Below are 56,779 nucleotides of genomic sequence, written 5' to 3'. Positions count from 1 at the left end.
CCATCCCGAAGAAGGAATTGCGACGCGGTCCGGAAACAATCCGGCTGACGGACCGCGAACAGGAGATCATGCTGCTATTTGCGCTGCGCGCCGGCGACACGATTCCCCGACACGAACTGGTCGAAGCGGAATCGGACGTGGGCGAGAGAACCATCGACGTGCAGATCAACCGTCTTCGTCGCAAGATCGAGGACGACCCTGCCAATCCTGTTTATCTGCAAACGGTGCGCGGCATCGGTTACCGCCTGAGCGTGGACTGACGAGCACCCAAGGAAGGGCGAACGCACGACCATGGCGAGCCTCGATTTTCTCGACACGTTCAAAAAGAGTCCCGTGGCAAAGGCCTGGCGCTCCTTCGGCAGATGGCTGCGCCACTGGCTGCCGACAGGTCTTTACACCCGCTCGCTGCTCATCATCATCCTGCCGATGATCCTGCTTCAGGCCGTTGTCGCGGCCGTTTTCATGGAGCGCCACTGGCAGCTGGTGACGGAACGCCTTTCGGCAGCGGTCACGCGCGATATCTCGGCAATCATCGCCTTGCTACAGACGGACCCGGAGGAGGACGATTATCAGCGCGTCATCCGCATCGCCCGCGAGAAGCTCGATCTCAGTGTCTATATCGAGCCCAAGACAGAGCTGCCCGCACCAAAGCCAGAGCCATTGTTTTCGATCCTCGACAGGATCCTTGCAGATCAGTTGCAACAGCAGATCGGCCGTCCGTTCTGGATCGACACCTATGGCAACGGCTCGCTTGTCGAAATCCGCGTGCAGTTGGAAAACAAGACACTCCGTGTCTTTACCAGCCGCAGCTCGGCCTATGCCTCCAACACGCATATCTTTCTGGTCTGGATGGTCGGCGCTTCGCTGGTGTTGATCGCTATTTCCATCCTTTTCCTGCGCGGCCAGATCAAGCCCATCGAGGCGCTGGCAAAGGCGGCCGAAAACTTCGGTAAGGGCCAGAAGATGAGCGGCTACTCCCCGCGCGGCGCAGACGAGGTGCGGCGCGCCGGCCTGGCCTTCATCCTCATGCGCGAGCGAATCGAGCGGCAGATGGAGCAGCGCACCGCCATGCTGAACGGCGTCAGCCACGACCTGCGCACCATCCTCACCCGCTTCAAGCTGCAACTGGCGCTCGCCGGCGACAATCCCGACCTCGAAGGGCTGGATAAGGATGTCGAGGACATGCAGTCCATGCTGGAGGCCTATCTGACCTTCGCCCGCACCGATGTCGAAGAGGATGTCGGCACGCTGGAACTTCCGGCACTTCTCGAAAAAATTGGCCATGATTTCGAACTGCACGGCAAGAAGTTCAGCTACGAGCTTTATAATATCGAGAGGATCATCGCCCGTCCGAACGCCCTGTCGCGTCTCGTTGCGAATCTGGCTGAAAATGCGCGGCGTTACGCCAACAATCTCCACGTCGATATCCGCAAGGCGCCACGTTCCATCATCATGACCTTTGACGACGATGGTCCCGGCATCCCTGAAATCTCACGCGAAGATGTGTTCAAGCCGTTCTTCCGGCTGGACGAGGCGCGCAACCTCAATGCTTCCGGAACGGGCCTTGGCCTCTCCATCGTGCGCGATATTGCCCGCAGCCACGGCGGCGATGTGACGCTGGATGACAGCCCGTTGGGCGGCTTGAGAGTTATCGTCAAAATTCCGGCGTGACGCCTCAACCGCGTATTCGCGTCAGCACATTTTCTCGCCGTTCGGCACCGGACGCTCAACCGCGGCCAGCACGATATCGCCGTTCGCATCTGCAAAACCAAGCGTGAGAACTTCGGACCGGAAAGGGCCGATCTGGCGCGGCGGAAAATTCACCACGCCCAGCACCTGCCGGCCGACCAGACTTTCCGGCGTATAATGCACCGTGATCTGCGCCGAGGATTTCTTGATGCCGATGTCGGGTCCGAAATCGATCTTTACCTTGATTGCCGGCTTGCGCGCTTCGGGAAAAGGTTCAGCTTCGACAATGGTGCCGACGCGGATATCGACCCTCTCGAAATCAGCATAGGAAATCTGCTCGCTCATGGCCTTTCCCTTCAGCCCGCCAGTTCTTCAGCGCGGGTTTTAGCAGCAGCGACGGCCCTGTCGAACAACGGCTGCATACCATCATCGGCCATCAGCACGGCAAGCGCGGCAGCCGTGGTGCCGCCGGGCGAGGTCACATTCTGGCGCAGGCGTGATGCCTCATCGGCGGATTGATGCAGGAGTTCGCCGGCACCGGCAACGGTTTCACGCGCGAGACGCATGGCAATGTCGGCCGGAAGCCCCGCCTTGCGACCGGCTTCCGCCATGCATTCCACCAAATAGAAGACATAAGCCGGTCCGCTTCCCGAAACCGCAGTCACCGCATCGATATCGCTTTCGGCGTCGACCCATTCGACAGGGCCGCTCACCTTCAGCAGCCCGTCCACGACGCTTTTCAGCTCGCCAGTAACGAGAGCGTTGGCATAAGCGCCGGTGACACCGCGGCCGACCATCGCCGGCGTGTTGGGCATCGCCCGGACCGCGGCAACCTCTCCGAAATGCGAGACAAAAGTCGCAATCGTCGTGCCGGCGGCAATGGAAACGAGGACAGTTTCCGGCCCCAGCAGGGGCTTTAGCGATGGCAGCACGGCATCCATCATCTGCGGCTTCACCGCCACGAAAAGAACGCCGGCCTTCACCCCATCGGGAACGGTTTCACTGTGTGACGCGCCGGCCTCCGCAATCGTCGTGCGCATGGCGTCGGAAGGGCGCGGATCAATGACGATGACCTTCGATCCCGGCACACCCTTCTTCAGCCAGCCGGACAGCATGGCGCCGCCCATATTGCCGGCGCCCACCAGAACGAGTGGCCCGGAAGCCTTGTATACCATTTTACGCTTCTCCCACGGTCTCGAACATGACCGCTTCGATTGCACTTTTAGCATCGAGTCCAGACCAGACGACGAACTGGAATGCTTGATAATATTGCTCGCAGGCCTCCAGCGCGCTCGAAAGCAGAACTTCCACCTGCTGGTTGTTCGGCTCGGCACCACCGGAGAGAAGCAGCGACTGGCGGAAGATCACGACGTCTTCCTGACGCCACAGGTCGAAATGACCCATCAGCACCTGACCGTTGACCTGCGACAGCAGGCAAATGACTTCGTTGACACGGTGGTCCGGCACCTTGATGTCGAAGGCGCAGGCAAGATGCAGCGCTTCGAAATCTTCCATCCATGCAAATGAAACGTGATAATCGGCCCAGTGGCCCGCCACAGTCATGGCGATCTCGTCCTCGCCCGAACGCTCGAACGACCAGTCATTCGAGGCAGCGACAATCTCGATCATATCGACGGGATTGGACTGACGCTCAATTTCAAATTCTATCAGACTCATGCGGCACCTTCTCAGCCGGTCAGAATGTCGTGTTTTGAACGCCGGGCACAAAACGCACATACCAACCGGGATAAACATTTGAGACGATTGCCCGACACCACCAGAATTACGCATTCACCCTGTCTGGAGCTTACCGGTCTTTTCGAATCATCATTTAAAATCAGTGTATAATGGCCGAGTCCCGCTGCCACCCCTCGCCCGCCATTTTTACCTTTTGAACAGTGGATATCTTCTTGCCCATCACCTCAGGCGAGAGTCTTAAGCGACTCTGCCGATTGCGTTTTTTGGAAGTGTCCACAGGCACAAAAAATTCGCGTCGAAAGGCAATTTTCGGCAACCGAAGGTCACGTTGCCGGGAGGGGCTTAAAAAACGAAAAGCCCCGGAATCGCCTGCGATCCGGGGCTTCTGAGGAAAAGCGGAAAAAATCAGTCTTTCGCGGCCGAGAGCCTTGCTTCGAGAGCCTCTATGCGGGCGCGCAGCGCGTCATTTTCATCCCGGGCCTGAATGGCCATCTCGCGAACCGCGTCGAATTCCTCGCGGCGGACGACATCCAGACTGTTCAGCCAGCGATCCGCCTGCGCGTGCAACGCCGCTTCCGCTTCCTTGCGCACACCCTGCGCGGCACCTGCCGCATCGGTCATCAGCTTGGCGAATTCATCCAGAAAACGATTGGTGCCTGTCGTGCTCATGGCGCTTGTCCTTCGTCGGTTCAGGGGCATCGTCTTGCCCGCTGTTGATAGCATTCAGGTAGGCACTCCACCGCCACCTTGCAAGCAAAATCGAAAATTCCCGAGAGCTTGCGCCGCCTGCGGCAGGTTAAGCCAAAGCTTAAAGAATCACCTTGACCGCCGCGACAGCAATCGCCATTTTCCATGGCGTCAGGGGGCCGGTGAGCATCATCGCCCGGCCCTTTGCGACAATGGATCGATCCATTGTCCGCCCAGCAACGATGACGGAATATATACGGATTGATAGCCGCTCCCACCTCTCTCGCCATCATGCCATTCCCGAATATCGATCCGATAGCGCTGTCCATCGGGCCTCTGGCGATACACTGGTACGGCATTGCCTATGTCGCGGGCATCATGCTCGGCTGGCTTTACGCGCGGCGCCTCGCCCGCACGGATCGACTGTGGCCGAACGACGTCTCGCCCATCTCGGCCCAGCATCTTGACGATTTCATTCTCTGGGCAGCCGGCGGCATCGTGCTCGGCGGGCGCATCGGTTACATCCTGTTTTACGATCTGGCGGCCGTTGCCGCTAATCCCATCCGGGCCATCGAAATCTGGAACGGCGGCATGTCGTTCCATGGCGGACTGATCGGCACGACGATCGCCATGATCCTTTTCGCCCGCAGAAGCGGCATCCCGGTCTGGAGCATGTTCGACATCGTCGCCGCCGTTGCGCCGATCGGTCTGCTGTTCGGCCGCATCGCCAATTTTATCAACGGCGAGCTGTGGGGCCGCATTGCCGACGTGCCGTGGGCCGTGGTGTTTCCGACGGGCGGGCCGTTTGCGCGCCATCCCAGCCAGCTTTATGAAGCCGGCCTCGAAGGGCTCGTTCTGGTCATTCTTCTGGCCATTGCCATCTATGCCTTCAAGTCGCTGAAAAAGCCGGGCACCGTCACGGGCATCTTCGTCTGCGGCTACGCGCTATCGCGCATCTTCGTGGAATTCTTCCGCGAACCGGATGCCCAGATCGGTTATCTCGCCGGCAACTGGCTGACGATGGGCATGGTGCTGTCCACGCCGATGTTCCTTTTGGGTCTCTGGGCGATCCTGCGGGCGCGCAGCGCCGCAAAAACTGCCTGATTGGTATGGCCAGCCATGACCACACCGCTCGCGCACCGCGTCAAATCCCTTATCCGGCTTAATGGTCCGCTCAGCGTCACGGATTACTTCTCGCTGTGTCTCGCCGATCCCGAACACGGTTATTACAAAAGCCGCGAACCCTTCGGCCGTTCGGGTGACTTCATAACCGCGCCCGAAGTCAGCCAGCTTTTCGGCGAAATGCTCGGCGTCTTCGTGGTCCACGCATGGCAGCGGCATGGCGCACCGGCGCAAGCACAGCTGGTGGAAATCGGACCCGGCCGTGGCACCATGATGTCGGACATGCTGCGGGTGATCCGCCGCATCGCGCCACCGCTTTATGAGACAATGCAGGTCCGTCTGGTCGAGACGAGCCCGCGCCTTACCGAGGCACAGAAAGAAACGTTGCGGGCACATGCGGATAAGCTGACGTGGCACGATAGTTTCGACGATGTGCCCGCCGGTTTTCTGCTGCTGGTGGCAAACGAGCTCTTCGACGCGATCCCGATCCGGCAATTCGTGAAGACCCCACAGGGGTTCCGCGAAAGGGTCGTCAGCCTAGATGCGAATGACGACCTCGTCTTTTCAACCGGCCTTGCAGGCATTGATCCCAGCCTGCTGCCGCCGCAGCCCGACCGGCAGCCCCTTGGCACCATATTCGAGATTTCTCCCGCCCGCGAAGCTGTGATGACCGCCATCTGCCAGCGCCTGTCTGCCCATGGCGGCACCGCGCTCGCCATCGATTACGGCCACCTCGTTGCCGGTTATGGCGATACGCTGCAGGCCATGCGTAACCACGCCTTCGATCCGCCGCTCGCCCATCCCGGCGAGGCGGACCTCACCAGCCACGTCGATTTCGAAAGCCTTGTGAAGACGGCGCAGGCGACTGGCGCGCACGTCAACGGAACATTGAGGCAGGGCGACTTCCTCTATGGCCTTGGCCTCAAGGAAAGGGCCGGCGCGCTCGCCGCCAAGGCGACACCGGACCAGACACTTGCGATTGCCGAAGCCGTGAACCGTCTTGCCGGCGAAGGGGCCGGCAAGATGGGGGAACTTTTCAAGGTCGTTGCCGTTTCAAGTCCCGCGATCCATCTCCTGCCGTTTCGTCCGGTGGATTGACAGCGCAACAGGCTCTGGGCCAACATCGTCGTGACACACGACGCAGGCACACTGCATCACACCGCCGCGCAACGCCGCGGCAACCGGAAACATCTCGCTCAACCCTATCTCACTGGTCAACAGCGATATTCTCCAAGGAATTCCCACCCAATGCCGAACGTTACGCTGCCGCTCCCGCTCCAGTCTCCGCTGCTCGCCGCGTCAGGTCAAAATCGCGTCCGCCATGGTTTTTTCACCCGTCAGGGCGGCGTGTCGGAGGGGCTTTATCGGGGCCTCAACGTCGGCCTCGGTTCCCACGACGAACCGGAAAGGGTCACGGAAAACCGCCGCCGTGTGACGGAATGGTTTGGCCTTCCCGCCGATCGTCTCGCAACCGTGCATCAGGTCCACTCGCCCGATGTCGTCATCATCGACGCCAATTATGATGGCAGCCGCCCGCAGGCGGACGCGATGGTCACGGCAACACCAGGCTTCGTGCTTGGCGTCCTGAGCGCCGATTGCGGTCCTATCCTGTTTGCGGATGCACAGGCGGGCGTGGTGGGCGCTGCCCATGCCGGCTGGAAGGGCGCCCTCTTTGGCGTGCTCGAAAACACCATCGAAGCGATGGTAAAGCTCGGCGCCAGCCGCGAGCGTGTCGCCGCCTCGCTTGGTCCGTCGATCAGCCAGGACAATTACGAAGTCGGGCCGGAATATGTGGCGCGGTTCGTGGATATCGATCCGGCCTATGCCTCTTATTTCGCCGGGACGGAAAAACAGGGACACGCGCTCTTCGATCTCAAGCAATTCACCGTCGACCGTCTGACCAAGGCAGGCGTGAAGGCGGAGAATCTCGGCCATTGCACCTATCCAGACGAAGAGCGGTTCTACTCCTACCGCCGCACCACCCACCGCGCCGAACCCGATTACGGACGGCAGATTTCTGCAATTGCAATTCTGGAGGACTAAGATGGCCCTGCACTTCGAGCTTTCGGAATTCGATGCCCGTCGCGAGCGGTTGCTCGCAAAAATGGCCGAGGAGAAGCTGGATGCCGTTCTCCTGTTTGCGCAGGAAAGCATGTACTGGCTGACCGGCTACGACACGTTCGGTTACTGCTTCTTCCAGACGCTGGTGGTGAAATCGGATGGCTCCATGACGCTGCTGACACGCTCGGCGGATCTGCGTCAGGCCCGCAACACCTCCATCATCGAAAACATCCTTTTATGGGTTGACCGGCCGAACGCCGACCCCACCCTCGATCTCAAGAACCTGCTGAGCGACCTCGACCTTCTGGGTGCCAAGATCGGCGTGGAATACGACACCCACGGCATGACCGGCCGGGTCGCCCGCCTGCTGGACAACCAGCTTGCCAGCTTCGGCCAGATGGTTGATGCATCCTATCTCGTCAGCACCCTCAGGCTCGTCAAAAGTCCCGCCGAAATCGCCTATGCCCGCAAGGCCGGCCAATTGGCCGATGAGGCTCTGGATGCTGCACTGCCGCTCATCAAGCCCGGCGCGGACGAAGCTGCCATTCTTGCGGCGATGCAGGGCGCGGTTCTGGCCGGCGGCGGGGACTATCCCGCCAACGAATTCATCATCGGCTCGGGCGCGGATGCGCTTCTTTGCCGCTACAAGGCAGGCCGTCGCGTCCTCGACAGCAAGGATCAGCTGACACTGGAATGGGCTGGCGTCAGCGCCCATTATCACGCCGCCATGATGCGTACGGTGGTGATCGGCGAACAGGATTTCCGCCAAAAGGAACTCTACAGCGCCTGCCTGCAAAACCTGACCGCGATCGAGGAGGTGCTGCGCCCCGGGCACACGTTCGGAGACGTCTTTGACGTGCATGCCCGCGTGATGGACGAGCGTGGCTTGACCCGCCACCGGCTGAACTCCTGCGGGTATTCGCTCGGCGCGCGTTTTTCGCCCTCCTGGATGGAGCACCAGATGTTTCACGCCGGCAATCCGCAGGAGATCACGCCCGACATGACACTCTTCGTGCATATGATCGTGATGGATTCCGATTCCGGCACGGCCATGACCCTCGGCCAGACCTATCTGACGACCGAAGGTGCTCCCGAACCCCTCTCGCGCCATAACCTCGATCTTCTCACAGCTTAAATCGCCACCGGGTTTGACAGACCGGGAAAACCGCCCTTACATTGCGCCACCTTGGGGACGAAGGAGCGGAACATGAGAGGTAAAATCGCATGAGCCGGACGGGAGCCACCTCCCTTTTCCCGGCCATCATTGTTCCAGCGCTGGTGCTGTTCCTGTCCGGCTGCAACACGACCGAGGCGCTGACGCCGCAGGTGGATGTTGGCCACAACGCCTCGCAATCGACGCCGGTGACGCAGGGCGATCTCGACCAGATGGCCGCCGCCGCCGACCGCGCACCCACCGGCGCGCCTGCTATCGGAAGTTCCGTACCCGCCTATGCGCCGCAGAACTCGTTGCAGGCGCAGGCACAGGCGATCTCAAACGGCAACCAGTACGGCGAGCCGCTCCGCGAGAGCCAGGCCGCTGCCCTGCCCGCTGCCCCTGCTCAACCAGCACAAAGCCAGGAAACGGCGTCGCTCGCGCCCGCCTCGCCGACAAACTCTATCCGCTTTCTGCCTATCATCGGCGCACCCGTGCAGGCCGTCACACCGCTGTCGCGCCAGCTCGGGGCTGAAGCGCGGGCGAAAGGGCTGACGATCCGCGCCTCCAATGACAATTCGGCCGAGAACATCCTGAAGGGATACTTCTCCGCCTTCGCCGATGGCGGCAAGGTCAATATCGTTTACGTCTGGGACGTTCTCGACGCCAATGGCGTGCGCCTCCACCGCCTTCAGGGGCAGGAAAGCATTGCGGCGAAAGGCAGCGACCCCTGGGCTGCAGTCACCGACAGGGTCATGCAGGATATCGCCGCCAAGACGCTCAGCGACTACACGTCGTGGAAGCAGACACAACGGGGATGAGGTAAAACACGGGAGAAGTCACAGAGATTTCAGGAAATTCATTGCGAAAGCGTGGAGTCCTCTTGCAATCGGAAGCAACAGCGCTATTAAGGCGCGCATGGCAACAAGGCGTATCCGGCAAGGCTTTTCGGCCGGATGTTCCTCCCCTTGAACGACGCTTGGTTACGGTGGATTGAGCCCCGTGGCGCAAGGCGATGGCATGGAAACAGGCGGCCGCAATGAAGGTTTTCGCAGGCAATTCGAACCGGCACCTTGCCGAAGCGATCTGCAAGTATCTTAATGTTCCTCTCGGAAATGCCACTGTAAAGCGGTTTGCTGACCAGGAAATATTCGTAGAAATCAGCGAGAACGTGCGCGGCGAGGACGTCTTTATCGTCCAGTCCACTTCCTTCCCGGCAAACGATCATCTGATGGAGCTTCTCATCATGATCGATGCCATGCGCCGGTCCTCGGCCAAACGAATTACGGCGGTGCTTCCCTATTTCGGTTACGCCCGCCAGGACCGCAAAGCAGGGCCCCGCACCCCGATTTCCGCCAAACTCGTTGCCAATCTCATTACCGAAGCCGGCGCCGACCGCGTCCTGACCCTCGATCTTCATGCCGGCCAGATCCAGGGCTTCTTCGATATCCCCACCGACAATCTCTTTGCAGCGCCGATTCTCGCCCGCGACGTGAAGGACCATTATGACACCAACAATGTCATGGTCGTTTCGCCTGACGTCGGCGGTGTGGTTCGGGCCCGCGCGCTCGCCAAGCGCCTCGACTGTCTTCTGGCCATCGTCGACAAGCGTCGTGACCGTCCCGGCGAATCCGAAGTCATGAACGTCATCGGCGACGTCTCGGGCAAAGATTGCATCCTCATCGACGATATCGTCGATTCCGGCGGCACTCTCTGCAACGCCGCGGAAGCGCTGCTGAAAAAGGGCGCGACCAGCGTTACCGCCTATATCACCCACGGCGTGCTCTCTGGCGGCGCGGTCGCGCGCGTCGCTTCCTCGAAGCTGCGCGAACTCGTCATCACCGACAGCATTCAGCCGACCACAGGCGTGCAATCCGCGCACAATATCCGCGTGGTCAGCACCGCCGGCCTGCTTGGCGAAGCGATCAACCGCACCGCACAGGAACAGTCGGTTTCCGGCCTGTTCGACTGACGAACGCGGCAGATACGCCCCTTACTTCACTCTGTGTAATCGCCCGGCTTTATTTGCTAGGCGCGGCCTTTTAGTGCACCGTGATTGTATGAAATCTCACCCTCACCTTGCCTGATGAAGCGGAAACGTCAACGTCTTCACGATGGCGCCGCGCCCGGATCCGGCGGCCGTTGCAAGCGAGAGGCTCTGGCCTTTATCTTCGGCCACCAGCGTAAGACACGCGCAACCACGGCATGGCGGCCATTGCGCCAGAGGCTCATTGCATCGGCAGAGACAGCATCACCGGTGAAAAGGTGACGGTGGCGGCTGATCGCCAGCGCTCGGTAAAGGAACAGGGTCGTCAGCGCCGAAAACAGGATGGACATCACCACGTCGCTGAGGAAATGCCCACCCGCCGTAATGCGCAATCCGGACATAAGGACGATCATGGCGGCGGCAAGGCCTCCCGCCACGAGTCGTCCGCGCCGTTCTAACCGCGGCCAGAGCAGCACGCAGAGCGGCAGAAAGAAACTGGCTATGAGCGCGGTTTCACCGGACGAAAAAGAGCAGTTCGAATAACATTGCGTACTGAACTGAAAGGGCGGCGTGAAAAGCTGATGTCCGCCAAACTCGGTCACGCTGAATGGGCGCGCACGGCCAATCATCGCCTTGAGAACACCGTTGACGAGGAGCCCGGCGCAAAGGATCACCGGCCCACACAGAAAGGCCCACACCCGCCAGCCGGTTCGCTGCAGGGCGGCGAGCCGCAGATTGCCGACCAGCATCACGAAGGCCAGAAACGCCGCAAGCTCGACACCTTCGCGCAACGTGTCGCGAATCCGGTCTGGTACGGGCTCCAGCCCGGGCCATGGCTGGCCTATCGGCGAAAAGAACAGGGCGGAAAAACGAAGATCAATGGAGGGAAAAGTTGCAAACAGAATGACAAGCGCCAGCGCGACGAGCGTCACCCAGATGGTAATGCGCATGTGGGCGAGATCATTGTCCATTGGCATTCCCCGGAATGCATTGTAGCGGAAGCCGCCAGAGGCCAATCTCCCGGCCTTCGACGAAGCCAGGCCCTGCGGTCCAGCGCGCAACCGGCGCCTCACCGCCAAAACATGCAGGCAGGCTGTCGGCGATTGCCAGATACAGCGGATTCTTCGCCTCGCCGGCTTTGAGAGGATAAAGAAGTGCATAGTGGCTGGAAGGGACGCCGGTCTCGGGCAAGGCGCGTGGCAGCACCTGTTTCTCCTCCCGCAGCTGGTAAAAAAGCTCGGCCAGTATCGAGCGATCGTTTGCGACGATGGCATCCGCCCCCGCCTCGCGCGCCCGCGACAGGCCAGTCGACACCAGCTCCGAGCGACCAAGATACCGCGCCATCGCCAGTTCACCGTTCGGCAGGCGCAATCCTGTTCCGGCGATGGTCATCAGCGGCAACGCAATCGCAACAATGCTACCGAGGACCAGGGTCGAACCGATAAGCCAACGCCGTGACGCCAGAACCGGCACCGCAAGCAGCACGCCGGCCGCATAGGCCCCGACCGCCCAGTTGGCGAGTGCGCGCGACATCAGGCCCTGCGCCGTAATGAGAAACACAATCGGCATCGAGAGAGCGACCAGCGCACGGGCTTCCGCCGTCTTGGCGCGGATCGTCGCGACGATCATGCCGACAAAAACGAAGGGGCCGACAACGCCTGCCTGCGAGAAGAAGAACTCCAGAGCCGAGCCGACCTTAAGCTGGAGGCCGTGCCAATTTGCATTGTCGGCCGTGTGGCGTGCGGTCATAAAATCATGTGCAGCGTTCCACCACAGATTAGGTGCGATGACGACAAGACAGACCAGTGCCGCAAGGGCCGCATCACGCAGCCGGATGCGCCAGGCGTCGCAAAGCCAGCCGGCTGCGATGAAGCAGGGAAGGAAATAGATCATCGCATATTTCGACATCAGTCCGAGGCCGAAACAGAGGCCAAGACCGATACTCCAGCCGAGACCCGACCTGCCCTGGCTGCGGGCAAGCGCAAGATTGCGCACCGCAATCATCGACAGCACGATGAACAGCATCATCGGCGTATCGGTCGAGATCAGGAGACTGCCGAGCGTTACGGCCGGCAGCGTCAGATAGATCATGGCAGCCAGCGAGGCCAGCCGGACATCATAGATCATACGGCCCAGCACAAGAATGGCCGCAGCCGCAATACCATGCACGACAGGGGCGGCCAACCGCACCTGGAACGTGCCCTCGCCGCCCCCCAATATCGTTGCGGCACGGATGAGCCAGCCGATCAGGGGCGGCTTTGAATAGGCGCCAAACGCCATCTCCCGGCCCCAGAGCCAATATTGCGCCTCATCCACGAAAAGATCCGTCCGATTGAAGGCCAGCGCTAAGACCCGCAGCGCCGTGACGACAACGATCGCCGTAACTGCAAATGTCAGCCAGCCGCGCTGTTCGCTCGCCTGCACATGGGGCAGAGCCACGCCATCATGCATGCTGGCGGCGTTCTGCATGGATCAACCAGAGATTTCTGAAATAGATGAGAAGGCCGGATGCCTGGCCGATGACGAAGACCGGGTCGCGCCGCCAGACGGCATAGGACAACAGCACCAGACCGCCAAGAACGGAAAAATACCAGAAGGCCACGGGCATGACCGAACGATTTGCCCGCTCAGAGGAGATCCACTGAAGCAGGAAGCGAGTGGTGAGCAGCATCTGGCCCATGAAGCCCGTGCAAACCCACAGAAATTCCTCCCAGCTGTTCACATGCAGCATGGACCATAAAGCCGGTACATTCACGGCGACGTCTCCGTTATGAAGGTTTCCGCCCAATTCGAGCGCTTTCGCCGACGCAGCAGCCACGCCACGCCGATGAGATCGTAAATGCCGACAAGCGCGCGGCCGATATTGGTATAGTGGGAGTTGCCATGCAGCCGCGGCCGATGCGTGACGTCGACATGGGCGACCTGCCAGCCATCGCGGCTGAAGAGTGCGGGGAAATAGCGGTGGTGATGATCGAAATAGGGCAAGGCGAGATAGGCGTCGCGCCGGAACGCCTTGAGGCCGCAGCCAGTATCGCGCGTGCCATCCTTCAGGATGCGGGCGCGCAGCTGATTTGCAAAGCGCGAGGACAGCCGCTTGGCAAGCGTATCCCGCCTGCCGACGCGTTGGCCGGCGACAAGGCCCAGCCGTTGCGGTGCGGTGGCTGAAAGAAGAGGCCCAAGAAGTGTTGGCAGATTGTCGGGCGGGTTCTGGCCGTCGCCATCGAGCATGCAGACGATCGGCGCTCGCGCTGCCTGAACACCACTGTGGATCGCCGCCGATTGGCCGCCCTGACGGTCATGCCGCACCAGCCGCAACATCGGGTAATCATCTGCGAGCGAAAGCACCGCTCCGACCGTGCCGTCGGAGGAAGCATCGTCCACGACCACGATTTCGAAATCGCCGACGGGCCTGCAGGCGGCAACGATCTCACCGACGAGCGTCTCGACACTCGCCTCTTCGTTGTGCATGGGCACGATCACGGCGAAATCCGGAATGGGTTTCACGCTGGCTCCGTCACATCCATCCGCATGGGCGCTGCAGACATTATTGCTGGTAGCGGGGAAAGGAGCGCGGAAAGCTTGCATGAATATGAACAGCCGTTGAACTTCTTCCGATATGCGCCTGTTCCATTGCAGTTTTATAACGAGGCCGGCTCGGTGGCAGCGCGCAATTTCCTCACGCGTAACGGGAAAATAATCGTACAATTCACCACGCTTTTAACGTGACCGTAAGCAATTCTTGCAACGGTATGGGCATGTTCTTTTGGGGGGAGGAAACAGGATGCCGGGTGTAAATCCGACTGCTGTCAAAACTAAATCATTGTCCATCAAGGCAAAATTTGCAGCGCTTGTAACGGGCGCAACGCTCGTTTCCTGCCTGTCCGTGGGACTGCTGTCCTATGAGATGGGCAAATCAGGACTTATCGACGCCAGCGAAATCAGGCTCGACACGGTTGCAGGAAACCAGTCCAAGCAACTCGACGCCTATACGCTGCGCGTCGAGCAGAGCATTTCCGAACTGTCGCAGAATGCCGCAATTGCGCAGGCGCTCGAAACGATGACGACTGTCGTGCCGACGGAAAAAGACGCCATCATCGAAGCGTTTCGCCGCGACGGTGTTTCGGAGGAAGAACGCGCCTCCTTCAATGGCGAGGGACTGCGACTGCTTTATGCCATTCGCCACGCGACCATCAACGCCGCCATTGCCAGCGTCTGGCGCAACACCCGCGTCAGCGACATCTACGTGATCGACAAGAATGGCCTCATCATTTACTCCGTGACCAAGGGAAAGAACTTCCTGACCAACGTGGCGGAACCGCAGAACGCGGCCCTCAAGGACCTTTTCCAGCGCATCGAAGCCGGTAAGGACGGTGTCATCAGTACCACTGGTTTCAGCGGCGGCGAGAATGATTCAGCCATGGTCGGCATGCCGCTCGCCGTCTCTAACTGGGGTCAGTTGCAGCGCAAGGGCGCCGTCGTCATGCGCATCTCGGCGGATCGTATCGGCGCCGTCGTCACGCCAGAGGAAACCGGAAAATCCATCGATGACGCGGTCCTTCTGAGCACTGAAGGCAAACGCCGCGCCGGTGTGCTGTCCGGCGGCCCGGACGCCGCCGTTTCCGAAAATCTCGCGGCGCTGGCGGGCGCAAACGACGCCGGAATGGTGCTGGCCAAGACGTCTGCCGGCAACATTTTCTATGCCTACCGCCCCGTCACCGTCTTTGGCCAGAAGCATCTTCTGGCGATCGGCCAACAGGAGAGCAAGGTTCTGGCAGCTGCCAATGATCTCGCTTTCTGGGCGACCGCCGCAACGCTGGCGGTGCTGGCGATCATGACGCTGATTGGCATTTTCGTGTCCGCCAGCCTCACCAAACCGTTGACCGGGCTTGCCGGATTGATGGAACGCCTCAACGGCGGCGAGAACAACATCGAGATCAAGGCCGTTTCCCGCGGCGATGAAATCGGCACCATGGCGCGCGCGCTGGAATCCTTCCGCCAGGGCATTCTCGACAAGCAGCGTATGGAAGAAGAAGCCCATCGCAAGGGCGAGGAACTCGACGAGGAACGCGCCCAGCGCGAAATGGAAAAGGCGCGAAGCGCCAAGGAACTGGAAGAAGCGGTCGATGCACTGGCGACCGGTCTTGCCAATCTTGCCGCCGGCAGGCTCGATCTTCGCATCGAGAAATCCTTCGTGCCGTCGCTCGATCACCTGCGCATCGACTTCAACAATTCCATGGCCGGACTGGAAGCGACGATCGCCAATATCGGCGAAAGCGCCAATGCCATCCGCTCCGGCTCCGGCGAATTGAAGAGCGCGTCGGAAGACCTGTCGCGGCGCACCGAACGTCAGGCCGCGGCCCTTGAAGAAGCGGCCGCCGCGCTCGCTGACATGACGCAGGCTGTCAACGTTTCGCTGTCGCGCTGCAATGTCGCCGTCGAGGCCACGGCGGGCACGATGCAGGACGCCCACAAGTCCACGGCAGTCGTTAAAGAAGCGATCGTCGCCATGGAGCGCATCGAGACCTCGTCGGCCAAAATCCGTCAGATCATCGACGTCATTGATCAGATTGCATTCCAGACCAACCTTTTGGCGCTGAATGCAGGCGTGGAAGCCGCCCGTGCCGGGGAAGCCGGAAAGGGCTTCGCGGTCGTGGCGCAGGAGGTTCGCGAACTGGCCCAGAAATCGGCAGCCGCCGCCCGTGACATCACGACGCTGATCGCCACCTCCGCCGGCGATGTGGAAAGCGGCGTGGCGCTGGTGTTGAAGACCGGTGAAAGCCTCGAGCAAATCCAGAAGCGCATCCAGTCGGTCAACGACCAGATCGGGGAAATCGCCACGGCATCGCGCGAACAATCCGGCCGCCTCAGCGAGATCAACGCCTCTGTCAACGAACTCGACCATGTCACGCAGCAGAATGCCGCGATGGTGGAAGAAACGACGGCATCGGCCTTCTCGCTGGCAAGTGAAGCTGACGGCCTCACCGAACAGGTTGCCCAATTCTCGGTTGGTCATACCCGCCCGCAGGACCAGCGTTACGCAGCATAAGCTGCAACAAAAGGCCGGAGGTGAAATCCTCCGGCCTTTTGCTTTGCCTTAATTCCGATCCGGGTTCCCAGGAGCAGAAGCCCCTGGGAACACGCCGGCGACCTGGCACCATACCCTCGCCGGCTTCCGGGGAGGACCTCAGAAGAAGCCGACCTTGTTCGGGCTGTAAGAGACGAGCAGGTTTTTGGTCTGCTGGTAATGATCGAGCATCATCTTGTGGGTCTCGCGACCGATGCCGGACTGCTTGTAACCACCAAACGCAGCACCCGCCGGATAGACGTGATAGCAATTGGTCCACACGCGACCCGCTTCGATGCCCCGCCCGGCGCGGTAAGCGATATTAGTGTCACGGCTCCAGACACCTGCGCCGAGACCGTAAACCGTGTCATTCGCGATTTCGAGCGCTTCTTCCACCGTCTTGAAGGTGGTGACGGAAACGACAGGACCGAAGATTTCCTCCTGGAAAATCCGCATCTTGTTGTTGCCTTCAAAAACGGTTGGCTGAATATAATAACCGTCCTTCAGGTCGCCCGACAGCGTCTTGCGATCACCGCCGGTCAAAACCTTGGCGCCTTCCTTCTTGCCGATCTCCAGATAGCTCATGATCTTGTCGAACTGTTCCTGCGAGGCCTGTGCGCCCAGCATCGTCGACGGGTTGAGCGGATCGTCCTGGCTGATGGCCTGCACGCGCTTGATCGCCTTTTCCATGAACCGGTCATAGATCGATTCATGCACCAGCGCGCGGGATGGGCAGGTGCAGACCTCCCCCTGGTTCAGCGCGAAGAAGGCAAAACCTTCGAGCGCCTTGTCGAGGAAGGCATCGTCCTCATTCATCACATCGGCAAAGAAGATGTTCGGCGATTTGCCGCCCAGCTCCAGCGTGATGTTGGTCACGTTATCGGCCGCATACCGCATGATTTCCTTGCCGACCGAGGTAGAGCCGGTAAAGGCGATCTTGGCGATGCGGTTGCTCTGGGCCAGCGGTTTGCCAGCTTCAAGGCCGGTGCCGTTGACGATGTTGAGGACGCCCGGCGGCAGCAGATCTTCGATCAACTCCGTCACGATGAGAATGGAGGCCGGTGTCTGCTCGGCCGGCTTCAGCACGACGCAATTGCCGGCAGCAAGCGCCGGCGCAAGTTTCCACGCGGCCATCAGGATCGGGAAGTTCCACGGGATGATCTGGCCGACGACACCGAGTGGTTCATGGAAGTGATAGGCGACGGTATCGTTATCGATTTCGCCGATCGTGCCTTCCTGGGCGCGGATGCAGCCCGCGAAATAGCGGAAGTGATCGATCGCGAGCGGAATATCCGCATTGGTGGTTTCACGTAGCGGCTTGCCATTATCCCAGGTTTCAGCCCGGGCGATGAGGTCGAGATTGTCTTCGATCCGCTGGGCGATCTTGAGCAGGATGTTGGAACGCTCGGTTATGCTGGTCTTGCCCCATTTGTCGCGGGCCTTATGGGCCGCGTCCAGCGCGAATTCGATGTCGGCGGCATCCGAACGCGGCACTTCGCAAATCTTGTGGCCGGTCACCGGCGATAGGTTATCCATGTAGCGGCCGGATTTCGGCTCCACCCATTTGCCGCCGATGTAATTGCCGTATTTCAGCTTGAAGGGCGCTTCGCCCGCTTTCTGCTGAACCTGAATATTCATGATTTCATCCTCCCTGATGAAAACGATCCTGAGCGGACCGCATGGGAGAAAGGTGAGCCTAGATGATACGGTTCGGTAGAGGGGCGGCGCGGTTCCGCAGCGCACATTGTCTCACATCTGCGACAGAGCCGCCGTTCTTTGGCACATTCGGCCAGAGAACGGGGTCTGCAAAACTCAGTGGACGTCGAACTTCTTCATTTTGCGGTGAAGTGTCGCGCGGCTGATGCCGAGCAGCGAGGCAGCCTGCGTGACATTGCCGTTGGTGCGCGACAACACGCGGCGAAGCGCCGAGCGTTCCGCTTCCGCAAGGTCGGAACCGCTGTCATGGCGCTGTTCTTGCAGAATATCCGCAGCCGGCACACCCTGCGCGATCCTGATATCATCGAGCTTCAGCGCGAGGCGTGCGGCGCGGGTTGCGCCGAGCACGAGATCGTCCTGATCCACGGCAAGCAGCGAAAGCGCCGTTCCGAAGCCGCTCGGCACGACCACGATACGTGCACCCGGAAAAGCACGGCGGAAGAGATTGCCTTCGATGCGTTGCGCCGCATCCTTCACCGCCTGCGTAACGAAGGAGAAGGTCATCTCGTTGATGTCGTCGCGGCAGGTGGAAATATCAAGCGCGCCCGTCACCCGGCCGGTATGGTCGCGAATGGGCGCGGTGGTGCAGCAGAGTTCGGTATTTGAGGTGAAGAAATGCTGGTCGCGATAGACCACAACCGAGCGCTCGTCGACGAGGGCCGTGCCGATACCGTTGGTGCCGACACTTTCCTCGCTCCACACGGCTCCCGACCAGAGGCCGAGCGAACGGAAATCGCGATCGTCTCCCGCGGCCCCACGCCGCTCCAGCGCGACGCCCTGCGCGTCCGTCAAAAGCAGGCAGCAGCCGGATTTGCCGACACTATGGAAAATCCGGTCCAGCTCATCGGTACTTTCGGCAATCAGGCCGGCAGCGCTTTCACGGGCACGGCGAAATTCCGCCTCGCTCAAAAAAATCGGCTTGCGGTTTTCCTCTGGCGCGAGCCGGTGCTTGACCATGCAACGCCGCCACGAGGCGACAATCGGAGAACTTGCGGCGGCGGAACGATGGCGTGCGGTTTCATACACGCGTTCCGCATGGGCGATGTCTGTCGGCATGCGCTCCTCCCAAAGCTTTTGTGCGATGGTGCGCTGGAAGCGCCGACGTTTCAACTAAAAACTTTGCGGCCGGTGCGCGGCACCTGAGCGGGCGCGAAAGGGATTATCGTGCAGCCTTCAGATATCGCCGGTCAGAGGCAGCTTCGGTTTCGTCCTCGGCGGACAGGAAAGTATCGTCCACGAGATTGGCGATGGAGGTGAGCGGACCGGGCTTGCCGAAGAAGAATCCCTGCACCTGCAGGCAACCCTCCCGCCGGAGAAACTCAACGTGAGCCATCGTCTCCACCCCTTCCGCCAGCACCGGAATATTGAGGCTATGCGCCAGAATGAGCGTCGAGCGAACGATCGCTTCGGACTGCGCATTGGTCGAGAGACCATCAATGAAGGCGCGGTCGATCTTGATCTTGTCGAACGGGAAGCTTTGCAGGGTCGAAAGTGAGGAGTAACCCGTGCCATAGTCATCCATGGCGATCTTGACACCGAGCGACTTGAGCTTGCGAATGGTAACAAGGGCATGGCGATGGTCGGCAATGATGCTGCCTTCCGTAATTTCGAGCTCCAGCCGTTCCGGCGCAAGCCCGGTCTCGGCAAGGATTTTCTCGACCTTGTCGGGGAACTCATTATCCGCAAGCTGCTGCGGCGCCACGTTAACGGCGATGGTGAGCGATTTTTTCCACCGCGCAGCCTGCGCGCAGGCTTCTCTGAGAACCCACTCGCCCAACTCAACGATGAAGCCGGTCTGTTCGGCAATGGGAATGAACTCGACCGGCGAAATCATGCCGCGTTCCGGATGCTTCCAGCGCAGGAGCGCCTCAAAACCGACGATGCTGCCACTCCTGGTATCGTTCTGCTGCTGGTAATAAAGCTCGAATTCGTTATTGGCGAGACCGCTGCGCATGGCGACGGCTAGCGCATTCCGCTCCCGCGCAGCCTCGTCCATGGATTTGTCATAGAAGCAGATCGTGTCCGAGATGCCGCTTTTTGCCCGGTACATGGCAACATCGGCCTGCGCCATCAGCGTGTCGGCATCGATGGAGCTGGAATTGCGCACCGATATGCCCACACTTGCGCCAACCGAAAATGTCTGGCCGTTCCACTCCACGTGTCTGCTGATCTGCTCGATCAGCCGTTGCGCGAATTCTGCACCGTCTGCTCTGACATAATAGGAATGCGTCATCGCCACGAATTCATCGCCGCCCATGCGCGCCAGGAATTCGCCATCCTTCAACACGGAACTCGCCCGGTCGGCGATGGCGCGCAGCACGGCGTCACCGGCCGCATGACCATGCACGTCGTTGATTTCCTTGAAGCGGTTGAGATCGATGGACAGAAGCGCCGTATGCGCGCCGAGCGAGATATGGCGGGTGCGGCGGTTGAGATGTTCGATGAAGGCCGCACGATTTGGGATGCCGGTCAGCGGATCGTGCAGGGAGAGGTGGCGATAGCGCGCAACCGCCTGCTGGGTGGACTGGGCATCGATCACATAGGTCGAGAGTCCGAGCGCCAGAAGCAGCAGCGTCACTGCAATGGCACCGCCGCCCATGATGGCCGGCGGCAGCAGATTTTCCGGAATGACGACGCGCGGGTCAAAGGCGAAGGACATGGAAGCCATGCCTGTATAGTGCATCGAGGCAATGGCCAGGATGAGAAATGTCACTCCGCCATATTGGCAGAAGCGGTTGAGTGGCCGGGCAATGCGATTGACCGCGAGCGCGCCGAGCACCGCCCCCAGCACCAGCGAGGCGATGACGTAGGCCCGATCCCAGAAGATCATGCCCTGCACATTATAGGCCGCCATGCCGGTATAATGCATGGCCGCGATGCCGAGGCCAAGAACAACACCACCGGCCTCCACCATCACGCTACGCCCGCCATAGGCGGAAATGCCGAAACCCGCTGTTGTCGTGGAGATGGCAATCAGAAGCGAAAGACCTGTGAGATAAGGATCGTAGCCCACCTCGCCCGCCGCGACATAGCCCAGCATCGCCACGAAATGGGTGGTCCATATCGCCGCACCGCCATTGACGCCCGCCAGAAACAGCCAGTTGACCTTCTGCACCCCCGTCGCCAGGCGCGCTCTCGAAAAAAGCCGCATCGAAACGAAGCTTCCGAGCATGCAGACAACCACCGCTGCAACGGTGTATCTGTAGTCGTGATCGACGGTAAGGCACTGGAGAACTTTGAGCATTGTCATCTACGCGATTGGAGTTGCGCATAGCCTTATCAGTTGCCAAGTTTTCACCCGGTTTATGTGCATGGATAAGCACATATTAAAAGTTGCAACAAGCGAGTGAATTAGATCATTCTAATAAAATTACAAAGCGGCAGCAGCCAAAACCCGGCCACTCTTGTCTTTGTCTGCCGTTTGTATTATAGCGCCCGCACCCGTGTAGACACCCTTGGAGGCAACGCGGGTGGGATGGTGCCTTGCGCCTCCCCAGTTCAGCGCCCGCGGGCATGAACTCTCCATATAACCTCGAAAGGAATTGCCATGAGCAAAGAATCGTATGAGCTCAAGGCCGAGGCGCGCGAACGAGTTGGTAAGGGGTCCTCTCGTGAACTTCGCCGCAACGGTTTGATTCCCGCTGTCATCTATGGTGACAAGCAGGCCCCCATTTCCATCGCGCTCTCGACCAACGAAGTCACCAAGCGTATCCACGCTGGCGGTTTCATGACGACTGTTGCGACGATCGACGTCGACGGCAAGAAGATCAAGGTTCTCCCGAAGGATTACCAGCTTGATCCGGTCCGCGACTTCACCATGCATGTCGACTTCCTGCGCGTCTCGGGCAACACGCTCGTCAACGTCGAAATTCCGGTTCACTTCGAAAACGAAGAAAAGTCGGACATCAAGATCGGCGGCGTTCTGAACATCGTTCGCCACACGGTGGAATTCCACTGCCCGGCCAACGACATTCCGGAAGCCATCACGGTTGACCTCTCCGGCCTGAAGATCGGCGACAGCGTTCACATCTCGAACGTCAAGCTGCCGAAGAACATCACGCCTGTTATCGCTGACCGTGACTTCACGATCGCAACGATCGTTGCTCCGGCAGCTGGCGTTGAAGAAGAAGCCGCAGCTGAAGAAGCTTCCGAGGAATAATCAGCGGCCGCAAGGCTTGCAGATTATAAGATTAGGCCCGTTCCGGTTTCGGAACGGGCCTTTTAGTTTTTATGAACTTTAATTCCAGAAAGCTTGCCACCCAGCCATGATGGGCAGGCCGTTTCAGCGTCGATTAACACTTCCGTGAAACGATACCCTTGCGCTGCCGTGGAATCTCCAGACGGAAGAAAACGCGGCGCAGCAAGTCTGGGGCAAGGGGTAACTGCAATTTAACATGGCTCATTCCGTCGAAAGCCGCTTTATCGCGATTGTTTCCGGCGCACTTCTCACAGTGGTCGCACCGCTCTTTACGCTTTTGCTGACGCTTTCCTACCATGAAGCCATTCGCAGCCAGCGCAACCATCTCGAAATCCTCCTCTCCACCAATGCGCAGGCGCTTGCCCGGCCGCTGTGGGATCTGGATGACGACACCATCAACCAGATTACCGGCACCCTCGTTTCCGACCCCATGATCCGCATGGTCGAGGTCAAGGACACATCCGGCCAGCTCGACATCATCCAGACCGCCGGCAGCGACATCATTCAGGACGCCGCCTCGACGAGCCGTGAGGTCACCTACAAGACGACCAAGGGCGTCGTTACCGTGGGGCTGCTGACCGTTTATTACGACGACGTCGGCCTTTTGACCTCCCTGAGCCGCACCGAACTGGCTTTCATCACGATTTTCATCGTGGCCGTCGTCACCATCGTCATTGCAGCCATCGCCGGCAATCGCTTCATGGTGATCCGTCCGCTGATGCGGCTGGCGGCCGCGATAGAGGCGACACGACGGCTGGGTTCTCGCCATCACGTCGACTGGCGTTCGAAGGACGAAATCGGCCGACTCGCGAAAAGCTTCAACGAAATGCAGTCCCAGCTCGAAAAGGAAGAGCTGGAAATCAAGAATGCCCACGCCCGCAAGACGGAAATCTACAACCGTACGCCGGCCATGCTGTTCTCGCTGGATAGTCATGACCGCATCGCCGCCGTCAGCGATTATTGGATACAGGCAACGGGCTACGACCGCAGCCGGATACTCGGCCTGAATTTTGCCGATCTTATCCACCCCGATGACCGGCTCCTGTTCCAGCAGCGCAGGACGGCGCACCCCTTGCCCGATGCGTCGCACAACGGCATTACCGTGCGTTTTCGGTGCATGGACGGCAGCGTCATGGACGCGCTTGTCCTCGAAAAGGCTCTCCATTCCAGCGATGCGGCCCATCAGAGTACCTGTCTCTGCGTCATGACCGACGTCACCGAATTGCGCCAGTCGGAAAAGCGCAACCGCCAGCAGGCGATTTCCGACCATCTGACCGGCCTGTTCAACCGACAGGGCTTTGAGGGCATTCTCGATCTGCAAATCCGCGATGCGGACCAAAACGGCAGCGAACTCGCCTGCCTGTTCATCGATCTCGACCGCTTCAAAGCCATCAACGACAATCTCGGCCATGCCGCCGGTGATGCCGTGCTCAAACAGTTCACCGCAAAACTGGAGCCACTTTTGACGCCGCTCGACAGCGCATCGCGTCTGGGCGGCGACGAATTTGCCATACTGCTTGCCGGCGAAAAGGTGGAAGAGCGCGCGCGGCAGTTCTGCGAACGCATCGGCGCGATGCTCGATACACCCTTCGAGATCGACAATAACAGCATTCGCATCAGCGCCAGCATCGGCATGGCCGTCTATCCGTTGCACGCGTCAAGCGCCTCGGAACTTCTCCAAAATGCCGATATGGCGATGTATACCCGCAAACGCATGGGCAAGAACGGCTCGCAGGTCTTCGACAGCTCGATCATGGATCGTGCCCGCGAACATGCGGAGTTGGAGCGCGATATTGCCCAGGCGCTGTCCGACGATTGGTTCGAGGCTTATTTCCAGCCGATACAGAACCTTGGCACTGGCCGCACGACAGGTTTCGAGGCGCTGCTGCGTCTCAATCATCCGGAAAAAGGGTTGCTTTCCCCGGCGACCATCGTCCGTCTTGCAGAAGAAAACGGCACTATTCAGCGTATCGGCAATGTCATCCTCGATCAGGCGATCGCCAATCTCGCGAGGCTTTCGCACCTGCCCGGCATGGAGCAGACCTATGTCGCCGTCAATTTTTCGCCGCTGCAATTCGAACCGGGCCTACCGACACGCATCGCGGGTGTCCTTCACCGCCACGGCATCGTTCCCGCCCGCCTTGTGATCGAGATCACCGAAGCGGTCATCATGAAAAACGATCCGCAGATCCGGGCGATCCTCAATGCCATCCATCAGCTCGGTTGCCGCATCGCGCTCGACGACTTCGGAACGGGTTACTCGTCGCTGAGCTATCTCAGCCGCTTCCCGGTCGATATCGTCAAGATCGATCAATCCTTTACCCGTTCTATCTGCGACGATGGACCGGAAATCCGGCAACGCAGCCGCATGCTGGTCGAAGGTATCGCGGCCATCTCGCACAAGATGAACTGCACCGTGATCGCAGAGGGCATCGAAACCGAGGAGCAGAAGCAACTTCTGACCGAGATTGGCGCGGATTTTGGCCAGGGTTACCTCTTCGCCCGGCCGCAGCCTCTCGATAAGCTGATCGCCGGTCTGGGTGAGATCACCGATCAAAATCGCATTGCCGCCCGGCAAGCCTGAAACATTGGGGAATGTCATGAGATTGATCCGCTCCTGCCTGATCTTTCTTGCTCTCACCACGCCGGCAAACGCAGACAAACTGTTTCTGACAACCGAGGTCTACCCGCCTTATAATGTCCAGGCCAGTGATGGCAGCGTGCGCGGCGTCTATTTCGATCAGCTGAAGATCGTGCTCGAGCAGACCAAAACGGATTACGAGGTTACGGTCATGCCTTGGGCACGGGCCATCGCATTGGCAACGACCCAACCGATGCACTGCGTTTTCGCCACCGCAAGGACCCCGGAACGGGAAAACCTGTTCAAATGGGTTGCCCCCATTCACACCGATCGCAACGTGCTTGTCGCCCGCCGCAAGGCAAACATTCAGGCTGCCACTCTCGAGGACGCGAAAAAATATCGCGTCGGAACCCAGCGTGGAGATTACACCGAAGCCCTTCTGCAAAAGCTCGGCTTCCCGCAGGTGGATGTCGGCGCGGATTTCGAAATCACCTTCCACAAGCTGGCAGCCGGCCGCATCGATCTGATGCCCATGTCTGAAAGCACTTTCAAAAGCCTGCCCGCCGACACCTTCAGCGAGGTGATAACGCTTGCGCGACAACAGCTCGGGCTCGCCTGCAACAAGAGCGTCCCGGACGAGATCATTGCCAGATTGCAGACGCGACTAGACCAGCTGATCGCCGATGGAACGCAGCAGAAAATCTTCGACCGCTACGATCTCATCAGCCCCTGATACCTTTCGCAGACACAAAAAGATTGACAGCCGGCGGTTTTCGGGGTGGTGACAATACCATCATCAGGCAAAACGCGGACAAGCCCCATGAAGATCATCGCAGGCCTTGGTAATCCCGGCGCGCAATACGCCGGAAACCGTCATAACATCGGCTTCATGGCTGTCGATGCGTTGCAGCGCCTGCCCTCCTTTGCGCCCTGGTCTCGGAAATTCAAGGCGGAGATCTCCGAGGGCGACATCGCCGGCGAAAAAATCCTGCTGATGAAGCCGCTGACCTACATGAACCTTTCCGGTGAATCGGTTGGCGAAGCCATGCGCTTCTACAAGCTTTCGCCCGCGGATATCATCGCCATCCATGACGAACTGGACTTGCCGGCCGGCCGCGCCCGCATCAAGACGGGTGGCGGGCATGGCGGTCATAATGGCCTGAAATCCCTCGACGCCCATTGCGGCAAGGAGTACCGCCGCCTGCGCCTCGGCATAGGACATCCCGGCGACAAGGAGCGGGTGCATGGCCATGTGCTCGGCGATTTTGCCAAGGCCGACAAGACATGGCTGGAGCCGCTGCTCGACGCGATCGCCGACAACGCCTCCATGCTGGTGAAGGCTGAGGATTCCCAGCTGATGAACAAGCTGGCGCTGGCCACGGGCAGCAAGCCCGAAGCCGAGAAGCCGGCCAAGGCAGCCAGGCCCGCTGCGCAGTCCCATATCCATCAGGCGCGTAACAGCGCCCAGCCGAAAAAGCTGCCGGAAACCGGGCCGATGGCCGAGATGCTGAAGCGCATGTTCGGCAAGAAGGATTGATGATCAATGTCACCTGACACCGTCGTCTTGCGAGAGGCGGAGCGCGACGACCTCGCTGGATTGCTTGAACTTTATCGTGCGCTCAATCCGGCCGACCGAGACATGTCGGCAGAAGAAGCGGATACGGCGTTCGCCGCCATCCTGGCCCAGCCGGGGCTCTCCATTTTTCTTGCGACCGACGGCGAGGACGCGGTCGCCACGGCCACGCTACAGATCGTTCCAAACCTCACGCGCGCCGCCCGTCCCTATGCCCTTATCGAAAACGTGGTGACACGCGAAAACCGTCGCGGCCGCGGATATGGCCGCGCGGTCGTGCGCCATGCCGTCGAGGCGGCCTTTGCGGCGAACTGCTACAAGGTCATGCTGCTCACCGGCAGGCAGAATCCCGAGGTTCACGCCTTTTACGAAAGCTGCGGCTTCGTGCAGAACAAGACGGGGTTTCAGATCCGGCAGGAGTGACGTTCACTCTTCCGGCTCGGTGGTGAACATCAGCGGAAATCCCGCCTCCTTGCCAAGGTCGGTCGCCTCCTTGGCTTTCGTCTCGGCGATATCCCGCTCACAGACGACAACCACCGCGCTGCCGAAGCGATGCGCCGTCATCATCACCCGGTGACCGGCCTCCTCGCTCATGCGGAAGACGGCTTTCAGCACGACGGTCACGAATTCGCGCGGCGTGTAGTCGTCGTTCAGCAGAATGACCTTGTAGAGCTTTGGCCGCTCCAGCTTCGGCTTGACCTTTGGTTTTGGTTTGAGATCGACAGGACTGTCACTCATCATGGCCGCTCGTGCCTGCCGTTCATCGCGGTTGCTCATGGGAAAACCCCGTTGATGACGAAAGATCGATCGCTTGACCCGCTCATATTGCGCCGCAACCGCGGCATCGGCAACCCTGCCCGAAATTCGGCGCCATTAAAGGGGCTTTGCCCGCACAAATCGGCCCGCGGGCTTGACCTTCCCCTGCCGTTTCCGCAAAAGGCTCCTCAACGAATTCTTTCAAACGGACAGGTTTCAAGCCATGGGCTTCAAATGCGGTATCGTTGGATTGCCAAATGTCGGCAAGTCCACTCTCTTCAACGCGCTGACAAAAACAGCCGCGGCGCAGGCCGCCAACTATCCCTTTTGCACCATCGAGCCGAATACGGGCGAAGTGGCGGTTCCGGATGCGCGCATGAAAATCCTTGCCGACATCGCCGGCTCAAAGGAAATCATCCCCACCCGCATCTCCTTCGTCGATATCGCCGGCCTGGTGCGCGGCGCCTCCAAGGGTGAAGGCCTCGGCAACCAGTTCCTCGCCAACATTCGCGAAGTCGATGCCGTCGTGCACGTCCTGCGCTGCTTCGAGGATGATGACATCACGCACGTCGAAGGCCGCATCAACCCGGTCGCCGACGCCGAAACGATCGAGACCGAGCTGATGCTCTCCGACCTCGAAAGCCTCGAGCGCCGCACGGAACAGACCCGCAAGCGCGCCACCGGCAAGGATAAGGAATCGCTGGCGCAGCTGCCGCTGATGGAAGCATCGCTGAAGCTTCTCAACGAAGGCAAGCCGGTCCGCACCCTGCTCTCCACGCTCGATGCCGAAGAGCTGCGCATCCTTCAGGGCCTCAACCTCCTGACGGCGCACCCGGTCCTCTATGTCTGCAACGTCGCAGAAGGCGATGCCGTCGATGGCAATGAGCACACCCGCGCCGTCGCAGACATGGCCAAGGCCCAGGGTGCCGAGACCGTCATCATCTCCGCTGCAATCGAATCCGAGGTCGCACAGCTTCCCGACGAAGAGGCGAAGGAATTCCTCGCCGCCCTAGGCCTCGAAGAAGCGGGCCTCGACCGCCTGATCCGTGCCGGCTACAAGCTGCTCGATCTCATCACCTATTTCACCGTCGGCCCCAAGGAATGCCGCGCCTGGACGATCGAGCGTGGCACCAAGGCCCCGCAGGCGGCCGGTGTCATCCACTCCGATTTCGAACGCGGCTTCATCCGCGCCAACACCATCGCCTATAACGACTATGTCGCCTTCAAGGGCGAAGTCGGCGCGAAGGAAGCTGGCAAGGCCCGTGACGAAGGCAAGGAATATGTGGTTCAGGACGGCGACGTCATCCACTTCCGCTTCAACACCTGATCAGGCCCCTTCGCGGGAAAGGCCGGTCGCTTCCCTGATGTACCCAAGAACGGAAACATTGCCGCCTGTCTCTTCTACCCCGAGGAGAGATACTGGCCACAAGGGTCGGATGAGAGGACAAGCTCTCCTGATATAATGACCCTCGCCCCCTCATCCGCTGCCGCGACCTTCTCCCCCTCGGGGAGAAGGCGACAAGTAGCATTGGTCCGCTCCAGCCTCTCCCAAAAGAAGCTACCCGCCCCCATATTTTACCTTTACGTAAAGGAAAAAATCCTCTTAGATGCGTCGACTTTGACTGTGCGAAGGGAGGAAACCATGGCGCCGGTCGTGACCTATGCTTACGAGGATTTCACCGTAGGGCGGGAATTTCCGCTTGGCCCGCAATCGCTTTCGGCAGAGCAGATCATCGCTTTCGCAAGCGAATTTGACCCCCAGCCCATGCATCTCTCCGAGGAAGCAGGCCGCCAGAGCATTCTTGGCGGGCTGGCTGCTTCGGGCTGGCATACCTGTAGCCTGTTAATGCGGATGATGGCCGACAGCTATATCTCGGATTCGACGTCACAGGGCAGCCCCGGCATCGATTATGTCGACTGGAAGAAGCCGGTTCTGGCCGGGGACACGCTTTCGGGCAAATCGATCGTGCTGGAACAGCGCCCTTCCGCCTCACGCCCAGGCATCGGCCTCGTAAAACTTCGTCACGAGCTTTACAACCAGCATGGCGTCCTGGTCTCGCATGGCGAAAACACCGTCATGTTTCTGATGCGTAAAAATGGGGGAATGGCGGCATGAGGCTCGCAGAACTTTCCCCGATCGGCGAGCGCGTCACCCTCGACACGTTGCGTTTTTCCGCCGAAGACATTGTTCGCTTCGCCCGCGATTTCGATCCACAACCGTTTCACCTCGATGCTGAAGCCGCCAAACACAGCGTTCTGGGCGGCCTGTGTGCCTCTGGCTGGCACACGGGCGCGGGATGGATGAAAAGCTTCCTGTCGCACTGGGCAAAAGAGGTGAAGAGGCTGAAACTGGAAGGCCTCGAACCGCCGAAGCTCGGCCCATCGCCGGGTTTCCGCGATCTGAAATGGAAAAAACCCGTCTACGCTGGCGACGACGTTACCTATTTCGTCACACTTCTCGATGCCCGCCCGCTCGAATCCAGACCCGGGATATGGCTCAACACAACGTTCAACGAAGGCGTGAACCAGTCTGGCGAAACAGTGCTGACTTTTCAGAGCAGCGTTCTGGAGTTCGAATGAGGCGAGGCCGCGAAGGGAATGGCTTTGCCATTGCCTATCTCGGCTGCCTTCAGTGACCCGAAAACTCCACCAGCGTGCGCACGTCCACGCCAAGGTCTTCCAGCTTTTTGCGGCCGCCGAGATCGGGCAGATCGATCACGAAGCAGGCGGAAACAATCTCGGCGCCCATCTGCCGCAAGAGCTTGACCGCGCCTTCGGCGGTGCCGCCGGTCGCAATCAAATCATCGACCAGGATAACCTTTTCACCCGGCTGTACCGCATCGACATGCATTTCCATCTCATCGACGCCGTATTCAAGACTGTAGGCCACGCGAACGGTGGTATGCGGCAGCTTGCCCTTCTTGCGGATCGGCACGAATCCAGCCGATAGCTGATGGGCCACAGCGCCGCCGAGAATAAAGCCACGCGCCTCCATGCCGGCGATCTTGTCGATCTTCGTCCCGGCGTAAGGCTGTACGAGCTCATCCACCGCCCGGCGGAACGCCCGCGGATTTCCCAGCAGCGTGGTAATATCGCGGAAGATAATGCCCGGCTTCGGATAGTCGGGAATGGAGCGGATGGCAGCGGAAAGCTCCGAAGCAATGACGGTCATGGCATGTCCAGTTGATTGGGAAAAATCGATGAGAAGATTTCGCCCACCCTATCAATTTGAAGGCGGTTGACCAACTAAAAAGGAAAAATCGCCATTTTCCGCCGCGATCTGACAGCGGCGGCTGCGCTTAGGCGAGCGATCGCGCCGCTATCCAGCCAAGTATCAAGCATGAAAAAGCCCCCACGGAAACCGTGAGGGCTTAGAGAGTCCGGTTGCTATTGGCAGGCCGATCAATGTTCCTTGTTGGCGTAGACCGACTTTTTAGTGAGATAGATCAGCGCCGTGAAGATGAACAGGAACACCATGACCATAAAGCCGGTGCGTTTGCGCTCTTCCAGATGCGGTTCTGCGGCCCACATCAGGAACGCTGCCACATCCTTCGAATACTGGTCCACCGTCTGCGGCGTCCCGTCATCGTACGTCACCTGATCCGCGCTGATAGGCGGCGCCATCTTCAACGCGACTGCACTGACGAAGTACGGGTTAAAATGCGTGCCTTCGGCCACTTCAACACCAGCCGGCGGATCCTGATAGCCGGTCAGCAGCGCGTGGATATAATCCGGGCCGCCTTCCTGATAACCACCGATGATCGGGATCATGTCGATGATGAATTGCGGGAAACCGCGCTCCACGCCGCGCGCCTTTGCAAGCAGCGACATGTCGGGCGGCGCAGCCCCGCCATTGGCGGCGGCCGCCGCTTCATGGTTCGGGAATGGCGAAGGGAAATGGTCCGATGGCACCGCCTTGCGGTTATACATTTCGCCGTCGGCATTCGGGCCGTCCTGCACTTCGTATTCAGCAGCGAAAGCCTTGACCTGCTCGTCCGAGTAACCGAGGTCACCCAGCGTGCGGAAGGAAACCAGGCTCATGGAATGGCAGGCGGAGCAGACTTCCTTATAGACCTTCAGGCCGCGTTGCAGCTGACCCTTGTCATATTTGCCGAAGGGGCCGGCGAAAGACCAGCTCTGCTCCTCGGGCTTGATCACCGGGAAATGGCCGCCGGCAATCGCATGTTCCGTCTTGGTGGCGAGGTCATGGCTCTCCTCCGCCGCCGAAGCGACGGTGAAGGAACAGCCGATGGCGGCGAAAAGCGCGATGCTTGTTACAAGCTTCTTCATTGTCGTCATCCTTCCTTCGCGCTCAGACCTGGGCTGCCGCTGGCGCGGCACCCGTCTTGGCGGCGTTCTTTTCAAGAACGGCCTCGGTAATCGAATTAGGGATACGCCGGGGCGTTTCGACCAGACCGAGGATCGGCATGATGACGAGGAAGAAGCCGAAGTAATAAAGCGTGCCGATCTGCGACATGATGACGTAGGTGCCTTCCGCCGGGCGCGAGCCCAGCCAGCCGAGCATGATGGCATTCACCACGAAGACCCAGAAGAACATCTTGTACCAGGGACGATAAACGGCGGAGCGAACCTTCGACGTATCGAGCCAGGGCAGGAAGAACAGCACAACGATCGCGCCGAACATCACGAGAACGCCACCCAGCTTGGAATCGATGACCCAGATGTTGAAGGTGATGGCGCGCAGCATGGCGTAGAACGGCAGGAAGTACCATTCCGGAACGATATGCGCCGGCGTCTTCAAGGGATCGGCCATGATGTAGTTATCAGGGTGACCGAGGAAATTCGGCATGTAGAACACGAACCAGGCATAACCGATGAGGAACACGGAAACGCCAAGCGCGTCCTTCAGCGTCGCATAGGGCGTGAAGGGAACGGTATCGGTCTTGCTCTTGACTTCAACGCCGGTCGGGTTCGTCTGGCCGGTAACGTGCAGCGCCCAGATGTGCAGGATAACGACACCCGCGATCATGAAGGGCAGCAGGTAGTGAAGCGCGAAGAAACGGTTCAGCGTCGGCTGGTCCACGGCAAAGCCGCCGAGCAGGAACTGCTGTATCCACTCACCGATGGCCGGAAACGCCGTGAAGAAGCCGGTGATGACGGTCGCGCCCCAGAAGGACATCTGGCCCCAGGGCAGAACGTAGCCCATGAAGCCAGTCGCCATCATCAGCAGGAAGATCACGCAGCCGAGAATCCAGAGGATTTCACGGGGCGCCTTGTAGGAGCCGTAATAAAGGCCACGGGCAATGTGCAGGTAAACCGCGATGAAGAAGAACGACGCACCGTTGGCATGCATGTAACGCAGCAGCCAGCCATGGTTGACGTCGCGCATGATCTTTTCGACGGAATTGAACGCAACCGTCGTTTCGGCCGCATAATGCATGGCCAGCACGACGCCGGTAAGGATCTGCACGATCAGCATGACGGAAAGCATCGCGCCAAAAGTGTAAGCGTAGTTCAGGTTACGCGGGACAGGGTAGGCGACGAAGCTGTCATAGATCATGCGCGGCAAGGGAAGCCGCGAATCGATCCACCTCTCGATGCCGGTGGACGGCTGATAACTGGAATGACCACTCATGAATATCTGTCCCCTTATCCGATCTTGATCACGGTATCGGATGTGAATGCAAATGTCGGGATGGCGAGGTTCTGCGGCGCAGGACCCTTACGAATGCGGCCCGCCGTATCGTAGTGCGAGCCATGGCAGGGACAGAACCATCCGCCGAAATCGCCGGCCTGGCCGAGCGGAACGCAACCGAGATGGGTGCAGGAACCGACCATGACGATCCAGTTTTCCTTGCCCTGCCCGGCGGAGCGGTCGATATCGGTCGCCTGCGCGTCTGCAGCGATGTTGGCATTGCGCGCCACCGGATCCTTGAGATCGCCGAGAGCGACCGCCTTGGCTTCCTCGATTTCCTTTTCCGTGCGGTTGCGGATGAAAATCGGCTTGCCGCGCCACTTGACGGTGAGCGACATGCCCGGCTCGACGGCCGCGACATCCACCTCGATCGAGGCAAGCGCCAGCGTCGATGCATCGGGACGCATCTGGTCAATGAAAGGCCATGCAACTGCGGCAGCACCGACGGCGCCCGCCATTCCCGTCACTAGGTAAAGAAAATCGCGACGGGTCGGTTCACCCGAAGCGTCGTGATTGGTTACGTGCTCGCTCACCGCTACACCATCCTCTGCGCTGTTTTTGCCGTAAATCGCATGAGTCCTCCCGCTATGATTTGATCCAGGACAAACTCCGTCCCTCGGTCCTGGACACACCTGCGGCATCAAGAAACCGCGTCACTTTGTGTGATCGCAAAATATTGACCGACTTGGCAAGAGCAAAGCACACAAAGCTGCCGTAATTCTGCCGGAAGCGCCCGATTTGGTTGTCATTTTTTCGCCGCCTCTGGCAGTCCGGCAACATTGTGCGCTCAAATCCGTCGTGTTAGGAGACTTCAAGGGAGAGCTTTGAAAGCAGGGATTCGGATGACGGCGAAGCTCTCGTGCATGGTTTCCACGGCGCTTGCTGCCGTCCTCGTCATCGCCAGCCTGCGCTACATCACGGACTTCTGGCTCCTGGCCTTCGTCACCAGCTTTCAGCTCCATATTGCTGCTGTCTGCATCCTCGTCTCATGCATTGTCTTCTGGCTGACGCGTGACGCTATCTCGGCCATGCTCGTGATCTGGTCGCTTGCCTTGGCCATTCACGCCGTGGCGATGCTCATGGAATTTTCAACGACGGCCAATGCGGCACCAGGCGCAAAGCCCTTCCGCTTGCTCTCATTCAATGTCTTGATGGACAACGCGGCGAATGCGGATGCGATTGCCGACAAGGTTCTCGAATCAGGTGCCGATGCCGTTTATCTTTTCGAGGCGGCCGCATTGCGCTCGGCCCTGCCGCGCCTGCAGCAAACCTATCCGCACCGGCTCGGTTGTTATGAGGGTACGCCCGGCTGTGATCTCGTCATCCTGTCAAAAAGGCCGTTGCTGGAAGGCCGCTTTTATAATCTCAGCGATCTTCGGCGGGATCGTTTTGCCGTCGCGAATGTCGATCTCGACGGCACGCAACTGACACTTGCCGCCGGGCACATCACCAAGCCCTATTTCGATGATTATCACCGGGACGAACTGGACGAAATCAGCGAAATTCTATTTCGAATCACCGGCCCGCTCATTCTCGCCGGAGACTTCAATTCATCCAGCATCGCACCTGACATGCGCGCCTTCCTCGCCGCCAATGATCTGAAGAAAGCGACATTTGAGCCTGCGACCTGGCCAACCAGGGCAGGAAGTTTCGGCATCGCCATCGACCACATCTTCGCCCGCGAGCCGGCAACGCTGATGAAGACAACCCGGCTGCAAGACAATCTCGGCTCCAATCACTACGGCCTGATGGCGGATTTCTTGATCGGAAAGTAGGGCGTTTCCGGCGGGATCGCCGGATTGTCCGACGCCGGAACGAATCCGTTCCCTCTGGAAATGCCCCGGCTGACTTATTGCGCCGCCTCATCAGCGGCGAGGAAGCCACCCGACTGGCGCGCCCAGAGCTCGGAATAAAGCCCGCCCTGCGTAATGAGTTCGGAATGGGTCCCCTGTTCAACAATGCGCCCCTGATCCATGACGATCAGCCGGTCGAGGGCGGCAATCGTGGACAGCCGATGAGCGATGGCGAGAACCGTCTTACCCTGCATCAGCTCATCGAGATTGCTCTGGATCGCCGCCTCCACCTCTGAATCGAGAGCCGACGTCGCTTCATCGAGAACGAGAATAGGGGCGTCCTTCAACATCAGGCGGGCAATGGCGATACGCTGGCGTTGCCCGCCGGAGAGCTTCACGCCGCGTTCGCCCACATGCGCATCGAACCCTTTGCGCCCACGCTGGTCCTCAAGCCGTTCGATGAAGTCGTCCGCCTTGGCCCGCCGCGTCGCCTCCCGCAACTGTTCCTCGGTCGCATCGGTGCGGCCGAACAGGATGTTGTCCCGGATGGAACGATGCAGCAGCGACGTATCCTGCGTGACCATGCCGATGTGAGCGCGCAGCGATTCCTGCGTCACGCGGGCGATATCCTGCCCATCGATCAGGATGCGGCCTTTTTCGACATCGTAAAAACGCAGCAGCAGGTTGACGAGGGTGGATTTGCCGGCACCGGAGCGCCCGACGATTCCAACCTTTTCGCCGGCCCTGATCTCGAGGTTGAGATTGCCGATGACGCCATCCGCCCGCCCATAATGGAAGCTGACATTCTCAAAGCGGATGCTCGGCTTCTTCACCTCGAGCACCGCGGCGTCGGGCGCATCGACGAGACCGATCGGCTGCGAGATCAATTCGGCGGCATTTTGCACCGTACCGAAATTGCGCATGATGCCGTTGAACTGCGTCATCAACCGCCCGAGCAGAAAGTTGAGCCGCAGCACCAGCGCCAGTGTGAAAGCCACCGCGCCGGAACTGATCTTGCCGGACAGCCACAGATCGATGCAGAGCGCCGCCATTGACGTGATCATCACGCCCGAGAGCAGCGCCATGGACGCACGCACGCCGGTGATGAACCGCGTAAACGTCATCGTCGCGCGCTGGAAGATATCGAAACCCTGCCGCATGTAGCGGTCATTGGCGTCGTCGCGCCCGAACAGCCGCAGCGTCTGGATATTGCTATAGGCATCCACCATCCGGCCCGACAGCATCGAGGCGGCTTCCGCCGTTTCCCTGGAATGGTAGCGGATGCGCGGCACGAAATAGCGCGCCAGCAGCGAGAAAATCGCCACCCAGACAACGACGACGACCGCAAGCCGCCAGTCCAGCCCCCCGATCAGGAAAAGCATGGAAACCGAGTAGATGCCGACGAACCAGACGCTTTCCATCAACGAGGTTACGAGATCGCCCGCCGCCTGTCCGCCCGACCAGACCTTGGTCACGATACGGCCGGAAAAGTCGTTCTGGAAGAAGCTCAGCGATTGCCGCGCCACATGGATATAGGATTGCCAGCGCACCAGATTGTAAAAGCCGGGCGTGATGATCTGCTGATCCACCAGCGCCGTGACCATGGTGACGACGAAGCGCACGATGCCGATCAGCACCAGCATGCCCACGAGTTCGCCGCCATGCGCCGCAAGCAGCCCCGCCCAGCCCTCTTCCGGCTTTACGGTGGAGAGAATATCGACGAGCCGTCCGACGAACCAGAACAGCGCCGCCTCGATGGCCGCCGTCAGCCCGCCCAGCACCAGCATGGCAAAAAACGGCGCCTTCGCCTGCGAGATATAGAACCAGATGAAGGCGAACGTGCTTTCCGGCGGCCGCAAATCGTCCTTGCGGTCGAAGGGCTTTATCCAGTTTTCGAAATGCTCGAAGATGCGGTTAATGACCATGATCCGGATATAGGCAGATTCCCGGTTGGGGAACAGCCGCAGTGGCTTTGGGAAGAGATTATATTTCGGTAACGTTCGTGGAATGAAAAAAGGGCGGGAATGTTCCCCGCCCTTAAATCGACCCAGCGATATTTTGTGCATCAGCTGCATCCTCACACCGTCACCCCGGACTTGATCCGGGGTCCAGCGCGATCAAGTCCTTGATCGCAAAAGACTCCTCTCACGGCGCGGACGCGCCGTGGCTGGATGCCGGATCTAGTCCGGCATGACGGAGGAGAGGTTGGCGCCCATATCATAGGCGAGAGGGCGGGGAACCATGCTTGCCGCCCTCTCGCTTTTCCCTACTCCGCAGCCGCTTCCGCCTCGTGATCGGCGATGAATCCGCCGGACTGGCGGCGCCATAGGTCGGCGTAGATGCCGCCCATTGCGACCAGCTCCGCGTGGCTTCCCGCTTCCACGATCCGGCCCTTGTCGAGAATGATGAGGCGGTCCATTTCGGTGAGCGTCGAAAGACGGTGAGCAATTGCGATCACCGTCTTGCCTTCCATCAGCGCGAACAGATTCTCCTGGATCGCCGCCTCGACTTCCGAATCGAGCGCCGAAGTCGCCTCATCAAGCACCAGAATCGGCGCGTTCTTGAGGAAGACGCGGGCGATCGCAATCCGCTGACGCTGGCCGCCTGACAGTTTCACACCGCGTTCGCCCACCTGCGCATCGAGGCCCTGGCGACCATGCATGTCGACGAGCGTCTCGATGAAGTCCCAGGCATTGGCCCGCTTTGCCGCTGCGATCACCTGCTCGTCAGTCGCTTCGGGATGACCATAGGCGATGTTGTCGCGGATCGACCGGTGCAGCAGCGACGTGTCCTGCGTCACGACGCCGATCAACTCGCGCAGGCTGTCCTGCGAAACCTTTGAGATGTCCTGCCCGTCAATGGTGATCTTGCCGCCTTCCAGATCATAGAAGCGCAGGAGCAGGTTCATCAACGTCGTCTTGCCCGCGCCGGAACGGCCGACAAGGCCAACCTTCTCGCCTGGCTTGATGTCGAGCGTCAACCCGTCGATCACGCCCTTGTTCTTGCCGTAGTGGAAACGAACATTGTCGTAACGAATGGCGCCCTGCGGCGCCGCAAGCTGAGGGGCCTTCGGGACATCGACGATGTCATGCGGCTTCGTCATCATCGACATGCCGTCATAGACTGTGCCGATGTTTTCGAACAGCGACGTGACTTCCCACATGATCCACTGCGACATGCCGTTGACGCGCATGGCAAGGCTGATGGCGATAGCGACCGATCCGGCCGTTACCGAACCCTGCATCCAGAAATAAAGACCGAGGGCGGCCGTGGAAAACAGCACCACGGCATTGTTGAGGTCGATCAGGATGTTGAAGCCGGAAATCTTGCGCATCTGGCGGTGAACGGTTCCGAGAAACACGTTCATGCCCTCCCGCGCATATCTCTCCTCGCGACCCGCATGGGAAAACAGCTTGATCGTTGAGATATTCGTATAGCTGTCGACGATCCGGCCCGTCATCATCGAGCGCGCATCCGCCTGCTCCTGCGCGAGCCGGCCCAGCTTCGGCACGAAATAGGTGAGGATCGCCAGATAGAGGCCAAGCCAGATGAGCAGCGGAATGACGAGCCGCCAATCGGCCGCCGCGACCATGAATAGCATCGAGACGACGAAGCTGATCGCATAGACGAACACGTCGATCACCTTCAGCGCCACTTCGCGGATCGCCAGCGCCGTCTGCATGACCTTGGTCGACACCCGGCCGGCAAATTCATTGGCGAAGAAGTTCATGGAGTGGCGCAGCAGGAAACGATGCATTTTCCAGCGCGCGATCATGCCGAAATTGCCGGCAAGCGTCTGGTGCATGGTCATGGTATGGATTGCGCCCATCAGCGGCAGCAGGAACAGCACCAGCCCGGCCATGCCGATCAGACGCCAGCCCTCATCGGCAAAAAACGTTTCGCGATTGGCGGTGGACAGCCAGTCGACGATATTGCCGAGGAATTTGTAGAGCATGGCTTCCGCAATGGCGATGCCCATGGACATGAGGCCAAGCAGAAGGAGCCACGGCCATGCGGGCTTCACATAGTGCCACAGGAACGGCAAAAGCTTCTGCGGCGCTACGGACGGCGCGGAAGCGGGAAAGGGATCGAGGCGTTTTTCAAACCAGCCAAACATAGGCCAAGCTCCGGCAATCAATCGCTCCATCGTGGCATGGTGAGCGGACACAGATAGGGCTCACGACGGAACGGAAAAGTCTTTTAACATGGCCACAACAGCCACATGGTGAATTTAAATACGGGAGACGCGGCAGCGCCGCGGAATACCACCTAAGCCAGCAGGCGAAGCACTGGGGCCGGGAGGCGAATGCGAATGTCATTTGGCATGGAAACCTCCTTTGGCTGGTGTTGAAGATGCCGCTCTTTTATCGCAAAAGAAGACGAAACGCCAGCCGCCTGCCTTAAAAAAGTGCAACCGCATACAGGCACCGATTTCCCCATCCGGTTTACGGGCAGCAGCGCCATCCGGGTTCGCCCATGAAACATGGATCAGGAGACCATGCAGACAATCAGGATCGCCCTCTACCAGCCCGATATTCCCGGCAATACCGGAACCATCCTGCGGCTGGCCGCCTGCCTCGGTCTCGGCGTCGATATCATCGAGCCAGCAGGTTTCGACATTTCGGATCGCAATCTGAAACGGGCCGGCATGGACTATATTGCGGCCGCCTCCCTGACCCGGCATGTCAGCTGGGACCCCTTCGAGGAATGGCGAGCAACAACGGGTCGCCGTCTTGTTCTCGCCTCCACCAAAGCTGCGGTGCCGTATACGAAAATCACCTATCGCGCGGATGACATCCTGCTGTTTGGCCGTGAAAGCGCCGGTGTACCCGACCACGTGCATGAGAGGGCGGATGAGCGAATCATCATCCCGATGGTCGAGGGCCAGCGCTCCATCAACGTCGCGATGTCGGCGGCCATGGTCACGGGCGAGGCTTTGCGCCAAACAGCATGGGGGTGAGCGTCATTTTTAACGCCATATTTTGGTGCAAATACAATATTTGACCATTTCCGCGTCAAAACTGTCGCAACCCGGCCTGTACCATAGGCGTTGACCCTCCTATACTATTAGCCGGACAACAAAAATCGCCCTCGCCGGAAGCATCCGCTGGCGGGTGTGAGGAGACGTCGCATGCAATCCACCATTGTCATCGTCAACCTTCTCGGCGCCGTCGCGCTGCTGCTTTTCGGTCTTGCCCAGGTGAAGGACGGCGTCACCCGGGCCTTTGGCATGAAACTGCGAAGCGTGCTTGCAACCGGCACCCAGAATGGTCCCCGCTCCTTTTTCTCTGGATTTTTCGCAACGGTGGCACTGCAAAGCTCGACGGCAACGGCGCTGACGGTGGCCTCCTTTGCCGAGCGCGATCTCATCCGGCCGCGCATGGCGCAGGTGGTGCTGCTTGGTGCCAATGTCGGCACCGCCGTGACGGCCTGGATCGTGGCAGCCGGTGTGGAATGGCTCTCCCCGCTTCTGATCCTTTCCGGCATCATTCTCAAAAAGGGCAGCTCCAATGCCAGACAGGGCGGCGGAACGGCAGTTATCGGCATTGGCCTGATGCTTCTGTCGCTGCATCTGCTGAGCGGCGCGACCGAACCCATGCGCGCCTCCCCGGCGCTTGGCGTCTTCATCGGCCTGCTGGATGGCGCATGGCCCGTTGCACTGATCTTTTCCGCCGTGCTCGCCTTCGTCTCGTCGTCAAGCCTTGCCGTGGTGGTCCTGATCCTGTCGCTTGCCGCCACCGGCACGCTGTCCACCGGGCTGATCATCGTTCTCATTCTCGGCGCCAATCTCGGCGGCGCCGTTCCGCCCGTCATCGCCACACTCTCAGGCCCCGCCTCGGCGCGGCGCATCACGATCGGCAATCTCGTGGTGCGCACCATCGGCTGCCTGATCGCCATGCCGCTTGCCTCCTATGGCGCAGAATTTCTGCAACAATTGCCGCTTTCCCCGGCCAAGCTGCCCGTGGATGCGCATCTCATCTTCAACGTCATTCTGGCGGCACTGGCGTGGCCCTTCTCCGGCCTGATCTCCGACCTGATGACCAAGCTGGTGCCGGGAGATCCGAAAGCCGAGGACGGCCCCTTTTTCCTCGATCAGCAGGCGCTGGACGTGCCTGTCGTCGCGCTCGCCAATGCCACCCGCGAGGTGTTGAGCGTCGGCGACAGCATCGAGCGGATGCTGATTCGCGCCGAGAACGCCTTCAAGCACAACGATCTTGCGCCGCTGCAGGAAGTTTCCGTTCTGGAAAAGAAGGTCGACCGCCGCCAGCAGGAAGTGAAGATCTATCTGTCCCAACTGGGGCGCAAGGGGCTTGCCGACGAGGAAGCACGGCGCTCGATCGCCATCATCGATTACGCCATCAATCTCGAACATGTCGGCGATATCATCGAAAAGGGCATCTGCGAGCAGATCCGCAAGAAGGTGCTGAACAACTTCAAGTTTTCCGATGACGGATATGAGGAGTTGAAGACGCTGTTCGACATGACCATCGAGAACCTGCGCGCCGCCCAGAGTATTCTGGTGACGGGCGATTTCGAGCTGGCGCGTCGTCTCATGGAAAGCAAGGTGGATATACGCCGGTTGGAAAAACGATCGTCAAACCGGCATCTGGAGCGGCTGCGTGACGGGCTGACGGAGAGCATGCAGACGAGCTCGCTTCATCTCGACATGTTGCGAGACCTCAAACGCATCAACGCCCACATCGTGTCGGTGGCGCATCCCATCCTGGATGAAAGCGGCGTGCTGATCGAAAGCCGGCTGCGCTATGCGGAGCCACGCGCCTAGGGCATTTTCCGGAAGGGTGCCCCGGTTTTCCGCCCGGAAATGCGACAGACAAAAAGTTGGCGCGTTTTCGCATCCGAAAAAATGCCGAAGACGCTCCCAATCTCAATCGGCGGACGGCAGCCGCCGCATGGTGAATTCGATGCGGTCACCCTCGAGCTGCCGCCAGCTTTCCACTTCGGTCCAATACGCTGCCTTTGGAAAACTGTCGAACCACTCCCGCGCCTTGGCGCGAGCTTCTTCGCGGCCGAGACAAAAGGTCTGGCGCACGAACATGCCGTCTCGCTGAGGAACGCCGCTGGCGCTTTCGCGCTCCTTGCGGTGATTGGCGATCCTGCGCTTCAGCCCGTCGAGCGGCGGCGGTCCGGTAAATTTCGTCATGATATTCACCTCTGGCACCTACATCTTTAAAGATAGTGACGACGCGCTGGCTTGGCGAGTCGAATTTGTGCGCGGCGCAAACACCTGCTAGACGCGGCGGGACACAGACTTCAATGCAGGAGAATGACGAAATGGAACGGCCAATCTTGCCGAAGGGCTTGCCCGAGGATATCGAAGACAAGAAGGCCGTTGCCCAAGCGTGGTTCCAGCACCTGCGCGATACCATCGTTGCCTCCTTCGAAACCCTGGAGAACGAACTCACAGGTCCCCTTTCCGATCAGGAGCCCGGCCGCTTCGTCCAGAAAGAATGGCTGCGCGACAATGGCGAAGGCGGCGGCGGCAAGATGTCGATGATGGAAGGCCGTGTCTTCGAGAAGGTCGGCGTCCACACGTCCACCGTCTATGGCGAGTTCTCGCCAGAATTCCGCAAGCAGATCCCGGGCGCCGAAGAGGACCCGCGCTTCTGGGCCTCCGGTCTGTCGCTCATCGCCCATCCGGTCAATCCCAATGTCCCGGCCGTGCACATGAACACGCGCATGGTCGTCACCACCAGTCACTGGTTTGGCGGAGGTGCGGATCTGACGCCCGTTCTGGGCCGCAGGCGGACGCAGGAAGACCCGGACACCCAATTGTTTCACAGGGGCTTCGAGATCACCTGCAACCGGCACCCCGTTGCGGATTATCCGCGCTATAAGGCATGGTGCGACGAATATTTCTTCCTGAAGCATCGCAACGAGCCGCGCGGCATTGGCGGCATCTTTTTCGACTGGTTGCATCCAGAAGAGGAGAAGGGCGGCTGGGACGCGAATTTTGCCTTCGTGCAGGATGTCGGCCGCGCCTTCAATCTCGTCTACCCGAAAATCGTCCGCTCCAATTTCAACCAGCCATGGACGGAAGAGGACCGCGACGAGCAGCTGATCCGCCGTGGCCGCTATGTGGAGTTCAACCTGCTTTATGACCGCGGCACCATCTTCGGCCTGAAGACCGGCGGCAATGTCGAGTCGATCCTCTCGTCCCTGCCACCGGTTGTGCGCTGGCCCTAGGGCGCTTCACGCAGATTTGACGCTCATCAGCCATTTCGTCGCAAATAGCGCGAATTAGGACTTATGGAAAAACCAAGGCAGTGATAGTCTCCTCCCGCAGACGTACTGGAGGAGCTATCGTCATGATTACTTCGAACAGCATGCCTATTTCTGCTTCCGCCGAGGGAGCATCGCAATCCATCGATACCACCGCATTGATTGACCGCCTTGCCGCCGAAATGCGCGCAACGGGCGATCGCGAACTGCCGCATTCCTTCTATGTCGAACAGGTGAAACGCACGCTCGCCGGAAAAGCCGTGAAGCGCGCGGATAACGACGAACGGCACAGCACAAAAATCCCGCCGGCCGGGACGTCCTCCGTTTTCCAGTGCTGGGCGATGCCCGAGTAAGTCAGGGTTCAGCAATCAAGGACGCCGCTTTGGAACATAAGCGGCGGACTTTTGTTTCATACCGCAGGGGCGGCACGTCACTTCACGCTGCCCTTTCGCTGAAACAGGGAGGCAAGACCATGAGACTTTTTGAATGTGGAACGCTCGTGCCCGGCTGTGCCTGGCACACCCGTGCGGATGATGACGCAGAAGTCGTTCGCCGCACTGTGGAACACATGCGTGCGGCTCACGGCGAAACCGTTATCCGCGAAAACATGATCGATAACATCAAGGCCCGCATCCGCGACGAGGCGAACGCGGCTTAACGCTGGAGCATCACCATTCCGGCGCTCTAGTGCTCGAGCATGTCCTTAAGCCGGGCGGTCAACGCTGCCCGGTTAAGCGAGAAGTTGACGTCTATCCACTTCTCCTCGAGGCTCTTCAAAAGATCGCCCACTTTTGGGCCAGCCTCAACACCGGCGGCCATCACATCAGCACCGCTAAGGGGAAAAGCGGGTTTCTGAAATTTTTCCGCCCTTGCCAGCAGCGTCGAAAAGCGCGCAACCTTTTGCATCGCCGTGTCGCCGGCCGAGATATCGGCACGGGCTGCTGCGAGCGCCAGCTTCAACCGTGCCTTCATGCCATCAACGCCTTGACGGTAAAGCAGACGGTCGAGAGCCGTGTCTTTAAGGTCGGGATCAGCCGCCGGCGCCGAAGCCCAGTTGGAAAGATAGGAAGCTTCCGCCTTTGACAGTCGCAGACGCGCGGAAAGAGCAGCGAGCCTCTCCCGGTCGGGCGGCACGATGGCAGCAAGCCGGAGCATAGGCTCAACCGCCCAGCCGAGGGCCTGCTCCGCCGCCACCAGCCCATGAATGGCATCGATACCCCATTTCTCGGTCTCGGGAAGAATTTCCGAGAGAACGCCCGATTGCCGCATCCAGAGCAGGGCGCGGGACGGATCGCGGGCGGAAAGCAGCTTCTTTACCTCGCTCCACACCCGCTCGGCGGAGAGCGTTGCCAGTTTGTCCTTGGCCCGCGCACTTGCTCTCAGACCATCCGCATCCGGCCTGCCGGAGCCGTAATGGGCAAAGAAGCGGAAAAAGCGCAAAATCCGCAGGTAATCTTCCGAAATCCGCGTCGCGGCATCGCCGATAAAGCGAACCGTCCCGGTTTCGATATCGGGCAAACCATTGATGAGATCGATGATTTCGCCATTTTCATCGGCGTAAAGCGCGTTGATGGTGAGGTCGCGCCGTTCCGCATCCGTCTGCCAGTCGGTACCGAAAGCCACCTGTGCGTGGCGGCCATTGGTTTCCACGTCACGGCGCAACGTCGTCACCTCGAAACCTTCGCCGTCGATCACGAGCGTCACCGTGCCGTGCTCGATGCCCGTTGGAACAGCCTTGATGCCCGCCGCCCTTGCCCGCGCCACCACCACATCAGGGGTAAGCGTCGTCGCCATGTCGACATCCGCGACGGGCAAGCCCAGGAGAGCGTTGCGAACGGCCCCGCCAACGATCCGCACTTCGCCGCCATCGGCATTCAGAAGCGCAAAGATGCGCTTCAGCGCCGGCTTTTCGAACCAGTCCTGACCGGCAAGGCTGCTCATGAATAAAACCTCTCGTAAATCGTCCTGACGATGCCCGCCGTAATGCCCCAAATGTAGCGCTCGCCATAGGGCATTTCGTAGAAAAACCGCTCCTTCCCCTGAAAGATGCGGCTGCCGCGCCCGTGGTTTTCGGGGTTCATCAGGAAGGACAGAGGCACCTCAAAAACCTCGTCCACTTCCGCCGGATTGAGCGTGAGGTCGAAGCCGGGCCGAACAACGGACAGCACCGGCTTGATGCGAAAGCCCGTACCGGAAATATAATCCGGCAGACGCCCCACGGTCTCTACGAAAGAGCGCGAAAGCCCGATTTCCTCTTCCGCCTCGCGCAGCGCCGCCTCCTCAGGCGTGCGGTCCTCGGCGTCGATACCGCCGCCCGGGAAGGAAATCTGGCCGGAATGCTTGCGCAGGGTGGAGGTGCGCTGGGTGAAGATCACCCGCGCGTCCTCGCCGTCATCGATAACGGGAACCAGAACCGCCGCATCCTTCAGTTTGATGCCGTTTCCGGACAGCACCACGCCCGGATTGAGAACGTGATCGCCATTTTCCCGCTCGGCAACGCCTTCGCCTTCCTGCAGCACCCGCCGGCGGAAGTCGGCGGCGGTAAAACCCTTCAGCGCCGTCATTGTCATTGCGAAAGCCGTTCCAGTTCATTGGCGGGCATGACCGGAAAAACGACGCCCCCCGAGCGCACCGCGAACATGTCGACGCCGTCCACCTCGATCACCTCTCCGAGTGCGACGAGGTCGTACATCACGGCCCGCGACACCAGCGCTTCCAGACGTCCGCGGACGAGAAGATAGGGCTTCAATTCCCGGTTCTCGCCGTAAATTTCAAACCGCAGCGGATGCTCCTGCCCCGCCTCCACCACATCGCCGACATTCGTGCGGAAAGTGAGTACGGGCTCGCCGGGCTCGCCATCCACCTCGCCCGCCGTCACCTTCATTTCCACGGCAACGAAAGGCGCATCGACGACCCGGATGCCGACTTTTTCCACAGGAGTCACGAGATAGGTTTTGCCATCCTCATCCTTGCGCAGAACAGTGGAAAACAGCCGAACCAGCGGCGCCCTGCCGATGGGCGTTCCGAGGTAGAACCAGGTGCCGTCGGCGCGGATTTCCATGTCGAGATCGCCGCAAAAGGGCGGATTCCAGCGCTCGACCGGGGCCGGTCCGCGCCGGGCGTCGCCGGTCTGTTCCGCGGCACGGGAAATCATCGCCGCCAGCCCTGCCGCATCGCCTGCCGAATTTATCGTCTCCGCTGCCATATTCGAGTCTCGCTTTGCCGATAAGGAAATACTAAGTCACGACATAGTCATTCGAATGGCGCTTGTCAGCGGCCAAGAGAGCAATAAGCTATATGCAGCGCAAAATCCGTTCCGGCCAACGGCCAGCAAAGCCGGAATGCAATTGCGACAGCGGCGAAGGTATGAGGAGAGCGACATGGGCGTGATGAATACCGGCGAAACCCTCGACGAAAAGGCGATCATCGCTTCCGCCGAAAAGGCGCTTTCCGACATTGCGGCCATCCGCACCGAAGTCTCCAAGGTCATCTTCGGTCAGGAAAAAGTGGTGCAGAACACGCTTCTCGCCATCCTTTCCGGTGGCCATGCGCTTCTCGTCGGCGTTCCCGGTCTTGCCAAGACCAAGCTTGTCACCACGCTTGGCACCGTGCTCGGCCTCGATGCCAACCGCATCCAGTTCACGCCGGACCTGATGCCGTCGGATATTCTCGGTTCAGAAGTCATGGACCAGGATGAAAACGGCCGCCGTTCCTTCCGCTTTATCAAGGGACCGGTTTTTGCGCAGTTGCTGATGGCCGATGAAGTCAACCGCGCCAGCCCGCGCACGCAGTCCGCGCTGCTGCAAGCCATGCAGGAATACCACATCACCATGGCCGGCCAGACCTATGAGCTGCCAAAGCCGTTCCACGTTCTCGCGACGCAGAACCCGCTGGAACAGGAAGGCACCTATCCGCTGCCGGAAGCCCAGCTCGACCGTTTTCTCCTTCAGGTGGATGTCGGTTATCCCGAACTCGCGGCCGAACGCCAGATCCTGCTCGACACGACGGGCACCGCCTCGGGTGAAGCACGTGGCGTGATCGATGCGTCCCGCATGATGGAGATACAGGCGCTGATCCGCCAGATGCCGGTCAGCGACAAGGTGGTGGACGCCATCCTGTCACTCGTCCGCTCCGCCCGCCCCGGTCACGGCAACAAGTTGACCGATAAAAACGTCGCCTGGGGTCCCGGTCCGCGCGCCGGCCAGTCGCTGATGCTGACGGCCCGTGCGCGTGCGCTGTACGAAGGCAGGCTCGCGCCGTCGCTTGACGATGTCTATGCGCTGGCCGAACCGGTTCTGGAACACCGCATGGCGCTGACCTTTGCGGCCCGCGCCGAAGGCATGTCGGTGCGCGATGTCATCGCGGCCCTCGTGGAGCAGGCGAAGAACTGAAGCGACGTTCGCGAAAGGACTGCATGTGGCATCCATCGGCCAGATCGTAGACAAGACGCCAGGTAGCGAAGTTCTCGCGCGCGCGCGCCAGCGCGCCGCCCTGGTGCCGGACTGCATGGTCGAGGCAAAGCGCATCGCCAACACCGTCACCGCAGGCTGGCATGGCCGCCGCAAGCGCGGCATCGGCGAAAATTTCTGGCAGTTCCGCCCCTATGCCGAGGGCGAAAGTCTCTCGCGCATCGACTGGCGGCGCTCCGCCCGCGACGATCACACCTATGTCCGTGACCGTGAATGGGAAGCGGCCCACACCATCTGGCTCTGGGCCGACATGTCGCCGTCGATGATGTTCAAATCGACCCTCGGCTCCGTTTCCAAGGAAAGCCGGGCGCTGGTACTGATGCTGGCGCTGGCGGAAATCCTCGCCCGCTCGGGCGAGCGCATCGGCTGCCCCGGCATCATGGAACCGGTTTCTGCCCGAAATGCCGCCGAACGGCTCGCCACCGCAATTATGCATGCGCCGCCGACCGAAGGCATGCCGGAAACGAGCATGATCCGTGGCGCGAGCGACATCGTTCTGATCGGCGATTTTCTTGATGATGCGCAGGCCGTGATGGAACGCATTTCGCCGCTCGCACGGCGGGGCCTGCGCGGCCACGTGGTGGAAATTGCCGATCCGGCTGAAGAGACCTTCCCCTATTCCGGCCGCACCGAATTCAGCGATCCGGAAACCGGCGAAAAACTGGTCTCCGGCCGTGCCGAGACCATTCGCGCGGACTATACCCGCGCCTATTTCGCCAGACACGAGGCGCTCTCCTCGTCACTTCGCCGTCTGGGCTGGAACTTCGTGTTCCATCGCACCGATCATCTCGCTTCCGAGGCATTGGTGGCCATGCACATGTATCTTTCCGGCGCGCCCGCGCAAGGCGGTGGCCGCCGATGAGCGCATTGCCTTTCGTCTTCACCAGCCCTTACATCCTCTTCGGCTTGCTGGCGCTGCCTGCCATCTGGTGGCTGCTGCGGCTCACCCCGCCACGCCCCAAGGCGGAAGTGTTCCCGCCGCTGAAGATCCTGGCGACGGTTTTGAAACGTGAGGAAACGCCGTCGAAAAGCCCGTGGTGGCTCACCCTGCTGCGCATGGCGCTTGCCGCCGCCGTAATTCTCGCGCTCGCAGATCCGGTGGTTAATCCACGCAACAGCGGCATCGCTGGCAGCGGCCCGCTGGTGCTGGTGGTTGACAATAGCTGGGCGTCTGCGCCCGACTGGGAAAGACGCGTGGCAACGGCGGAAGCCCTGATCGGGGATGCGGAGCGTGCCGAGCGCCCCGTCGCCATCGCTTTTACAGCCGATGCCGAACATGACGCCGTACCCGGAACGACAGCGGTCGCCCTGGAAAAGCTGGCAGCGGCAAAACCGAAGCCGCTCGTTCCAGATCGTGTCCGCACCGCCGAAGCCATAACCGAAGCGCTGAACGGCACGCCCCCCGGCACGCTCGCCTATATCACCGACGGCGTGCAAACCGCGCAGGATGAAAGCGCGATGCGAACACTCGCAAACCTCTCCCCCACCGAGTTTCGCATCGTGAAGGGCGACGGCAAGGCTATCGCCGCCATTACCGGCGCCACCAACAATGCCGATGCGATGAGCGTGACGCTTTCACGGCTCGACACAGCCGAAGCCGCCCGGCTGACCGTTAATGCGCAGGACAGCCAGGGCCGCATCCTCGCCAATGGCATCGCCACCTTCGCCCCCGGCGTGGCCGAAACCACCGCAACGGTGGAAGCGCCCTTCGAACTGCGCAACGATTTCGCCCGTCTTTCTCTTGAAGGTGTTTCGACGGCGGGTGCAGTGCATCTTCTCGATGACGGCTTCCGCCGCCGCCGCGTGGCGCTGCTGGCCGGCGAAACCGGCAATGATTTCCAGCCGCTGCTGCAGCCGCTTTATTATATCAGCCGCGCACTTCAGCCCTTCGTCGATCTCATTCCGCAGCGGCAGGCCGATCTGGCGCAGGCCATCCCGGAAATCCTGCAATCCAACCCCTCCGTCATCGTCATGGCCGATATCGGCCGCCTGCCGCAGGAAACCTATGAGCCGATGCAGAAATGGCTTGCGGGCGGCGGCACGTTGATCCGCTTCGCCGGGCCGCGCCTTGCCGCAGCACCTGCCGACGACCCACTGGTGCCCGTGACACTGAGACAGGGTGAACGCGCACTCGGCGGCGCGCTCTCCTGGGCAGAACCGCAGCCGCTTGCCGATTTCCCTGCATTCGGCGCTTTCGCCGGCATGCCGAAGGCCGACGGCATTCTCGTCAAACGCCAGGTTCTGGCCGAGCCGACACCTGATCTCGCCGAACGCACCTGGGCAAGCCTTGCCGATGGCACGCCGCTCGTCACCACCCGCAATGTCGAGGCGGGTCGCATCGTGCTGTTCCATGTCAGCGCCGAGGCCAGCTGGTCCGACCTGCCGATATCGGGCCACTTCGTCGATATGCTGCGCCGTATCGTGCAATTGTCCAAGGCAGGCGGCGCTTCGGCTTCCGCCAATGCACCGGCCGCCGCTCTGCCACCCTTCCGCCTGCTGACGGCCGAAGGCGCGCTGTCAGCCGAAATCGGCACTGCCCGGCCGCTGGAAATGCCCGCGGGCCAGCCTCCGCGCACCGGTTTCGACAATCCCCCCGGCCTTTACGGCACAGAGGATGGTTTCGTGGCTCTCAATCTCTTACCCGCAGGTGCCACACTTCGCCCGCTCGATACGTCAGCCGCCGGTGTCAGCACGTCAAGCGAAGCCCTGATCGGCGAAACGGCGAAATCGCTGCGCCCTGCCCTCTTCATCGCCGCCTTCCTCATGCTGATTGCCGACAGCCTGATCGTGCTCTTCATGAACGGCGCCTTCGCACGCCTGCCGAAAGCCCGCAGCGCCACAGTGGCTACAATGCTGCTGGCGCTTGGTGCCTTTGCCGCCATGGCACCAAACGATGCCCGCGCCGACGATCCCAAACCCGGCGACGAGCAAATATTCGAGCGGCTGGACACCACCCATCTCGCTTATGTCCGCACCGGCGAAGACGATGTCGACCGCATTTCAGAACAGGGTTTGCAGGGTTTGAGCGAATTCCTGACCTGGCGCACGACGCTGGAGCCCGGACAGCCTGTCGGCCTCGATATTTCCAAGGATGAATTGTCCTTCTATCCGATCATCTACTGGCCTGTTTCGGCCTCTGCCCCCATGCCGTCCAGCGCTGCCATCTCCCGCATCGACGCTTATATGCGTGCCGGCGGCACCGTGCTCTTCGACACACGCGACCAGTTCTCTTCGCTCGATACCGGCGCGACCAGCGCCAATGGCGAGCGTTTGCAGGCAATCCTCGCCAATATCGATATTCCGCCGCTGGAACCTGTGCCGGAAGACCATGTCCTGACGCGCTCCTTCTATTTGCTCACCAATTTCCCCGGCCGTTACAATGGCTCGCCGCTCTGGGTGGAATCGCGCCAGGGGGCCGCCAAGACCACCTCAGGCCTTTCCTCCTCTGGCGATGGCGTGACGCCGATCATGATAACCGGCAATGATTTCGCCGGCGCATGGGCCGTCGATGCGCAGGGCGCACCGGTCCTGCCCACTGTACCGCCCGACGAGATGCAGCGCGAACATGCCTTCCGCTCCGGCGTCAACATCATGATGTATATGCTGACCGGCAACTACAAGGCCGATCAGGTCCATGTTCCGGCACTTCTCGAACGGTTGGGGCAGTGACATGACATTGACTTTCGCCCCCTTCCTGCCGTGGATCGTGATCGCCATTCTGGCCGTCGCCGCTCTTCTCCTTTTCTTCATCGGCCTGTGGCGCGGCGTGCGTGGCGCATGGCTGCGCGGTCTGGCGCTCGCCGCGCTGCTCGCCGCCATCGCCAATCCGCTCCTGACGCAGGAGGAGCGCGAACCGCTTTCCACCATCGTCCCCGTCATCGTCGACCGCTCGCAAAGCCAGGATGTGCAGGACCGGCCGCAGATGACGGACACGGCGCTTAACGCGCTGAAAGACCGGCTGTCCCGTTTCCCGCGTATCGAGCCGCGCGTCGTTGAAGTGCGCGATAATGGTGAGAGCGATTCACCCTCGACTCAGCTTTTCTCGGCCTTGTCCTCCGCCGTTTCGGATGTCTCGCCTTCCCGCGTCGGCGGTGCGATCTTCCTCAGCGACGGCCAGATACATGATATTCCGAATGCGCAGCCCAATGCCGAACAGGCGCTCGGCTTCCGCGCACCCGTGCACGGCTTGATCACCGGCAAGGCTGATGAGTTCGACCGCCGCATCGAAATCGTTCGCGCCCCGCGCTTCGGTATTGTCAACGAGGAACAGCAACTGACGCTGCGGGTCTTCGATGATGGACGCCCGGCAGGCGGCGGTGCGGCTGAGGTGACGGTTAAGATGAATGGCGAAGAAATCGCCACGCTGCAGGCCACCCCCGGCCAACCGACGCCGTTCAATTTCAAGGTCCCACGCGGCGGCAACAATGTCATGGAATTTTCCGTTGCGGAAATCCCGGGCGAAGTGACTGTTGCCAATAATCGTGCCGTTCATCTGATCGAAGGCATCCGCCAGAACCTGCGCGTGCTGCTCGTCTCCGGTGAACCGCACGCCGGCGAGCGGGCGTGGCGCAACCTCCTGAAATCCGACGCCTCGGTCGATCTGGTGCATTTCACCATTTTGCGCCCGCCGGAAAAGCAGGACGGCACGCCGATCAACGAACTCTCGCTGATCGCCTTCCCCACCCGCGAGTTGTTCGTTGAGAAGATCAATGATTTCGATCTCATCATCTTCGACCGCTATCAGCATCGCGGCGTGCTGCCGATCCTCTATTACGATTACATCGCCCAATATGTCGAAAAAGGCGGCGCGCTCCTGATCGCCGCCGGGCCGGAACATGCCGGGCAGGATTCGATCGCCATGACCCCGCTCGCCTCCGTGCTGCCGGCGCAGCCGACAGGTCAGGTTCATCAGGCCGCCTTCTACCCGCGCCTTTCGGAAGCGGGCAAGAAGCACCCTGTCACCCGCGGGCTGGAAGGCTCGGGCAACGAGCCGCCCCAATGGGGCCGCTGGTTCCGCACCATCAGCGTCGACCCGCCGCAGGGCCAGACCGTGATGCTGGGCGACGGTCAGGACCCGCTGCTGGTGCTCAACCGGCAGGGTGAAGGCCGCGTCGCCATGTTGCTGTCCGATCAGGGTTGGCTCTGGGCGCGGGGCTATGAGGGCGGCGGCCCGCATGTGGCGCTTTACCGCCGCATCGCACACTGGCTGATGAAGGAACCGGAACTCGAGGAAGAGGCGCTGACGGCACGCGCCAACGGCCGCACCCTGCAGATCACCCGTCAGACAATCGGCGACGATCCCGGTCAGGCCAGCGTGCGTTTCCCTTCCGGCAAGACGGAAAACATGGCTTTCACCAGCAGCGAGCCCGGTCTCTACAGAATCGAGCGCCGCATGGATGAGACCGGCCTGTTCGAGATCAAGAACGGCGATTTCACCACCCTCGTTCATGTCGGCGCGGTGGACGCACCCGAATTCAAGGCAATGATTTCAACCACCGAAACGCTGAAACCGTTGGCCGACGCCACGAAGGGCAGCGTGCATCGTGTGGCCGATAATTCTGGCCGTATCGCTTTGCCGGATATTTTGCCGGTTCGCGGCGATATCAGGGTTGCCGATGAGGATCGCATGCTGATACGCATGACCGACGAGACGGTGCTGAAAGGCGTGAACACCCTGCCGCTCTTTGCCGGTTTTGCCGGGCTCGGCGCCCTGCTCCTTGCCTTCTCCGCGCTCTGGTGGCGTGAGGGCCGGTAAAGACTGCGGCCCGACGGCAGCGTCGGGTTTTCCGTCTCCAGCGTGAAACCGAAAGCGGTCGCCATCCGGCGTCTGGAGAACAGGCATGAATTTCGTTTTGAGTGATGTTGCCGACGCGGAAGTCGAAAAAGCCATTCGCGAGCCGTTGGTGGCCTACAACATCGCCCGCTTCGGCGAGAGCGACAAACGCGAGCTCAACATCACTATCCGCGATGAGGACAATACCGTCACCGGCGGCCTTGTTGGCCACACCGCCCGGGGCTGGCTTTACGTGCAGCTTCTTTTCGTGCCGGAGTCAATGCGCGGACAGGGCACGGCCTCGAAACTTCTGGCCATGGCCGAAGACGAGGCAAGAAAGCGCGGCTGCGTCGGCGCCTATATCGACACGATGAACCCGGACGCGCTCAGAACCTATGAACGCTACGGCTTCACCAAGATCGGCACGCTCGGGCCGCTTTCCAGCGGCCAGTCGATCACCTGGCTGGAGAAGCGGTTTTAGTCCCTAAGCGGCGATTCCCGCCGGATTAGCCTCAGCCGTTCGGCCCATGGCAGTGCGAATCTGCTGTCGAAGCCACACGGAGCCGGCATCCGCATCGGTCTGCAAGGTCCAGACCATGGCGACCGGCGGGAAATTCAACGTCACCGGCACCGGGCTTGTTTCGAGCCCCAGCATCGGAGCGTAACGCTGCGCGATGCGCGAGGAGACCGTCGCAAGCACGGCCGATGAATGCGCCGTGGCCAGCACCGAGAGAAAATCCGGCGCAGCGGCAACGACGTCGATCTCCAATCCGCTCAATTCCAACGCGTCCTTGATGCAGCCATGCAGGCTGTCTGTCTGCGATATCACCGCGTGTTTGGCTGACACATAGTCGTCCAGTCCAACGGGATTGGGCAGATCAAGCAAAGCGGGGTTAAAACAGCAAAGCACGCTGGAGGAATAAAGCGGCTCGCAATGGTGCCGCTGTTCCTTGGAATAGGTGCATCCGACAGCCATGTCGATAACGCCCGTATCCAGCATCGCAGTAATTTCCTGCTCCTGCCCGCTGCGGGCCAGAATGCGAATACCGGGCGCGATCTCCCGCAGTCGCGCCGTCAGATCCGGCAAAAGCAACAGCTCGACCTCGCTCGACATGCCCAGCCGGAATGTGCGGCGCTCCGTCGCCGGATCGAAGACGTCCGCCGTCAAAACCGCCGCCTGCGCCTGTCTCAGCGCCTGCCGCACCGGTCCCGCCAGCTTGAGCGCCCGCGCCGTTGGCTTCATTTCTTGCCCCACGCGAATGAAAAGCTCGTCCTGAAACAGGGTACGCAGCGTCGAGATATTGTGGCTCATCGCCGGCTGCTGGATTTTCAGCCGGCGCGCGGCGCGCGTCACGTTCATCTCCTCCATCATCGCATCGAAAGCGACGAGAAGATTGAGGTCGAAGGAACGGAGATTGAAATGATCGATAGTTTGCATAAGTCACATCGATTTGATTGCTGGCTTCCCTACACTTAGCTGGAGTGCGGAAAGTTTCAAGACGTTCCCTAACTCAGGAGCCTTTAATGCCATCACGTCGCTCACTTCTCAAAGGCGCCGCCAGCGCCCTCTTTGCAGCCCCTTTCATTGCGCCTTCCCTCGCCTTCGCCAAAGCGCCGCTCGCTGCCACACAGGCACCCGGCTTCTACAGGCTGATGGTCGGCAAGGTGGAAGTCACCGCCCTTTCGGATGGCGTCGTCGCGCTGCCGCTTGCAAAACTCTACACCAACACGACACCGGAACACGCATCCAAGGTGCTGAAGGATGCCTTCCTACCGGACGAGACGCCGACCTCCGTCAATGCGTTTCTGGTCAATACCGGCGACAGGCTGGTCCTGATCGATGCCGGCACCGGCACCTATCTCGGCGCGAGCCTTGGCAAGCTCGTCGCCAATATCGAAGCCTCGGGCTACAAGGCCGGTGAGATCGACGACGTCATCCTCACACACATCCATACCGACCATTCCGGCGGACTTTCGGCGAATGGCAAACGCGTCTTTGCCAACGCGACCCTGCACGTCAACAAGCGCGAAGCCGCTTTCTGGCTGGATGAGGCAAAGGCGAAGGCAGCGCCCGAAGCGATGAAAAAATATTATGCCGAAGCGAAGGAGAGCATCCAGCCCTATATCGATGCCGGCAAATTTGAGACGTTTAGCGATAACGGCGCGCCGGTTCCCGGTCTTGGGTCGATCCTCTATGCCGGCCACACACCAGGCCACAGCGCTGTCGTTCTGGAAAGCGAAGGCCAGAAAATCGTCTTCTGGGGCGATATCACCCATGGAGATATCCTCCAGTTCGATGAACCCGATGTCGCCATCGAGTTCGACGTTGACCAGAAGGCAGCGGTGGTCGCTCGCGATCTGGCATTCAAACAGGCGGTAGAAGGCAAGTATCTCGTGGCTGGCGCCCACATCGCCTTCCCCGGCATCGGCCACGTGCGCACCGACAGCACCAATTATGATTGGCTGCCGGTCAATTACGCGGCGCTATAACAAGAAGAAGATGTGGCCCGATTCTGAAAGATCGGGCCATCGCCTTGGGTCGCGACTTCAGGTCAGAGCTACCCGCCGTGTTTCCGCATTGATCATGGTCGCCGCAATGGCGGCCAGCACCAGCAGCCCGGCAAAGATGCCGACCGCGACGCCAAAACCCTGCGCAATGGCATAACCGAGCAGAGACGGCGCCAGCAGGCCGCCAAGTCGTGCCATGGCGCCCGCCGCCCCCATGCCGGTTGCCCGTGATTCGGTCGGGTAAAGCTCTGGCGTAAAGGCGTAGAGCGCCCCCCAGGTGCCGAGAAGGGCAAAACTCATGATCAACAGCGAAGCCGCAACCATGACGCCCCCGGCCGCGAGCGCGAACAGCAGGCAACCGAGCGCAGACAGCAGGCAAAAGCCGATCAGCGTCGGCTTGCGGCCCCATTTTTCAACGCCATAGGCGGCAAGCGCATAACCGGGGATCTGCGCCAGCGCGACCAGCACCAGAAAGCCGTAACCGCGCACGAAGCCGAAACCGTCACCCGCCAGTTTCGCCGGCATCCAGGTGAAGACGCCGTAATAGGAAACGGAAACGAGGAACCAGATGGCGAGGATCATGATGCTGCGCTGCCTGAGCGCCGGTGAAAAGATACCCTGGCCCTTGGCCACATCAGGCTGGAAAAGCCCTGTTCCGGCATCGAGCGGCGCGCGGCCATTCGTGACCAGCATGCGGTTGACGACGGCCTTGGCTTCCTCCAATCGCCCCGTGCGCAGCAGGTAAAGCGGCGATTCCGGCACCAGAAAGCGTAAGCCAAGGCCGAGAACCGCCGGAAAAGCCGTCACCGCGAATATATACCGCCACGCATCGACAACGCCGGCAAGGCTGGCGCCCCAGGCCGCGAGCGCCACGATCAATGTCCCGACAGCCCAGAAACCTTCCAGAAACACCAGCCAGCGTCCCCTGTTCTTGGCCGGCAGGAACTCGGCCATCATCGCATAATCCACCGGCAGCGTGCCGCCCACGGCGGCCCCGGTGAGAAAACGCAGGACGAGCAGAATAGTGAAATCAGGCGCGAACACCGAAAGCACG

At 60.3% G+C, this 56,779-nt stretch carries 53 protein-coding genes (1 of these 53 cut by a window edge); 29 read left to right on the top strand and 24 right to left on the bottom strand.

Annotation, left to right across the window (positions count from 1 at the left end; genetic code table 11):
- Both ACUTJJ_RS09020 and ACUTJJ_RS09015 read left to right on the top strand, forming a co-directional pair.
- On the top strand, positions 1-260 hold the 3' end of the coding sequence (locus ACUTJJ_RS09020; RefSeq protein WP_404496098.1) for a response regulator. Its footprint begins 454 nt before the window's first position; 260 of the gene's 714 nt are visible here — the last part of the coding sequence; its start codon lies off the left edge, out of view; the stop codon is at positions 258-260.
- A 31-nt stretch (positions 261-291) separates the two neighbouring features.
- Positions 292-1,671 (top strand): ATP-binding protein, encoded by a 1,380-nt coding sequence (locus tag ACUTJJ_RS09015; RefSeq protein WP_445541920.1) that lies wholly within the window; start codon positions 292-294, stop codon positions 1,669-1,671.
- 21 nt (positions 1,672-1,692) lie between these two features.
- Here ACUTJJ_RS09015 and ACUTJJ_RS09010 read toward each other — a convergent pair whose 3' ends face one another.
- The 4 genes from ACUTJJ_RS09010 to ACUTJJ_RS08995 all read right to left on the bottom strand — a co-directional run bounded on the left by ACUTJJ_RS09010 (position 1,693) and on the right by ACUTJJ_RS08995 (position 4,056).
- On the bottom strand, positions 1,693-2,034 hold the full coding sequence (locus ACUTJJ_RS09010) for a tRNA-binding protein (RefSeq protein WP_404496100.1): 342 nt from the start codon (positions 2,032-2,034) through the stop codon (positions 1,693-1,695).
- Positions 2,035-2,045: 11 nt separating this feature from the next.
- Positions 2,046-2,864, bottom strand: a complete 819-nt coding sequence (gene proC, locus ACUTJJ_RS09005) for a pyrroline-5-carboxylate reductase (RefSeq protein WP_144577257.1) — start codon at positions 2,862-2,864, stop codon at positions 2,046-2,048.
- 1 nt (position 2,865) lies between these two features.
- Positions 2,866-3,366, bottom strand: a complete 501-nt coding sequence (locus ACUTJJ_RS09000; protein WP_004442934.1) for a type III secretion system chaperone family protein — start codon at positions 3,364-3,366, stop codon at positions 2,866-2,868.
- Between the two features lie 426 nt (positions 3,367-3,792).
- A complete protein-coding gene (locus ACUTJJ_RS08995; RefSeq protein WP_445541919.1) occupies positions 3,793-4,056 on the bottom strand; it encodes an accessory factor UbiK family protein in 264 nt (87 codons plus the stop codon).
- A gap of 309 nt (positions 4,057-4,365) precedes the next feature.
- Between ACUTJJ_RS08995 and lgt the strand changes: the two genes are divergently transcribed.
- The 6 genes from lgt (at position 4,366) to ACUTJJ_RS08965 (ending at position 10,382) form a co-directional block, all read left to right on the top strand.
- Entirely contained in the window at positions 4,366-5,178 is an 813-nt protein-coding gene (lgt, locus tag ACUTJJ_RS08990) for a prolipoprotein diacylglyceryl transferase (protein ID WP_209089724.1), read from the top strand.
- A gap of 15 nt (positions 5,179-5,193) precedes the next feature.
- Entirely contained in the window at positions 5,194-6,294 is a 1,101-nt protein-coding gene (locus tag ACUTJJ_RS08985) for a class I SAM-dependent methyltransferase (RefSeq protein ID WP_445541918.1), read from the top strand.
- Positions 6,295-6,444: 150 nt separating this feature from the next.
- Positions 6,445-7,239, top strand: a complete 795-nt coding sequence (gene pgeF / locus ACUTJJ_RS08980; RefSeq protein WP_296068823.1) for a peptidoglycan editing factor PgeF — start codon at positions 6,445-6,447, stop codon at positions 7,237-7,239.
- Position 7,240: 1 nt separating this feature from the next.
- The gene (locus tag ACUTJJ_RS08975; protein WP_445541917.1) at positions 7,241-8,392 is read left to right on the top strand and encodes a M24 family metallopeptidase; all 1,152 of its coding nucleotides are present in this window, start codon (positions 7,241-7,243) and stop codon (positions 8,390-8,392) included.
- An 89-nt stretch (positions 8,393-8,481) separates the two neighbouring features.
- Positions 8,482-9,231: a hypothetical protein gene (locus tag ACUTJJ_RS08970; RefSeq protein ID WP_445541916.1), complete on the top strand. Its 750-nt coding sequence runs from the start codon at positions 8,482-8,484 to the stop codon at positions 9,229-9,231.
- 218 nt (positions 9,232-9,449) lie between these two features.
- Entirely contained in the window at positions 9,450-10,382 is a 933-nt protein-coding gene (locus ACUTJJ_RS08965; protein ID WP_003522877.1) for a ribose-phosphate pyrophosphokinase, read from the top strand.
- Positions 10,383-10,519: 137 nt separating this feature from the next.
- Here ACUTJJ_RS08965 and ACUTJJ_RS08960 read toward each other — a convergent pair whose 3' ends face one another.
- Genes ACUTJJ_RS08960 through ACUTJJ_RS08945 form a run of 4 tightly spaced genes read right to left on the bottom strand, consistent with a single transcriptional unit; the run spans position 10,520 to position 13,988 of the window.
- Complete coding sequence (locus ACUTJJ_RS08960; protein ID WP_445541915.1) at positions 10,520-11,368, bottom strand: phosphatase PAP2 family protein; 849 nt, start codon at positions 11,366-11,368, stop codon at positions 10,520-10,522.
- A complete protein-coding gene (locus ACUTJJ_RS08955; protein WP_445541914.1) occupies positions 11,358-12,866 on the bottom strand; it encodes an ArnT family glycosyltransferase in 1,509 nt (502 codons plus the stop codon). Before ACUTJJ_RS08955 ends, ACUTJJ_RS08960 begins: the two co-directional genes overlap by 11 nt.
- Positions 12,841-13,128, bottom strand: coding sequence for a lipid-A-disaccharide synthase N-terminal domain-containing protein (locus ACUTJJ_RS08950; RefSeq protein ID WP_445541922.1), 288 nt, complete (start codon positions 13,126-13,128; stop codon positions 12,841-12,843). Before ACUTJJ_RS08950 ends, ACUTJJ_RS08955 begins: the two co-directional genes overlap by 26 nt.
- Before the next feature lie 20 nt (positions 13,129-13,148).
- Entirely contained in the window at positions 13,149-13,988 is an 840-nt protein-coding gene (locus ACUTJJ_RS08945) for a glycosyltransferase family 2 protein (protein ID WP_445541921.1), read from the bottom strand.
- A 190-nt stretch (positions 13,989-14,178) separates the two neighbouring features.
- On the opposite strand from ACUTJJ_RS08945, the gene ACUTJJ_RS08940 reads away from it, so the two are divergent.
- Complete coding sequence (locus tag ACUTJJ_RS08940) at positions 14,179-16,443, top strand: methyl-accepting chemotaxis protein (protein ID WP_445541913.1); 2,265 nt, start codon at positions 14,179-14,181, stop codon at positions 16,441-16,443.
- Positions 16,444-16,581: 138 nt separating this feature from the next.
- On the opposite strand, the gene adh is transcribed toward ACUTJJ_RS08940, so the two are convergent.
- The 3 genes from adh to ACUTJJ_RS08925 all read right to left on the bottom strand — a co-directional run bounded on the left by adh (position 16,582) and on the right by ACUTJJ_RS08925 (position 21,421).
- Positions 16,582-18,099, bottom strand: coding sequence for an aldehyde dehydrogenase (adh, locus tag ACUTJJ_RS08935; protein WP_445541912.1), 1,518 nt, complete (start codon positions 18,097-18,099; stop codon positions 16,582-16,584).
- A gap of 174 nt (positions 18,100-18,273) precedes the next feature.
- On the bottom strand, positions 18,274-19,233 hold the full coding sequence (locus ACUTJJ_RS08930; RefSeq protein WP_063950676.1) for a helix-turn-helix domain-containing protein: 960 nt from the start codon (positions 19,231-19,233) through the stop codon (positions 18,274-18,276).
- A 103-nt stretch (positions 19,234-19,336) separates the two neighbouring features.
- Positions 19,337-21,421 (bottom strand): putative bifunctional diguanylate cyclase/phosphodiesterase, encoded by a 2,085-nt coding sequence (locus ACUTJJ_RS08925; RefSeq protein ID WP_445541911.1) that lies wholly within the window; start codon positions 21,419-21,421, stop codon positions 19,337-19,339.
- Between the two features lie 303 nt (positions 21,422-21,724).
- On the opposite strand from ACUTJJ_RS08925, the gene ACUTJJ_RS08920 reads away from it, so the two are divergent.
- The 5 genes from ACUTJJ_RS08920 to ACUTJJ_RS08900 all read left to right on the top strand — a co-directional run bounded on the left by ACUTJJ_RS08920 (position 21,725) and on the right by ACUTJJ_RS08900 (position 26,952).
- Positions 21,725-22,336 carry a 50S ribosomal protein L25/general stress protein Ctc gene (locus ACUTJJ_RS08920; protein ID WP_063950678.1) on the top strand — a complete coding sequence of 204 codons (612 nt, stop codon included), beginning with the start codon at positions 21,725-21,727 and terminating at the stop codon, positions 22,334-22,336.
- A gap of 235 nt (positions 22,337-22,571) precedes the next feature.
- Entirely contained in the window at positions 22,572-24,959 is a 2,388-nt protein-coding gene (locus ACUTJJ_RS08915; protein ID WP_296068801.1) for an EAL domain-containing protein, read from the top strand.
- A gap of 16 nt (positions 24,960-24,975) precedes the next feature.
- Positions 24,976-25,689, top strand: a complete 714-nt coding sequence (locus ACUTJJ_RS08910; RefSeq protein ID WP_296068798.1) for a substrate-binding periplasmic protein — start codon at positions 24,976-24,978, stop codon at positions 25,687-25,689.
- 87 nt (positions 25,690-25,776) lie between these two features.
- The gene (pth, locus tag ACUTJJ_RS08905) at positions 25,777-26,493 is read left to right on the top strand and encodes an aminoacyl-tRNA hydrolase (RefSeq protein ID WP_063950680.1); all 717 of its coding nucleotides are present in this window, start codon (positions 25,777-25,779) and stop codon (positions 26,491-26,493) included.
- A 6-nt stretch (positions 26,494-26,499) separates the two neighbouring features.
- Positions 26,500-26,952 (top strand): GNAT family N-acetyltransferase, encoded by a 453-nt coding sequence (locus tag ACUTJJ_RS08900; protein ID WP_296068794.1) that lies wholly within the window; start codon positions 26,500-26,502, stop codon positions 26,950-26,952.
- A gap of 3 nt (positions 26,953-26,955) precedes the next feature.
- On the opposite strand, the gene clpS is transcribed toward ACUTJJ_RS08900, so the two are convergent.
- Entirely contained in the window at positions 26,956-27,267 is a 312-nt protein-coding gene (clpS, locus tag ACUTJJ_RS08895) for an ATP-dependent Clp protease adapter ClpS (RefSeq protein ID WP_006699463.1), read from the bottom strand.
- Positions 27,268-27,508: 241 nt separating this feature from the next.
- On the opposite strand from clpS, the gene ychF reads away from it, so the two are divergent.
- From ychF to ACUTJJ_RS08880, 3 genes are all read left to right on the top strand, one after another.
- A complete protein-coding gene (gene ychF, locus ACUTJJ_RS08890; RefSeq protein ID WP_296068792.1) occupies positions 27,509-28,612 on the top strand; it encodes a redox-regulated ATPase YchF in 1,104 nt (367 codons plus the stop codon).
- A gap of 315 nt (positions 28,613-28,927) precedes the next feature.
- Positions 28,928-29,401, top strand: a complete 474-nt coding sequence (locus tag ACUTJJ_RS08885; protein ID WP_209087448.1) for a MaoC family dehydratase — start codon at positions 28,928-28,930, stop codon at positions 29,399-29,401.
- On the top strand, positions 29,398-29,865 hold the full coding sequence (locus tag ACUTJJ_RS08880; protein WP_296068788.1) for a MaoC family dehydratase: 468 nt from the start codon (positions 29,398-29,400) through the stop codon (positions 29,863-29,865). Before ACUTJJ_RS08885 ends, ACUTJJ_RS08880 begins: the two co-directional genes overlap by 4 nt.
- 49 nt (positions 29,866-29,914) lie before the next feature.
- On the opposite strand, the gene ACUTJJ_RS08875 is transcribed toward ACUTJJ_RS08880, so the two are convergent.
- From ACUTJJ_RS08875 to petA, 4 genes are all read right to left on the bottom strand, one after another.
- Positions 29,915-30,457, bottom strand: a complete 543-nt coding sequence (locus ACUTJJ_RS08875) for an adenine phosphoribosyltransferase (RefSeq protein ID WP_010972163.1) — start codon at positions 30,455-30,457, stop codon at positions 29,915-29,917.
- 230 nt (positions 30,458-30,687) lie between these two features.
- A complete protein-coding gene (locus ACUTJJ_RS08870; RefSeq protein ID WP_063950684.1) occupies positions 30,688-31,575 on the bottom strand; it encodes a cytochrome c1 in 888 nt (295 codons plus the stop codon).
- A 22-nt stretch (positions 31,576-31,597) separates the two neighbouring features.
- A complete protein-coding gene (locus tag ACUTJJ_RS08865; protein ID WP_063950685.1) occupies positions 31,598-32,881 on the bottom strand; it encodes a cytochrome b in 1,284 nt (427 codons plus the stop codon).
- Positions 32,882-32,895: 14 nt separating this feature from the next.
- On the bottom strand, positions 32,896-33,474 hold the full coding sequence (gene petA, locus ACUTJJ_RS08860) for a ubiquinol-cytochrome c reductase iron-sulfur subunit (protein WP_035220195.1): 579 nt from the start codon (positions 33,472-33,474) through the stop codon (positions 32,896-32,898).
- 309 nt (positions 33,475-33,783) lie between these two features.
- Here petA and ACUTJJ_RS08855 point away from each other — a divergent pair, with 309 nt between their 5' ends.
- Complete coding sequence (locus tag ACUTJJ_RS08855) at positions 33,784-34,716, top strand: endonuclease/exonuclease/phosphatase family protein (protein WP_445541910.1); 933 nt, start codon at positions 33,784-33,786, stop codon at positions 34,714-34,716.
- Between the two features lie 74 nt (positions 34,717-34,790).
- Here ACUTJJ_RS08855 and ACUTJJ_RS08850 read toward each other — a convergent pair whose 3' ends face one another.
- Positions 34,791-36,800: an ABC transporter ATP-binding protein gene (locus ACUTJJ_RS08850; protein WP_445541909.1), complete on the bottom strand. Its 2,010-nt coding sequence runs from the start codon at positions 36,798-36,800 to the stop codon at positions 34,791-34,793.
- A 200-nt stretch (positions 36,801-37,000) separates the two neighbouring features.
- Positions 37,001-38,851: an ABC transporter ATP-binding protein gene (locus tag ACUTJJ_RS08845; protein WP_445541908.1), complete on the bottom strand. Its 1,851-nt coding sequence runs from the start codon at positions 38,849-38,851 to the stop codon at positions 37,001-37,003.
- A gap of 381 nt (positions 38,852-39,232) precedes the next feature.
- Between ACUTJJ_RS08845 and ACUTJJ_RS08840 the strand changes: the two genes are divergently transcribed.
- Positions 39,233-39,694 carry a tRNA (cytidine(34)-2'-O)-methyltransferase gene (locus ACUTJJ_RS08840; protein WP_445541907.1) on the top strand — a complete coding sequence of 154 codons (462 nt, stop codon included), beginning with the start codon at positions 39,233-39,235 and terminating at the stop codon, positions 39,692-39,694.
- 171 nt (positions 39,695-39,865) lie between these two features.
- Entirely contained in the window at positions 39,866-41,518 is a 1,653-nt protein-coding gene (locus ACUTJJ_RS08835; protein ID WP_063950689.1) for a Na/Pi cotransporter family protein, read from the top strand.
- A 102-nt stretch (positions 41,519-41,620) separates the two neighbouring features.
- On the opposite strand, the gene ACUTJJ_RS08830 is transcribed toward ACUTJJ_RS08835, so the two are convergent.
- Complete coding sequence (locus ACUTJJ_RS08830; RefSeq protein ID WP_063950690.1) at positions 41,621-41,896, bottom strand: hypothetical protein; 276 nt, start codon at positions 41,894-41,896, stop codon at positions 41,621-41,623.
- A 131-nt stretch (positions 41,897-42,027) separates the two neighbouring features.
- Here ACUTJJ_RS08830 and hemF point away from each other — a divergent pair, with 131 nt between their 5' ends.
- From hemF to ACUTJJ_RS08815, 3 genes are all read left to right on the top strand, one after another.
- Positions 42,028-42,939, top strand: a complete 912-nt coding sequence (hemF, locus tag ACUTJJ_RS08825; RefSeq protein ID WP_209087436.1) for an oxygen-dependent coproporphyrinogen oxidase — start codon at positions 42,028-42,030, stop codon at positions 42,937-42,939.
- A 122-nt stretch (positions 42,940-43,061) separates the two neighbouring features.
- The gene (locus tag ACUTJJ_RS08820; RefSeq protein WP_063950692.1) at positions 43,062-43,328 is read left to right on the top strand and encodes a hypothetical protein; all 267 of its coding nucleotides are present in this window, start codon (positions 43,062-43,064) and stop codon (positions 43,326-43,328) included.
- A gap of 119 nt (positions 43,329-43,447) precedes the next feature.
- Complete coding sequence (locus ACUTJJ_RS08815; RefSeq protein ID WP_063950693.1) at positions 43,448-43,633, top strand: DUF1059 domain-containing protein; 186 nt, start codon at positions 43,448-43,450, stop codon at positions 43,631-43,633.
- Between the two features lie 26 nt (positions 43,634-43,659).
- Here the strand turns inward: ACUTJJ_RS08815 and ACUTJJ_RS08810 are convergent, their stop codons facing one another.
- From ACUTJJ_RS08810 to ACUTJJ_RS08800, 3 genes are read right to left on the bottom strand one after another with little or no spacing between them, the layout of a single operon-like run.
- Positions 43,660-44,916, bottom strand: coding sequence for a CCA tRNA nucleotidyltransferase (locus ACUTJJ_RS08810; protein WP_445541906.1), 1,257 nt, complete (start codon positions 44,914-44,916; stop codon positions 43,660-43,662).
- Positions 44,913-45,545 (bottom strand): NUDIX hydrolase, encoded by a 633-nt coding sequence (locus ACUTJJ_RS08805; RefSeq protein ID WP_144577221.1) that lies wholly within the window; start codon positions 45,543-45,545, stop codon positions 44,913-44,915. Before ACUTJJ_RS08805 ends, ACUTJJ_RS08810 begins: the two co-directional genes overlap by 4 nt.
- Positions 45,542-46,180, bottom strand: a complete 639-nt coding sequence (locus ACUTJJ_RS08800; protein ID WP_445541905.1) for a DUF1285 domain-containing protein — start codon at positions 46,178-46,180, stop codon at positions 45,542-45,544. The genes ACUTJJ_RS08805 and ACUTJJ_RS08800 overlap by 4 nt, the downstream gene beginning before the upstream one ends.
- A 175-nt stretch (positions 46,181-46,355) precedes the next feature.
- On the opposite strand from ACUTJJ_RS08800, the gene ACUTJJ_RS08795 reads away from it, so the two are divergent.
- The 5 genes from ACUTJJ_RS08795 (at position 46,356) to ACUTJJ_RS08775 (ending at position 53,698) form a co-directional block, all read left to right on the top strand.
- Positions 46,356-47,366, top strand: a complete 1,011-nt coding sequence (locus ACUTJJ_RS08795) for an AAA family ATPase (protein ID WP_445541904.1) — start codon at positions 46,356-46,358, stop codon at positions 47,364-47,366.
- 25 nt (positions 47,367-47,391) lie between these two features.
- Positions 47,392-48,306 (top strand): DUF58 domain-containing protein, encoded by a 915-nt coding sequence (locus ACUTJJ_RS08790; RefSeq protein ID WP_445541903.1) that lies wholly within the window; start codon positions 47,392-47,394, stop codon positions 48,304-48,306.
- Positions 48,303-51,113 carry a DUF4159 domain-containing protein gene (locus ACUTJJ_RS08785; RefSeq protein ID WP_445541902.1) on the top strand — a complete coding sequence of 937 codons (2,811 nt, stop codon included), beginning with the start codon at positions 48,303-48,305 and terminating at the stop codon, positions 51,111-51,113. Before ACUTJJ_RS08790 ends, ACUTJJ_RS08785 begins: the two co-directional genes overlap by 4 nt.
- 1 nt (position 51,114) lies before the next feature.
- The gene (locus ACUTJJ_RS08780) at positions 51,115-53,199 is read left to right on the top strand and encodes a hypothetical protein (RefSeq protein WP_445541901.1); all 2,085 of its coding nucleotides are present in this window, start codon (positions 51,115-51,117) and stop codon (positions 53,197-53,199) included.
- 85 nt (positions 53,200-53,284) lie between these two features.
- Entirely contained in the window at positions 53,285-53,698 is a 414-nt protein-coding gene (locus ACUTJJ_RS08775) for a GNAT family N-acetyltransferase (protein WP_445541900.1), read from the top strand.
- 3 nt (positions 53,699-53,701) lie between these two features.
- On the opposite strand, the gene ACUTJJ_RS08770 is transcribed toward ACUTJJ_RS08775, so the two are convergent.
- A complete protein-coding gene (locus tag ACUTJJ_RS08770) occupies positions 53,702-54,655 on the bottom strand; it encodes a LysR substrate-binding domain-containing protein (protein WP_445541899.1) in 954 nt (317 codons plus the stop codon).
- 86 nt (positions 54,656-54,741) lie between these two features.
- On the opposite strand from ACUTJJ_RS08770, the gene ACUTJJ_RS08765 reads away from it, so the two are divergent.
- The gene (locus ACUTJJ_RS08765) at positions 54,742-55,707 is read left to right on the top strand and encodes an MBL fold metallo-hydrolase (RefSeq protein ID WP_445541898.1); all 966 of its coding nucleotides are present in this window, start codon (positions 54,742-54,744) and stop codon (positions 55,705-55,707) included.
- A 57-nt stretch (positions 55,708-55,764) separates the two neighbouring features.
- Here ACUTJJ_RS08765 and ACUTJJ_RS08760 read toward each other — a convergent pair.
- A partial coding sequence (locus ACUTJJ_RS08760; RefSeq protein WP_445541897.1) for an MFS transporter occupies positions 55,765-56,779 on the bottom strand: 1,015 nt, incomplete at its 5' end.

It is taken from the genome of Agrobacterium sp. DKPNP3, from assembly GCF_052686535.1.
The sequence above is the reverse complement of the archived record's forward strand: the minus strand, read 5'-3'. Positions and strand labels throughout refer to the sequence as shown.

Excerpts from the sequence above, each read along its gene's own strand:
- ACUTJJ_RS09015 (WP_445541920.1), top strand. The coding sequence starts at position 292 with ATGGCGAGCCTCGATTTTCTCGACACGTTCAAAAAGAGTCCCGTGGCA.
- ACUTJJ_RS09010 (WP_404496100.1), bottom strand. The coding sequence starts at position 2,034 with ATGAGCGAGCAGATTTCCTATGCTGATTTCGAGAGGGTCGATATCCGC.
- proC (WP_144577257.1), bottom strand. The coding sequence starts at position 2,864 with ATGGTATACAAGGCTTCCGGGCCACTCGTTCTGGTGGGCGCCGGCAAT.
- ACUTJJ_RS09000 (WP_004442934.1), bottom strand. The coding sequence starts at position 3,366 with ATGAGTCTGATAGAATTTGAAATTGAGCGTCAGTCCAATCCCGTCGAT.
- ACUTJJ_RS08995 (WP_445541919.1), bottom strand. The coding sequence starts at position 4,056 with ATGAGCACGACAGGCACCAATCGTTTTCTGGATGAATTCGCCAAGCTG.
- lgt (WP_209089724.1), top strand. The coding sequence starts at position 4,366 with ATGCCATTCCCGAATATCGATCCGATAGCGCTGTCCATCGGGCCTCTG.
- ACUTJJ_RS08985 (WP_445541918.1), top strand. The coding sequence starts at position 5,194 with ATGACCACACCGCTCGCGCACCGCGTCAAATCCCTTATCCGGCTTAAT.
- pgeF (WP_296068823.1), top strand. The coding sequence starts at position 6,445 with ATGCCGAACGTTACGCTGCCGCTCCCGCTCCAGTCTCCGCTGCTCGCC.
- ACUTJJ_RS08975 (WP_445541917.1), top strand. The coding sequence starts at position 7,241 with ATGGCCCTGCACTTCGAGCTTTCGGAATTCGATGCCCGTCGCGAGCGG.
- ACUTJJ_RS08970 (WP_445541916.1), top strand. The coding sequence starts at position 8,482 with ATGAGCCGGACGGGAGCCACCTCCCTTTTCCCGGCCATCATTGTTCCA.
- ACUTJJ_RS08965 (WP_003522877.1), top strand. The coding sequence starts at position 9,450 with ATGAAGGTTTTCGCAGGCAATTCGAACCGGCACCTTGCCGAAGCGATC.
- ACUTJJ_RS08960 (WP_445541915.1), bottom strand. The coding sequence starts at position 11,368 with ATGGACAATGATCTCGCCCACATGCGCATTACCATCTGGGTGACGCTC.
- ACUTJJ_RS08955 (WP_445541914.1), bottom strand. The coding sequence starts at position 12,866 with ATGCAGAACGCCGCCAGCATGCATGATGGCGTGGCTCTGCCCCATGTG.
- ACUTJJ_RS08950 (WP_445541922.1), bottom strand. The coding sequence starts at position 13,128 with ATGCTGCATGTGAACAGCTGGGAGGAATTTCTGTGGGTTTGCACGGGC.
- ACUTJJ_RS08940 (WP_445541913.1), top strand. The coding sequence starts at position 14,179 with ATGCCGGGTGTAAATCCGACTGCTGTCAAAACTAAATCATTGTCCATC.
- adh (WP_445541912.1), bottom strand. The coding sequence starts at position 18,099 with ATGAATATTCAGGTTCAGCAGAAAGCGGGCGAAGCGCCCTTCAAGCTG.
- ACUTJJ_RS08930 (WP_063950676.1), bottom strand. The coding sequence starts at position 19,233 with ATGCCGACAGACATCGCCCATGCGGAACGCGTGTATGAAACCGCACGC.
- ACUTJJ_RS08925 (WP_445541911.1), bottom strand. The coding sequence starts at position 21,421 with ATGCTCAAAGTTCTCCAGTGCCTTACCGTCGATCACGACTACAGATAC.
- ACUTJJ_RS08920 (WP_063950678.1), top strand. The coding sequence starts at position 21,725 with ATGAGCAAAGAATCGTATGAGCTCAAGGCCGAGGCGCGCGAACGAGTT.
- ACUTJJ_RS08915 (WP_296068801.1), top strand. The coding sequence starts at position 22,572 with ATGGCTCATTCCGTCGAAAGCCGCTTTATCGCGATTGTTTCCGGCGCA.
- ACUTJJ_RS08910 (WP_296068798.1), top strand. The coding sequence starts at position 24,976 with ATGAGATTGATCCGCTCCTGCCTGATCTTTCTTGCTCTCACCACGCCG.
- pth (WP_063950680.1), top strand. The coding sequence starts at position 25,777 with ATGAAGATCATCGCAGGCCTTGGTAATCCCGGCGCGCAATACGCCGGA.
- ACUTJJ_RS08900 (WP_296068794.1), top strand. The coding sequence starts at position 26,500 with ATGTCACCTGACACCGTCGTCTTGCGAGAGGCGGAGCGCGACGACCTC.
- clpS (WP_006699463.1), bottom strand. The coding sequence starts at position 27,267 with ATGAGTGACAGTCCTGTCGATCTCAAACCAAAACCAAAGGTCAAGCCG.
- ychF (WP_296068792.1), top strand. The coding sequence starts at position 27,509 with ATGGGCTTCAAATGCGGTATCGTTGGATTGCCAAATGTCGGCAAGTCC.
- ACUTJJ_RS08885 (WP_209087448.1), top strand. The coding sequence starts at position 28,928 with ATGGCGCCGGTCGTGACCTATGCTTACGAGGATTTCACCGTAGGGCGG.
- ACUTJJ_RS08880 (WP_296068788.1), top strand. The coding sequence starts at position 29,398 with ATGAGGCTCGCAGAACTTTCCCCGATCGGCGAGCGCGTCACCCTCGAC.
- ACUTJJ_RS08875 (WP_010972163.1), bottom strand. The coding sequence starts at position 30,457 with ATGACCGTCATTGCTTCGGAGCTTTCCGCTGCCATCCGCTCCATTCCC.
- ACUTJJ_RS08870 (WP_063950684.1), bottom strand. The coding sequence starts at position 31,575 with ATGAAGAAGCTTGTAACAAGCATCGCGCTTTTCGCCGCCATCGGCTGT.
- ACUTJJ_RS08865 (WP_063950685.1), bottom strand. The coding sequence starts at position 32,881 with ATGAGTGGTCATTCCAGTTATCAGCCGTCCACCGGCATCGAGAGGTGG.
- ACUTJJ_RS08855 (WP_445541910.1), top strand. The coding sequence starts at position 33,784 with ATGACGGCGAAGCTCTCGTGCATGGTTTCCACGGCGCTTGCTGCCGTC.
- ACUTJJ_RS08850 (WP_445541909.1), bottom strand. The coding sequence starts at position 36,800 with ATGCACAAAATATCGCTGGGTCGATTTAAGGGCGGGGAACATTCCCGC.
- ACUTJJ_RS08845 (WP_445541908.1), bottom strand. The coding sequence starts at position 38,851 with ATGTTTGGCTGGTTTGAAAAACGCCTCGATCCCTTTCCCGCTTCCGCG.
- ACUTJJ_RS08840 (WP_445541907.1), top strand. The coding sequence starts at position 39,233 with ATGCAGACAATCAGGATCGCCCTCTACCAGCCCGATATTCCCGGCAAT.
- ACUTJJ_RS08835 (WP_063950689.1), top strand. The coding sequence starts at position 39,866 with ATGCAATCCACCATTGTCATCGTCAACCTTCTCGGCGCCGTCGCGCTG.
- ACUTJJ_RS08830 (WP_063950690.1), bottom strand. The coding sequence starts at position 41,896 with ATGACGAAATTTACCGGACCGCCGCCGCTCGACGGGCTGAAGCGCAGG.
- hemF (WP_209087436.1), top strand. The coding sequence starts at position 42,028 with ATGGAACGGCCAATCTTGCCGAAGGGCTTGCCCGAGGATATCGAAGAC.
- ACUTJJ_RS08820 (WP_063950692.1), top strand. The coding sequence starts at position 43,062 with ATGATTACTTCGAACAGCATGCCTATTTCTGCTTCCGCCGAGGGAGCA.
- ACUTJJ_RS08815 (WP_063950693.1), top strand. The coding sequence starts at position 43,448 with ATGAGACTTTTTGAATGTGGAACGCTCGTGCCCGGCTGTGCCTGGCAC.
- ACUTJJ_RS08810 (WP_445541906.1), bottom strand. The coding sequence starts at position 44,916 with ATGAGCAGCCTTGCCGGTCAGGACTGGTTCGAAAAGCCGGCGCTGAAG.
- ACUTJJ_RS08805 (WP_144577221.1), bottom strand. The coding sequence starts at position 45,545 with ATGACAATGACGGCGCTGAAGGGTTTTACCGCCGCCGACTTCCGCCGG.
- ACUTJJ_RS08800 (WP_445541905.1), bottom strand. The coding sequence starts at position 46,180 with ATGGCAGCGGAGACGATAAATTCGGCAGGCGATGCGGCAGGGCTGGCG.
- ACUTJJ_RS08795 (WP_445541904.1), top strand. The coding sequence starts at position 46,356 with ATGGGCGTGATGAATACCGGCGAAACCCTCGACGAAAAGGCGATCATC.
- ACUTJJ_RS08785 (WP_445541902.1), top strand. The coding sequence starts at position 48,303 with ATGAGCGCATTGCCTTTCGTCTTCACCAGCCCTTACATCCTCTTCGGC.
- ACUTJJ_RS08780 (WP_445541901.1), top strand. The coding sequence starts at position 51,115 with ATGACATTGACTTTCGCCCCCTTCCTGCCGTGGATCGTGATCGCCATT.
- ACUTJJ_RS08775 (WP_445541900.1), top strand. The coding sequence starts at position 53,285 with ATGAATTTCGTTTTGAGTGATGTTGCCGACGCGGAAGTCGAAAAAGCC.
- ACUTJJ_RS08770 (WP_445541899.1), bottom strand. The coding sequence starts at position 54,655 with ATGCAAACTATCGATCATTTCAATCTCCGTTCCTTCGACCTCAATCTT.
- ACUTJJ_RS08765 (WP_445541898.1), top strand. The coding sequence starts at position 54,742 with ATGCCATCACGTCGCTCACTTCTCAAAGGCGCCGCCAGCGCCCTCTTT.